Below are 57,671 nucleotides of genomic sequence, written 5' to 3' on the forward strand. Positions count from 1 at the left end.
AGATTCAACAACTGTATTTAATGCGGTATCAAAGCCAATCGTATATTCTGTTCCAGGTACGTCATTGTCAATTGTTCCCGGTATGCCGACACAAGGGAACCCTTTTTCAGTTAATTGCATTGCACCACGATAAGAGCCATCTCCACCAATCACTACTAAGCCTTCTATACCTTCTTCTTTCATAAGCTCGATTGCTTTATATTGGAACTCGTCCTGTTTAAATTCAGGGAAACGTGCAGAGTATAATTTCGTACCGCCTCGTTGTATAATATCGCCAACAGAACCTATATCTAAAAGCTCAAATTTCCCATTATAAAGGCCTTCGTAGCCATGGTAAACTCCGACAACGTCTACTCCGTGAAAACGTGCTTTACGAACAACTGCCCTAATAGCAGCATTCATACCCGGTGCATCTCCACCACTCGTTAAAACCGCAATTTTCTTCATACGACCTTTCCTCCTATTACGACTGTTACTATCCACATTAACAGAAAAACCATTTATATGTAACTATTCTAGAAAACAAAAATGTAAAGCATTTGAAAATAACGAAAGAATGCGCTTTCACGCATTCTTCGCTCTTCAATCATTAGTTAAACAATATTATTGTTCAATATACTGACCAATATTCTTAAATTTTGTATAACGATTCTCAACTAATTGCTCTGCACTTTCTTTATTTAAATCGTTTAACGTATTTGTAATGTATTCTTTCATTATTATGGCTTGCTGTTCCTTATCTTTATGCGCTCCACCGGCAACTTCCGGAATAATCCCATCGATTATTTCCAACTGCTTTAAATCAAGGGCTGTAATTTTCATAGCTTCTGCTGCCTGTTTAGCATAGCTTGCATCTTTCCATAAAATCGATGCCGCTCCTTCTGGTGAAATAACTGAGTAGGTCGCATTTTCAAGCATTAGTATTTTGTTTGCTACACCTAATGCAAGTGCGCCACCACTACCGCCTTCTCCTATAACAACGCTAATAATCGGTACCCGGATACCCGCCATTTCAAACAAGTTACGGGCAATCGCTTCACTTTGGCCGCGCTCCTCAGCTGCTTTACCTGGGTAAGCACCTTTCGTATCAATAAAGCAAATAATGGGACGATTAAATTTCTCCGCTTGCTTCATCAGTCGTAATGCTTTACGGTATCCTTCCGGGTGTGGCATCCCGAAATTACGTCGAATATTCTCTTTCGTCGTTTTCCCGCGTTGGTGACCTATAATCGTTATTGCCTGCCCATTAAATGAGGCAATCCCCCCTACAATTGCTGCATCATCCTTAAACGCACGATCCCCATGCAGCTCAATGAAATCATCAAATATTCGTTCAATATATTCAAGCGTAGTCGGTCGTTCCGCATGTCTGGCTACTTGCACCCGGTCCCACGGCTCCATATTTGCATAAACGTTTTTTTCCAACTCCTGCAATCTCGTTTCTAACTTCTCAATTTCACCGCTCATATCGACTTCCGCTTCTGTAGCAATTGTTTTTAATTCTACAATCTTTTCCCGAAGCTTCACTACCGGTTCTTCAAATGCCATTAATTTAGACATGGGATACGCCTCCTTGTACATGTAACTTTACAATTGTTGCAATTTTATCTCGCATTTCCAATCGATTAAAAATGGCATCAAGTTGACCATGATCCAATAAAAACTCTGCCGTTTGGAAATCATCAGGCAGCTTTTCCCGTACCGTCTGCTCGATAACACGACGTCCAGCAAAGCCAATTAAGCTTTGAGGTTCGGCAATATTATAATCCCCAATCGATGCGAAACTTGCAGAAACGCCTCCTGTTGTAGGATGGGTCATAACAGAAATATAAAGTAAGCCCTCTTCGCTATGGCGTTTTAATGCAACGCTCGTTTTCGCCATTTGCATTAAAGATAGTACACCTTCTTGCATACGAGCTCCACCACTAGCAGTAAAAATAATAAATGGCACCCTTAGTTCTGTTGCCTTCTCCACAGCTCGAGTGATTTTTTCCCCTACAACAGACCCCATCGATCCCATACGGAAATGTGAATCCATTACTGCAACAACGACCTGCATTTCTTTTAATGCGCCTACCCCTGTTAAAACTGCTTCATTCAAACCTGTTTTCTTTTTGTCGATCTCTATCTTTTCCACATAAGCCGGGAAATTTAAAGGATTTGTCGTTTGTAGATGATCATCCATCGACACAAATGAACCTTTATCTAAAAAGCAGGCAATTCTTTCATCTGCTGTTAAGCTGAAATGATGCTGGCATTTCGTACAAACTTTCAGGTTTTTCTCTATTTCCTTTGTTACATGAATCATTTTGCATTTTGGACATTTTGTAACGATGCCTTCTGGAAAGGCCTTTTCATCTTCTCTTTTTGTTATATTATCTGTATTTTTTTTGCGGCTAATTGTAAATAAATCACGAATTGACATCGTAATCCCCCTTTGAATTGATCTGAAAATGTTTATTTTATAATGACCATCCAGTTTTCGTATGCATCAAGAGCTTCCTGTGAATACCCCATCTGCATAGAAGCTAGTAAAGTCTTTACTTCCCTTTTCTCTTCGGCAGTTATATCAGTCGCAAGCAGTTTATCGCTAAACGCAAGAAGCTGCAGCCAAATTTTTAATGAAAGACGGTTCCCGGAAATAACAATACATTCACGAAGTATATCTTCTCGCTTTAATGATTCTCCAAGCTCCAGCTTCACAAAAAAACTTTTCCAAATCGGTAATGCGCAGAAAACAGGAGACTGACAAATGATGCGAATGGCTTCTTTTTCATGCATTTGTCTTGTCGCATGGACATCAGCTATAGATTGCTCATCCTGTAAAATAAATGAACCAACAATCTCAACGAATTGATGTTGTTTCATGCTAGCCAAATAAGTACCTCCGCCATGTCTTGTTTCAATTAAGCCTAACAATTCCAAACTACGTAAAGCTTCCCTGACAGAAGATCTTCCCACTTGCAGCTGTTCACTTAATACTCTTTCTGAAGGTAGCTTTTGCCCTTCCTGAATGTTTTGTTCAGCTATTAAATCATGCAACTGCTTTACAATTTGTATGAATCTTTTTTTTGCGGGCTTTTCTTCCACGCTTTTCACCTCATCGAGTCCAACATTCCATAATTTATCAAAAGTGGTCAGACCAGTTTATAAAGTAAGAATACAAAATGTTTTTGAAGTTGTAAAGGGAAATTATAAAACTATAATCTTATATATAATAAAATTTGCGAATATATAACTATTTTTATGTTTTTTCGATAAAATTTGATGAAGTAATATAAAAAGAGCGTTTCTAATTTTATTAGAAACGCTCTATAATACTATTTATTTTATAATAATATCCTTAATTTTTATTTGGGACTTATTAAAACGATGTTCGAAAAACCCTTCAATATAAAGTAAAGTATCCTCCTGTAATTTACCAACAACTTTCTCGTATTCTTTTGGAAAAAGTGTTAAAGAGACCGCCCCATATTCATCTTCTAATTGGACAAATGCCATCAGTTCTCCTCGTTTCGTACGGAGCTGACGAATTTCCTGAACTTGACCAATCATTTTTACGTAAGTATTATCTTTCAATTGGGATAAAGTTTGGACTGTCGCTGTAACCTCCGGGAAATGTTTGCGTACTTTTACAATTGGATGGTCGGATAAATAAAAACCGAGTACTTCTTTTTCATATTGCAACTTTATTTTTTCCGGTATCGGTGATGTTTCACTGTATTTCGGCTTTCCAAATGCAAGTAGTGCGCCTTCAAATAAATCATCTCCACCAGGCCGCACAAAATCAGCTTGTTTTTGTGCCCCTTCAATTGTAGCAAGTAATGTTGCGCGATCTTTTCCAAATTCATCAAGTGCCCCTGCCTTAATCAACGGTTCGATAATTTTACGGGTGAAATTCGCTGTCGTCATGGTAACCGCTAAATCAAATATGGATTCGAACGGCTTTTGTCTTTCTTCACGGGCAGTTAGCAACTTTTGCAAAAAGGGCTGTGGTACCCCTTTAATCGCCGAAAAGCTAAAACGGATCTTCCCGGCTTCTACTTTAAAATGGCGCATACTTCGATTAATCGACGGCGGCAGAATTTCAATTCCCCTTGCTTTTGCCTCCATTAAAATTTGTGCTAGCTTTTCTGAATTGCCCGTTGCATTTGTAAGAAGGGCTGCATAGAAATTAACAGGGTAATTTGCTTTCAAATATGCCATGTGATACGAAATGATACTATATGCGACTGCATGGCTTTTTGGGAAACCATAATCGGCAAAGCGTACAATTAATGCATATACCTCTTCTGCCACTTGCTCTGTATAGCCTTTTTCTAACGCACCTTGCACGAAAGAGGCGCGTTGCTGTTCCAACACATCACGCTTCTTTTTACTTACAGCACGACGGAGCAAATCTGCCTGTCCAAATGAAAATCCTGCCATTACATTGGCTATACGCATAATTTGTTCTTGATAAATAATAACCCCATGCGTCTCTTCCAAAATTGGCGTTAAATCGGGGTGCGGCATCATTACCTGCTCTTTTTTATGCTTCCTTCTTGCATAAAGTGGGATAAACTCCATTGGACCTGGTCTATATAATGCATTTACCGCAACAATATCTAAAAAGTGTGTTGGTTTTATTTCCCGTAAAGCATTTCTCATTCCCTCTGATTCGAGCTGAAAGATACCAGCTGTATCCCCATGTTGCAGCAGTTCAAACGTTTTCTGGTCATTAAGAGGAATTTGATTGAAATCTAGTCGAATATCGTGTGTAAACTGAATGGATTTTCTTATTTGTTCAAGAATCGTTAAATTACGCAACCCTAAAAAATCAATTTTTAACAATCCAGTTTGTTCAACTTCAAGCATTGGCCATTGTGTTAAATAAATTCCATCATGCCCATCTTCAATTGGCACGATATCGACTAATGGAATCGGACTTAATACGACACCCGCTGCATGTGTCGAAGCATTTCGAGGTAGGCCCTCCAATCGAAGAGACGTTTGAAACCACTTTTGGCGGATTGGCTCTGCTGCTATCCATGTTCGTAAATTTTCCGACTTCGAGTAAGCTTCCTGTAACGTAATACCTGGTTTATTTGGAATGAGCTTAGAAATCATCTCCAATGTTTCACTTTCAAAATTGAACATTCGAGCGACATCCCGTGCAACCGCTTTTGCTGAAAGCGTACCAAACGTAATAATTTGAGCGACATACTGCTTCCCATATTTTCTAGCAACATATTGAATTACTTCATGACGTCTCGTATCTAAAAAATCTATATCGATATCCGGTAATGTAATACGTTCAGGGTTTAAAAAGCGTTCGAATAATAAATCATATTGCAAAGGGTCCACTTGTGTAATTTCAAGTGCATAGGCAACGAGTGATGATGCCGATGATCCTCGTCCCGGACCTGTTAATATTTGTTCTTCCCTTGCAAAGCGCATAAAATCGGCCACGATCAAAAAGTAGTCAGAATACCCCATTGATTGAATAACATTCAGCTCATAATTTATACGTTCCAAATAGCGAGTCGGCAATGAATCCATTTTTAATCTGCGCTGAAGCCCTGCAACTACTTGCTGTTGCAATATACTTTCTGCGGTATCCCCTTCTTGAAGAGGAAACTTCGGCATATATACATCATTTGTTGTCAACTGAACTTGACAGCTCATTAATAGATTCTCCATTTGTATCAACCATTGGGGCTCATCATGAAATTTCCCTTGCCATTGCTCCGCAGTTAATACATAGCTTTGTTCTTTGTTGCTTTTAGCAGCTTCATTGAGCTTCACACCTGTTTCAATCGCCTTGGCCACTTCATATGAAAAGAAATCTTCTTCTTTCATAAACAACGATTCATGTGTCGCAACAATGGGCAGGCCATTTTTAACAGCAAATTCTATAGCTTGTCTTTCAGAAGGGGCTTCATTTGATCCACGGGAAATTCCAACATACAGCTCATTTGAATATGCATTTTTAATCTCCAGCATTGTTTTCTCGGCCGTTTGCTGCAGCCATCTTCCTTGTAAGTCAAGTGCAGGTATCATGAAGGCTATTCCTTTTCCATAAGCCAGCAGCCATCGTAAAGGAATTGTCTGTTCTGTTCGTATCGCAATACTACTGGAAATCTTCAATAAGTTTTGATAGCCTTCATTTGTTTTCGCGTATAATACAAGCGGTAATGACTGTTCTTCTGTCCATTCTAGCTGTATTGTCAGTCCAATTACCGGGTGTATGCCAGCCCTTTTCATTTCAAACCAAAAAGGCAAAAGTCCGTACAATTTCGTATTGACGATTGCACAGCTTTTTGCCTTTTGTTGATGTAAAAAAGGGATGAGCTCTTCAAGACGAATTGTACTTTTTAATAAATCGGCACTTGTCCGTATTTGTGGATATACAGTCACGCTTCATCCCTCCAACATATTATTTATATTCTTTACAAATAGCTTTTAAATCATCAATTACTTGATCTGCCTCTTCCCAAGTATAGGCTGTTGCACCGGATGCCAATGGGTGCCCTCCACCATTATATTTTTTTGCCAGTCCATTGATAACCGGACCTTTTGAACGTATCCGCACACGAATTGTATCATTGTCTTCGATAAACATAACCCATGCTCGGATATTTTTCACATTTCCCAATGAGCCAACTAAAAGAGATGTTTCGGAAGGTGTTGCATCATATTGCTGTAAAACAGATGTAGGCAATTTAATCGAAGCCGCTCCGTTTTCATCCATTTCGAAATGCTGATATATATAACCTTGAAGATTTAATAATTTGCGGTCCATTTCGTACATACCATCAAACACTTGATTGCGGTCGAAATTATATTGGATTAGTTGACCTGCAGTTTCAAATGTTTTTGGACTAGCACTTGGGAATAAAAAGCGCCCCGTATCTCCAACTATTCCTGCAAATAAAAGACGAGCTGCTGCATCGGACATTTGCCAATTAGCATATTCTCTGCCTTCCTCATAAAGTTCATAAACCATCTCACTGCATGAGCTTGCATTCGTATCAACCCAAAGTAGGTCACCATATGCATCGTCATTTGGATGGTGATCAATTTTAATAATAAAGTCACCTTTTTGATAACGATCATCATCAATACGCTCTGTATTTGCTGTATCAGTTACAATAATGAGTGCATTATTAAACTGCGTATCTTCTATATGCTGTGGGATAGCTAAAAACGATAAAGACGGATCATGTTCGCCGACTGTATATACTTCTTTTTCCGGATAATTCGCACGGATTAATTCTGCCAAGCCAATTTGAGAACCATATGCATCTGGATCTGGCCGTACATGACGATGCAGTATAATCGTGTCATATTGTTTAATTTTGTCAATTATTTGACGTTTCACAACATTTCCCCCTCGCACATAGTGAATACCTATATCATTTTCCAAGAAAAATCGTTACAATATTTAGTAGTTTGGCTACTAGGAGGTTCACTATGGTCTATTTAAATTTTCTATTCGTTGCTGGTATTGTAGCATCACTTGTATTTTACTTTTATTTTAAAACGAAGCAATTCCGCTCCACTTTGCCTATTCGCCGAAAATGGTACACTGCAAAAGCAGGTGTTTCACTTGCAGCATTTTTGATTTTCTTCGGTCTTAATGCAATTATCTTATATCCTGATATAATTGGTTTTGCCATTGCAGCTGTATTTATTGTTTTAGGTGCCGGCTTAGGTATAAACAATTATAAACGTATGCGCCATGAAGGTCGTTACGTACATGAAGAATATGAATTGAATAAGTAAATGAGAAGGGTGTTTCTAAAGGTATTTTACCTTGAGGACACCCTTTTTATTATTAAAATTCAATATTACTGCTATCATTATCTTTCTAAAAGCTGGAAAGTCATCATTGCTTTTCCAACAAGATTTGCTCCACTGAATACTTCAAAATCCATCTTCACAAATTTACGTGACATGTCCAAAATTCTTGGACGAACCGTTAATACACTCTCCATCTGTACTGGCTTGATGAAGTAAATATTCATATTTTCTACAACGGCTTCCCCACGCTTACGACGTTTCAAAGCAAAAGCCCCAACTTCTGAAAGTAAAATCGTAAAGGCACCATAAGAAATCGCGCCAAATTGATTCGTCATTTGCGGTGTGACTGTAAATTCCACAGCAATATCTTCTTCACCCATGACGCGCATCTCATTTTTAACTAAATCATCAATTGTCTCTCCGTGCTGTGGCTGACGCTGCGCTAATTGAATCGCCTTTAATACGTCCTGACGGCTAATGACCCCTTTTAACAAGCCATCTTCATCTATGACTGGAAGCAAATCTATCCCTTCCCAAATCATTCGGTGACCAGCAGAGGCTACACTTGTTTTCATAGAAGCTGCAATTGGACTCTTTGTCATAACCTTATCAATCGGCTCTGACTCTTCTTTACCAATAACATCCTTACTTGTAATCATTCCAACTAGCTTGTTTTGATGTGTTAATACAGGGAATGCCCCGTGTGTAGTTCGGCGATTCTGTTTATGGAAGTCTGCAATCGTATCACTATTTCTTAAAACAGCAGTATCCTCCATTGGAACATATACATCTTCAATAAGCAAAATATCTTTTTTAATTAATTGGTCATAAATAGCACGGTTAATCATTGTTGCTACAGTAAACGTATCGTAACTAGTCGAAATAATCGGTAAATCCAATTCATCAGCCAATGCTTTGTTTGAATCCGTCGTATCAAAACCACCTGTAATTAATACGGCCGCACCGGTTTTTAATGCATATTCATGAGCTTGTGTACGGTTTCCGACAATCAGAAGGCTTCCTGCATCTGTATATCGCATCATATCGTCAAGCTTCATCGCACCGATTACAAACTTAGTTAACGTCTTATGTAGCCCTGACTTTCCACCCAACACTTGACCATCAATAATATTTACAATTTCTGCAAATGTTAATCGTTCAATATTTTCTTTCTTTTTCTTTTCAATACGGATCGTTCCTACACGTTCAATTGAGCTGACTAACCTACGATTTTCAGCTTCTTTAATCGCACGATAGGCTGTCCCTTCACTCACTTGCATTTCCTTTGCAATTTGACGAACTGAAATTTTATCGCCAACTGGTAGTGATTCAATGTATTGTAAAATCTTTTCGTGTTTCGTTGACAATTACATCACCTATTTCTCATCATTCATTTATGTCCCTAGTGTACCATATTTAAACGTTGCAATTATATATTTTCCATATCTATACCCTCATTATTACTTATAAAAAACAGTAGAAAATAAGACAAACTGCCCAACCTGGTCTGCTAAGTTGGGCAGTTTGCTTTTTTCATATTAAAATTCAACAAATTCCCCTGACTGTAGAATTTGGACTTCCGCCCCTTCTACAAGCTTCGCAAATTCATCAGGATTTTGAGTAATTGGCGGGAATGTATTGTAGTGAATTGGTACAACAATTTTTGGTTTTAGTAATGTTACTGCATATGCAGCATCTTCTGGTCCCATTGTAAAGTTGTCTCCTATTGGCAGGAAAGCAACGTCAATTGGATGACGTTTTCCGATCAGTTCCATATCTCCAAACAATGCCGTATCTCCAGCATGGTAGATTGTTTTTCCTTCTGCTGTAAATAAAATCCCTGAAGGCATACCCGTATAAATGATTTCCTTATTCTCCGTTACATATGAAGAACCATGGAAAGCCTGGGTAAATTTCACTTTTCCAAACTCGAATTCATGAGCTCCTCCAATATGCATATTATGCACATTGCACCCTTGCCAGCCTAAATAATCGGCTAGCTCATTAGGTGCTACAACGAGCGCATTATTCTTTTTGGCCAACTCTACCGTATCTCCTACGTGATCATTATGACCATGTGTCAGTAAAATAACATCCGGATTTTCGTTTTCAACTTTTAAATCTGTAAGACCATTCCCATTTATAAAAGGGTCTATTAATATAGTTGTACCATTCGTTACTATTTTTATAATTGAATGCCCATGATATGAAACTTTCATAAAATTACCCTCCTAAAAGATATATTGTCACCACTAATATATTCGATATTTATGCATAAATCTCCTTTTTTTGATATGCTTAATTATGAATTCATTCTTAGGAAATAAAAGGGGATTTTTAATATGTCAAAGCAAAATCAATTACAGCAATATTTAGTAGAAAATGAGTGGGATGCTGCTTTTATCACTACTCCCGATAATGTGTTTTACTTTTCTAATTTTAAAAGTGATCCGCATGAACGTTTACTCGGTGTCATGGTATTTAAAGACGCAGAGCCTTTTTTAATTTGTCCGAAAATGGAAATACCAGACGTTGTAGCAGCGGGATGGACTTATGAAGTAATCGGACATGAAGACACTCAAAATGCATGGGATGTTGTGGCAAACGCTGTTAAAGCACGTAACGTAGCATTCAATACATTGGCAATCGAAAAATCCCATTTGACTGTTGAACGTTTAGAAGCAATACAAGAACGTTTTGAAACATTAAAGTTTACAAATATCGATGAAAAGGTAAATGCACTCCGAATTTGCAAAGACGAAGAAGAGCTTGTGAAGTTACGTAAAGCAGCGCAATTAGCAGACTTTGCAATTGAAGTAGGTTGTGATGCAATCGCTGAAGGCAAAACAGAAATGGAAATTTTAAATACGATTGAATCTGCTATTAAAGCGAAAGGCCATGCGATGAGCTTTAATACAATGGTGCTAGCCGGTGAAAAAACAGCTTCTCCACATGGTACACCAGGAGATCGTAAAATCCAAAAAGGTGACTTCATCTTATTTGATTTAGGCGTAATTTATGAAGGATATTGTTCAGATATTACACGAACAGTAGCATTCGGTCAGCCAAATGAAGAGCAAATGAAAATATACAATACAGTACGCCGTGCAAATGAAGCTGCAATCGAAGCAGTAAAACCTGGAGTTCGTGCAATGGATTTAGATAAAATCTCTCGCGATATTATTACAGATGCAGGCTTCGGAGAATATTTCACGCACCGATTAGGTCACGGGCTTGGAATTTCTGTTCATGAGTTCCCATCGATTACAGGAACAAACGAAATGACGTTACAGCCTGGTACAGTATTTACTATCGAGCCAGGAATTTATAAATCAGATGCAGCCGGAGTTCGAATTGAAGATGATGTAGTCGTAACAAATGACGGCGTAGAAGTATTAACGAAGTTTACTAAGGAATTAGTTATCCTTTAAAATCTGGCTGTCTTGTTTAACAGTCCTAAAAATATAATTTATCTTTTTAAAAAGTTGTATTGAAAGTTGCGTTTTAACTTTCATACAGCTTTTTTTGTGGATTATAAGGGTAATTTCATAAAGTTGTTTCATCTGAATTCAACAATTTACTCGTTTAGTACATTTTATAAATTTGTTTAATAAAGTAGGAATAAAGAAAAGTCTGAGTAATATACTTGTCCTTGAGAATATTTTTTCCAGGAGATATGATATAAATTTTTGTTGTGAGAATAAGATGTTAAGTGAAGGCATATCAACGTTTTCAAGTAGTATTCAACTACTAGGATTAATGTACTTTTAAGGCTATTCCCAAATCTTTACTTGTTTTCTATAGGTAAAATTGAGGAATAGGTAATTTACAAGAGGAAATAAATACGAAGAAAGGGAGTGCATCATGAAAAAATTATCGTTATTTATGCTAATCATCTTGCTCATGCTTCTAATGCCATTTAGCTTATTACAAACGCAGCCAGCACATGCCGAGTCGACTCAGTTTATTAATGCGGAAGAAAATACTTTTTTACGTGATGCTCCATCACCTAGTGCAAAAAAATTAACACTTCTTGAAAAATTTTCTAAAGTTACTGTTCTTTCAAAAGAAGGTCAATGGTCTTATATAAAACATAACGGCAATAAAGGTTATATTCTTTCAAAAACTTTAACAAAACAAGAACCGAAAAAATATGAACCGAAAAAAGCGCCTGTTATTACAAACGGTCTACTCCCTAAAGCTAATCGAAGCTATACGTATGAACCATCATTGGAAGGTGGAGCAAAAACTACGTATAAAGCTGCCGTGAATCCGGATATAAGGAATTCCGTTAGCTTAATGGAAGAAGAGTTTATTGGCTACACATATATTGAAAATGAAAATAGTTTCGAACTTGGTGTTGCCTATTCCGATGTATTCTTCTTTTCTTTAAGTTATCCGATGAAGGAAAAATCGACAATTTATGATACGGATTATGGAATTGAATCGGATACGAAAACAGAGGTAACTGTCGAAAGTACTTCGACTACTTTAAAGACTAAAGCAGGGACATTTAAAAATGTTGTAGTCATTAAATACCCAAACGGATCTAAACTTTATTTAGCAAAGGATTACGGTATAATTCGAGTTACTAACTTTGAAGGTGAAATTACGACAGAGCTTGTTTCAGTGAAATAAACATTCATAAAAGAACACTCGGACGTTATTAGTAACATCCGAGTGTTTTATTATTCATACTTTTAGCTGTTTAATCCTGTTAATACGCCTAAAACGTCATCCACAGCTACATAAGGTAATCCCTGTGCATCTGCTACCGCCTCATAGACAACATGCCCATCAACCGTGTTTAAACCAAGCTTTAACGCTGGGTTGTCTAAACATGCTTTAATGAATCCTTTATTGGCAATTTGCAATGCATATGGCACAGTATTATTTGTTAATGCAAGTGTAGATGTGCGTGGCACTGCACCTGGCATATTTGCAACTGTATAGTGAACTACATCATGTTTAACGAATGTTGGGTTGTCATGTGTTGTAACTTTTTCAGAAGTTTCGAAACAGCCACCTTGGTCGATCGCAATATCAACTACTACTGAACCTGGTGACATCGATTTAATCATTTCTTCTGTTACTAATTTTGGTGCCTTAGCTCCAGGAATTAAAACAGAACCTATAACTAAATCTGCTGAGCGAACAGCATCAGCAATATTGTATGGATTTGAAATTAAAGTTTGTACATCACGACCGAAAATATCTTCAAGCTGACGTAAACGTTCCGGGCTTAAATCAATTATTGTTACATCCGCACCCATACCAACTGCAATTTTCGCTGCATTCGTACCAGCAATACCCCCACCAATTACAGTTACTTTTCCGCGTGGAACACCTGAGACACCCCCAAGTAAAATTCCTTTTCCACCTTGGTATTTCTCTAAATAATGCGCACCAACTTGAGTCGCCATTTTCCCTGCCACTTCACTCATCGGTGTCAATAGTGGTAATGAACGGTTTGGTAATTGAACGGTTTCATAGGCAATTCCCGTAACACGTTTTTCAATTAATGCTTTTGTAAGCTCTGGTTCTGGTGCCAAATGTAGATACGTAAATAATATTAAACCTTCACGGAAATAATTATATTCGCTTTTAACTGGTTCTTTTACTTTCAGAACCATTTCCGCATTCCATGCATCTGCAGCTGTATCAACAATTTTTGCACCTGCTGCAATATAGTCATCATCTGTAAATGCCGAACCTAAGCCAGCACCTTGTTCAATATACACTTCATGACCATTAGCAATTAATGACAATACTCCTGCTGGTGTCATTGCCACTCGATTTTCATTATTTTTTATCTCTTTCGGTACCCCGATTTTCAACGTAATTCCTCCCTATAAACATCGCTTAGAAAAATGCATAACATAATTCAAATCCATTCTACCAACTTTAACACAAAAATAGTAGATTTATTTTAAATATAAAGTTTATTCAGAATAATGAACTTGCAAAAAATATTTAAAATCAAAATTAAATTTAAAATTGTAATAAAAATATATTATCATAGTATTTGAACAAATTATGTACGTTTTCCATATAATACACGACATAACAATAGTAATTTTTTTAATTTTCCGTGTTAGCTATTTCCATTCGAAAATCATTTGTTATAATAAAGTCATAGAAAAATTAGGAGGTAATGGAAATGGCAAATCATTATAAAAGCATTGTAGTAGCAGTAGACGGTTCTAAAGAGGCTGAATATGCGTTCCGAAAATCAATTGATGTAGCAAAACGTAATGAAGGTGCAACAATTAATCTAGTAAACGTTATCGATACACGTTCTTTTGCCGCTATCGAAGCTTATGACCGTTCAATCGCTGAGCGTGCTCAACAACACTCTGAAGAATTACTGAATGGCTATAAAAAGCAGGCAGAAGAAGCAGGTGTTGAGAATGTAAACCTTATCATCGAGTATGGTTCTCCTAAAAATATCATTACAAAAGATCTTTCAAATATTGTTGAAGCAGACTTAATCATTTGTGGAGCTACTGGTTTAAACGCCGTTGAACGTTTCTTAATCGGTTCAGTTTCTGAATCAATCGTTCGTACTGCTAAATGTGACGTATTAGTAATTCGTACTCCAGAATGAATTCATTTTAAAAGCAAAAAGCCATCTCCTCAATTTGAGAAGATGGCTTTTTTAGTTCAAAAATATCTAGTTTCATTAGCTGTACAGTCATTAACAAAACTAACGTCTTAATGTGAATTAACGTTTTTGATTATTGCTTTCCTTCCACATACGTACCTTTTCAAAAAACATTGCCAATGCTTCTCTATTGGACATATTAGGCACTTTTGCTAATAATACTTCACGTGGTGCTTTTAGTTGTGTACTTTGCTTTTGCAAAATTAAAATACTTTTCTCATGTGCCTTTGAAGAAAATAGATTTTCAGGTAGTTGAATGACAGCCTGAATCCATGCATGACCTTTAATATACTGATGTAATTGCTTAGCTTGCTCTGTTTCAAATAAATTAGATGGAACAAGGAATAATGCAAAACCGCCTTCTTTTGTGTAATTTAACGATTGCTCGATAAATAAGTGGTGTGAATAGCTCATTCCTTCTGCTGCACATAATTCATAATCAAGTGCTACTTCTTCGTTCGGATAATAGCCAACAGGTAAATCGCATACCACTGCATCCACCGGATCGACTAATAACTTCTCGAGCGCATCTTGGCGAAACAGCGTTACGGGCTGTTCTACTAAGTCTCCAGTTGCTGCAGCTAATCGAATTAACACATCATCAACTTCAACTCCAGTTGCCTTAACTTTGCCGTCAAACGCATTCATTAATGTAAACAGTAAATTCCCTGTCCCTAAGGCTGGGTCTACTATTGATATTGGTCGCTCAGTGAGTTCCTGTTCAAAGCAGCGCTCCACAAAATGGCTCACAATCAGTCCTAACGTGTCAGGGGTCATTTGGTGATTTGGCTGAGCACTTTTACGCATACCTTTAAGAATCGCAATTTGGATAGCTTTACGCATATCTTCCTTAGTTGCACCTTCTACTTGCCACTCAAATTTCCCATCAAGTGTTTCTTCCAATGTTTGTAACAACGCTTCTAAATAATCCTGCTCTTCCTGGGCAACAATAGTTTCAGCATGGTCATTAATGTATTTAAAGATTTGTTCAAACTTCTCCATAAAAATAACTCCCTCATTCCTATTCATCAAAGAAACGATTCCCACTAAAAAGTGAGACAACACCTCTTTTCTTCTGTGGATTCCTTGTTGAAATCTATTTCTCAATCCACAAATGAACAACCCACTCAATAATTATTGAGTGGGTATCCATCATCATGTATTTACTTTACAACAAAATCGTAAAAAACGAAATTATTTTGAAAGAGCTTTTACAGCTTCAATCGCTGCGTCATAATTTGGGTGGTCTGTACCTTCTGGAACATATTCTACATAAGTTACTTTACCGGCTTCATCCACTACAAAAATTGAACGTGCTAATAGGCGTAATTCTTTCATATGTACGCCATACGCTTCGCCAAAAGATGCATCGCGGTGGTCAGATACTGTAACGACATTGTCAATACCTGCTGCTCCACACCAGCGTTTTTGAGCAAATGGCAAGTCCATTGAAACTGTATAAATAACTACATTTTCACCTAAACTAGCTGCCGCTTCATTAAATGTACGTGTCTGCTTGTCACAAACACCTGTTTCTAATGATGGTACTACTGAAAATAAGCGAATTTTACCTTCAGAGTCTTTTAGTGTTACCTCAGATAGATCATTTGCTAATACTTTAAAATCCGGGGCTTGATCCCCTACTTTTACTTCATTGCCGATTAATGTTACCGGACCGTTTTTAAATGTTACTTGTGCCATAACTATACGCCTCCTTTATATTCCCTAATATTACTAAACATGATTTGAAAAATGCAACTAACTGAACTCACATTCACTCCCAAATAAAGAAAAGGATTGCTCAGCATCAAAATTGATTACGAAGCAACCCTTTGCTTTTATATAGAAGGTGTCGATAATGTACATTTCCCCTTCTAATTTTTCTTAAACATCTTTAGTATAAATTTTCTCATGAATGACAACAGTATCCGCAAAATAATCTGCAATACTTTTATTATTCGGCGAAAATGCGACGATTAAATATGGTAAGTACAATAATGTACTATTAATGAATCTGCCTACTACTTCACGAAAGAGAATAGTCATCCAGTCCAAAGGTTCGCCATTTTCTTTTTCTACCTTTATGCCAAAAACCATTTTCCCAAATGTTTGCTTGAAGAATTTCGTCAGCAGAACAAAATAAGCATAAAAAATGATTCCGGATATAATGGTCATTGGTGCATACCAGACATTGCTAGCTGTGTTCCAATCCATTAAGGCAAATATTGGTTTTATAGATATCCCCACTATTGCACTAACAACTAGAGAATCCAGTATAAAAGCCCAAAAACGCATCCAAAAACCCGCTGTTTTTTGTTTAATAGAAGGCAGCTCTTCGGCAGATGTTGTATCAACTACTTCGATTGCTTCAGTCATTGCTTTCCCCCCTATTAATAGTCCCCGTATAAATACATCATACGCGGTGAATTCGTTGATGAAATAATTTTAGATAAAACTTGTGATTCTGCTGATGGGCTAAACATTGAACCCAATTTCATACCTAATAATGAACCCCAGCTCGATGTATCCATCGTATATTCAAACAACTGTGCATCTTCCAGGTCATGGTCTGCCCGTAATGCATTGATAGCTGCCTCTTTATTACCAATTTCATCGACTAAGCCAGCTCTTAATGCCTGTGTACCACCTAATACACGACCATCCGCAACTTTTTTCACTTCTGCTTCCGACATATTACGTCCAGCTTCAATAATATCGACAAAGTGTTCATACGACTCATCAATCATCTCCTGAAGCATTGCCAGCTCTTCTTTAGTAGAAGGACGTGGCCCACCGAACATATCTTTATGTTCGCCGGATTTAATCGTTTCAAATTCTACGCCAATTTTTTCAGCTAATTTTTCATAATTGATCGACTGCATAATTACACCAATAGATCCTGTAATCGTTTCACGTTGAGCAAAAATCTTATCTGCTGGTGCTGAGATATAATAGCCACCAGAAGCAGCCATCGCCCCCATCGTTACATAAATCGGTATTTGTCTTTCTTCTTTAATCTGTAATAACTTTTGATATATTTCTTCTGATTCAATTACACCACCACCTGGCGTATTAACCGTTAAAAGAACCCCCTTAACTGTTTCATCGTTTAAAACAGCGTCCAGCTGTTCAAGAAATACTTGATGATTATAATCCACAGTTTCCCAAATACTTGGTTCACCAACATCCTGAATTACACCATCAACTTTTAGATTAGCAATACGCTTCGTAAAATCACCTGTTTCGACTACATTTTCATATGTAAGTGCATCTGACCCTAGCATATCAAAGCTACTAAAGAAATCCGTTTTAAAAATTGTAATAATAGTATTAATCCCTATTGAGAAAAATAATAATACGGCAGCTATTATTAAAGCTACTACTCGTTTTGTATTCATGTCTTCGCCTCCTTATTATATGTACGATGGTATATTAAAAAAGTTTCAATGAAAAGGCAAATCATCTCCCCATTTTATTTCACCTCCATTTCCCGCAAAAAAAGGCGGCAAAATTCGCCACCTTTTCCCCTTATTCCCCAGGAAATAATGTCGGAAACTGTTATTTCAACTCTTTTGAACGCAGTTCGACACGACGTATTTTCCCTGAAATTGTTTTAGGTAATTCATCTAAAAACTCAATCACACGTGGATATTTGTATGGTGCTGTCAGTTGTTTAACGTGATTTTGTAAATCTTCAACAATTGTTGGGCTATCTTTCAACGATTGGTCTTTTAGTACAATAAAAGCTTTTACGATATTTCCCCGTACTTCATCTGGACTTGCAACGACTGCACACTCTTGGACTGCCGGATGCTTCGTTAAAGCATCTTCCACTTCAAACGGACCAATTGTGTAGCCGGAAGAAATAATAATATCATCATTGCGTCCTTCAAACCAGAAGTAACCTTCATCATCTTTTGTAGCACGGTCTCCAGTTATATACCAATCTCCACGATATTGAATCGCTGTACGCTCTGGGTCTTTATAGTAGCCTTTAAATAGTGCTGGCGTTGATTTGTGTACAGCAATATCCCCAACTTCACCTACCGGAACCGGCTCACCATCCTCATTTACCAGTTCAATAATGTTACCAGGAGTCGGTTTTCCCATAGAACCGGAACGTAATTCTGTATTTAGCAATGTTCCTATTAGCAATGTGTTTTCCGTTTGCCCATATCCATCCCGCACTACTAAATTATGCTCTCGCTTAAATGTTTCGATTACTTCCCGATTTAACGGTTCACCTGCAGATACTGCACTTCGCAATGAATTTAAATCAAATGACCCTAATTGGTCCAATTTAGCCATCATGCGGTATTCAGTTGGTGTACAGCAAAGCACATTTATTTTATGTTGCTCTATTAATTGCAAATATTGCTTTGCATCAAACTTTCCTTTATATACGAATGCTGTTGCGCCACTTCCCAACACCGCTAAAAAAGGACTCCAAATCCATTTTTGCCAACCAGGTGCTGCTGTTGCCCATACCGTATCTCCATCCTGTACGCCAAGCCATTCTGCCGCTGTTGTACGTAAATGTGCATATCCCCAGCCGTGCGAATGCATTACACCTTTCGGATTTCCTGTTGTACCGGATGTATAGGCTAAAAATGCTAAATCATTTGATGTTGTATTTACAGAATTAAATTCGTTTAATTGTTGCTGAGCAAGATCCATTAACGATGTCCAACCTTCTTTGTTGTTCCCAACGATAAATCGTTCAACTTTGGATAAACTTTCAACACTTTCAAATTCTTTTACAAATTGCTCCATTACGATAATTGCTTTTGCTTCAGAATGAATTAAACGGTATTCAATATCTTTTGCTCTTAGTAATTCTGAACTTGGAATTATTACTAACCCTGCTTTTAATGCACCGATATATGACACATATGCTTCCAAACAGCGTGGTAGCATAATTAAAATTACATCACCCTTTTTTAACCCTTTTGCATAAAAAGCATTCGCAGCCTGATTTGCCTGCAGCAAAAGTTCTTCATATGTATAGCGACTTTCCTTCCCATTTTCGTCCTGAAAAATCAATGCAGTTTTATTCGCTTTATTTTCGTGCTTTTCAAATTCATCCACAATATTATAATGTGCCGGTGCTACTAAATAGTCTTGAATCATTTTTAAATCTCCCCTTTGTTTAAAAAGATCTTACCATTTAAGTATAATGATGCAATTCATTAATATCAAAATATTCCGCCATTTTTTTAATGAATAAATTATTTTATTACCTGCAAAATAAAAAAGAACCGCTACTTAAAGTAACGGTCCCTTTTTTAAATTTTAATTATTGGTTTCCACCACGTAATTGTTGCTCAGCCATCTGAACTAGGCGTTTCGTAATCTCTCCGCCTACAGATCCGTTTGCACGAGATGATGCTTCTGCTCCTAATTGTACACCAAACTCTTGTGCAATTTCGTATTTCATTTGGTCAAGCGCTTGTTGTGCACCAGGTACACGTAATTTGTTTGAAGAACTATTGTTGTTTGCCATGTGTTGCTCACCTCCTTGTGACATTAGAATGCACCAGGAGAAAAGTTTAATACACAAAAAAGGCAGGTAATTTATAGTTCGATTAGGAAATCATTTCTAGAGTTTAAACTTATAGTAAATCAGCAAATTTATCTTCTTTTACTTGCTTTTGTGGAAACACATGAACTTCGCGGTTTTTCACTGCTCGTTCAATTAAATCATCGAATTCCGTAAAGCTTTCAAAATGTAGTACTTTTTCTAATTTTGGCTTAGTTTTCGGACTAGATGGTGTAAAAATCGTACAGCAATCTTCAAAAGGCTGTATTGATGTTTCGTAGGTGCCTATATCTTTGGCAATTTTAATGATGTCATTTTTATCTGCTGAAATTAGCGGACGTAATATTGGCGTGTTTGTCACATCATTAATAGCAGTTAGACTTTCTAATGTTTGTGATGCAACTTGCCCGAGGCTTTCACCTGTTACGATTCCTAGTGCACCAATTTCTTCGCGAACTTTATCAGCAACTTTCATCATCATACGACGAGTGGAAGTCATAGACATATTATCCGGTACTGCATCTTTTACGGCTACTTGCAATTCTGTGAATGGAATGACATGCAGGCGAACATTTGCACCGAATTTAGTTAACTCATTTGCTAGTTCTTTTACTTTTTGCAATGCATTATCACTTGTATATGGTGGACTGAAGAAGTGAATGGCATCCAGTCTAACGCCACGCTTCATCATTAAATACCCAGCAACTGGGCTATCAATACCACCGGAAAGCATTAACAGTGTTCGGCCATTTGAACCGATTGGCATTCCTCCAGCACCTTGGATTACTTGTGCCATCATATAGATCGCATCTTCACGTACTTCAATACGAAGTGCGACATCCGGATTTTTCACCTTTACTTTAAAGTTAGGAAAGTTTGGTAATAGGGTTGCACCCATTTCACGCTGCAATTCATGTGTATCTAGTGGGAACGTTTTATCTGTACGATGCACTTCCACTTTAAAAGTTAAATCGCCTCGATCACGGTAGTCTTCTAAAATATCCATAGCTAACGCCTTCATTACATCTAAGTCTTTTTCACATGATGCAACGGGGCTGATAGATTGAATACCGAATACATTAGGTAAACGCTCCATTAACACAGCAAATTTCTCTTTGTTTTCGATTTCGATAAACATACGATCACGTTCTGCACGAATTTTCAGCGGTGCAATATCATTGAATGAATAACGAACATTATCACGTAAACGGCTGATAAAATCTTTTTTGTTACGACCTTTTGTTGATAATTCACCGTAGCGAACTAAAATTTCTTTAAAAATCATTGTGTAATTTCTCCTTTTAACTCTTTCATAACTACTGAAAATTGCTTTTTAAACGCAGCAATATCTTCGTCTGTATTATTAGCGCCGAAGCTTAGACGCAATACGCCGTTTTTATAGCGACTATCGATATTCATTGCCTCCACAACATGGCTTGTTTTCGTTTGTTTAGATGAACAGGCACTTGATGTTGAAACGATAATATCGCGTTTTTGTAATGCATTAATTAAAATTTCACCTTTTAATCCTTTTACACTAAACGATAAAATATGTGTTGCACCGTCTTTTGGGGAAAGTATATAAACCTCTTGATCAAATTGCTCAAAGAAATGATGCAGCTCAGCTGACCACTTTTTAAAGTTCTCGACATGTACAGGCATTTTCTCCACAGCTAAACGTGCAGCTTTTGCCAACGCAGCAGCTTGTGGTACTGCAACAGTTCCACTGCGTAAACCAAATTCCTGTCCCCCACCAACGATAAATGCTTTCAGTTGTGGTTTTTTACGAAATGCTAACAGACCGCTCCCTTTCAGACCATGAATTTTATGTCCTGAAATGGAAATAACATCTGGACCATTATCACCATCAAACAATACTGGTAGCTTACCGAAACTTTGTATCGCATCTACGTGGAACATTGCTTGGCATTGTTTATGAATTATTTGGGCTGCTTCTTTAATTGGCTGTATTGCACCCATTTCGTTGTTTACGTGCATAATACTAACGATAATAGTATCTTTACGAAGCTTTTGCTGTAATTCCTCTAAAGAAATAAGCCCAGACTTATTTACTTTTAAATAGTCGATGTCATAGCCTTCTTCCTCTAAACGCTTAACAGCTTCCAAAATCGAGGGATGCTCTATTTCTGTCGTAATAATATGCTTTCCTCTAAAATTACTTGATTTTGCAAGACCAAAAAGCGCGGCATTATTCGACTCAGTTCCACCGGAAGTAAACAATATGTTTTTTTCATCAGTATGGAGAATACTTGCTAATTGCTCACGAGCTTTTGTTAATAACTTATTTGACTCAACACCGGCACAATGGATGGAAGCCGGATTTGCAAAATATTGTTCATTTACTACCAAGAATGTTTTTAGAACATCCTCGTGTGGTTTTGTTGTCGCACTATTATCTAAATAAATCATCTATACTCTACCTTCTTTTTTAACTATTTAGCTTTGCGACAAGGTGGCGTGAATACACTTAACCAACGCAAAGCAATACTTTATAGGTAATTTCATCTCAAGCAGAGAGGTTGTGATAATAGTCTATTAAACCATTACCACAACCTCTTTAATTTGCTTATTTATTATAACGCTAAATCGTTCAACATGTAACCGTTATGCTTATCATTTTGAAATCAGTTGTTCTTGTACAAGCTCTTCAATACGATTAATAGCATTTGGATCAACAATTTCAACTGCCCTTGCTGCGTCTTCCAATGCCTTTATGTAGCGGAACTTTTTAAATGCGTCCTCTGCTTCAAGTAAGCTTTCATGCACTTGACGATTATTGGCGCGATATCTATTACCAAACTGAATGAGACGTTCGATTATTAAAACATTCTCAATCATTTCCTGTGCTTTTTCATGTGTTTCTTCAATGGATTGCTTTGCACTTAGTAAATGTTGGTTTACTTGTACAATATTTAGTGGTACTTCCTGTAAACTTTGAACCACCACAAAAATACGTTCTGCCGCTTCTTCCAATCGCGCGTCCATTTCCTCTGGTATCCCAGGAATATTGGCACGTCCTAGTAAGCGTTCTGTGTTTTGTAGCAGACGCTTTAAAGTTTCTAATTCTGCCCTTGCCTTATTCTCGTCAATCCGTAAATTCTTTAATTTATTTGAAAAGCTCTCTTGTTCTTCTGCAATACGCTCAATTTCATCCGTAATTTCCTTCAATTCTTCCTGAAGGCTTGAATATGCGGACTTTTCTTCCTGTACACGTGTAGACAATAATTCATAGCGTCTTTGTAAAACTTCCAAATGCTTTAAACCGACTTTTGGAATTTCCGCCTCTTTATCCTGCAATCGATAGCTATGCTGAATATAGGCCACTTCATCACTAATATCTTTTGTTAATCGCATCACTTCATTAATCGTACTATACATACCTGAACAATTGCGTTCGACATATTTTCTTGCCATTACTTCTTTTTCCAGTAAATTATAGAAATGATCAATCTCATCATTAATCGTTTGAATGCGAGGCAATACAGTCTGTAAGTTTAACTCGGCAATTGCATCCTTCAATACGTCTAATTCGTTTTCAAGCCCATCCAAGTATTCTGTCAGCTCTAAATGACGCAAATAATAGTTTTGCTCTTCCATTTCACGCTGACCATTTCGCAACTCATGAATCGCTGTCGGAATTTTTGTCTGTATTTCTGTAAGTAGTGTTGGTACTTCGTTTAGAAGGTTAAAGATCGTTTGAGCTTCATCATTTAGCTGGAGTACAATTTCACGGGCCTGTAGGTAGTTACCATCTTTTGTTAACTCATCAAACTCTTCAAACTTTGGTACAAACTGCTCTAGCTTCTTTTCCAATTCCTCTAAAGCGGGACCAAATGAATGTTGATGTGCCAAAATCGTTTTACGTGCTGAGCGGTAATACTCTTTCAATTGTTCAATTTCGATACGGTTTTTTTCTTCACTGCCGATTAATTCGTCAAGCTCTGTAATAATTTGCACACGAACTTGCTCACACTTTGTAAGCTCCTGGTCAATTTCTCGTTCTGCATGCGTAGCTTTTTTGAATTTAAAACGATCAATAAATTCTTCCGCATCAAATAACAATTCGTCAATTTTCGGAATTTGTTTATCCACAACATCTAACCATCGATTTCGCCAGTTTTCAAATAGCTCTTCTGTTTGACCATTCATGTTTAGCGCTTTTACTTTAGCTAGCTCTTCAAAAATTGGATAGTGTTGGATTTGTAACTTTTCTTTATCTAATCGTCCTATTTCTGCATTATGCTTGCGTCGTACTACCAACCCTACAATCAATAATGCTAATAGTATGACGACAACAATGATGATATAATTTATCATTGTAAGCCCCCTAATCCCAATTAAAATCAATAAATTACTTATATATGTCTTTATAATAATAACATGTTTTATACTATTTGTTGAACTATTTACAGGTTTTTTTACTGCAAATCCCATATTTTTGAAGGAGGTCGCATAAATTGATGCGCGATGGTCATATACATACCCCTTTTTGCCCACATGGCTCCACAGATTCATTCGAGAAATATATCGATAAAGCGATTGAAAATGGATTCAAAGAAATATCTTTTACAGAACATGCACCTTTACCTGATGGCTTTATCGATCCAACACCCGACAAGGATAGTGGCATGGATAAAGCATATTTGAAAGACTATATTCATCAACTGAAAAGACTAAAAGAACATTATCAGTCAAAAATTATAATTAATATCGGTTTAGAAGTTGATTATATTATTGGATTCGAGAGTCAAACTCGTCACTTACTAAATGAGTTTGGTCCTTTCCTCGATGATGCCATTTTATCAGTTCACTTTTTACAGGCAGCAGATGAGTATGTATGCATTGACTTTTCCGACAAAGTCTATTTACAATTTGCTAATAAGGTAGGCGGAATCGCCCCTATGTACGAACTCTATTACGAAACGGTTAAAAAATCGATTTTGGCAGACCTTGGCCCTTACAAGCCAACGCGAATAGGTCATCCAACATTAATTCATAAATTTCAGCTTGCGCATTCAGAACAAATCGACGACTCCTTGCGAATTAAGGAAATCCTCACTTTAATGAAGCAGCATCATTATGAACTTGATTTTAATAGTGCCGGTTTAAGTAAACCTTTCTGCAAGGAGCCCTACCCGCCATTACCATTTGTGCAATTCGCAAAAGAATTAAACATACCTATTATTTTTGGATCTGATGCACATACTGCACAGGATTTACATCAGCATCACGAGGCTTTACAACAAAAAATTAAATTTTAATTGGAGGTTTATATGTTTTCTAATATTACTTACAGCGGCACGCTAACAGAGCAGTACGAGCAACTTGCAAAACATCTTGACGCATTATTGGAAGGGGAAAACGACCTCATTGCTAATTTAAGCAATGCTTCAGCTTTACTAAATTACTTTTTAGAAGATATAAATTGGGTTGGCTTTTATTTAATGAAGGATGGCGAATTAGTTCTTGGTCCATTCCAAGGATTACCTGCTTGTGTGCGTATTCCTGTTGGACGTGGTGTTTGTGGAACTGCCGTGAAAAACAATGAAACAATTATGGTGGATGATGTACATACTTTCCCTGGACATATCGCCTGTGATGCAGCATCAAAATCGGAAATCGTCATTCCTTTAACTGCAAATGGAACGGTATTTGGCGTTTTAGATATTGATAGCCCGAATGAAGCACGTTTTTCATTGGAAGATAAAGAAGGATTAGAGCGATTTGTCGGTGTGCTCTTAAAACATATTTAAATAGAAAATAGGGAGAACCTGAATTACTTTTCAGGTTCTCCCTTTAACATTTTAGTTCCATTGAACTTTCAAACACACAAACGCGATTTTTCCCGTTACTTTTAGCATTGTATAAAGCTGTATCCGCCTGTAAAAAGATATGTTGAAAATCCGGTCGCTTCCCTTTATACCATGTAACCATTCCGGCCGAAATTGTGACTGAAGGTTTCGTTACTTTTGGTATCAGATCAACTAGCTCTTTCGAAACTTTCAATGCCTCATCTTCTAAAATGTTTGGAATATAAATTGCGAGCTCTTCACCGCCCCATCGCGAACAGATCCCTCTTAAACCAATTTTCTTTTTTAATTGAACAGCAATTTGAACGAGCACTTTATCCCCAACCTGATGTCCAAACGTATCATTAACCTTTTTAAAGTTATCAATATCAATTAGAAGAAACATACCTGAGTCATCTTTTTGAATTGATTTTTCTACATAAGTATCAGAGTAACTACGAGCATAAAGCTTTGTTAAATGGTCACGATCCACCATTTCCTGTAATTGCTCCCGTAAAACAGAGTTAGAAATAGCTAAAGAAGAATGATGAATAAGCGATTGCATCAACTTAAAACTATCAAAGGAGAAGAAATACGGTTCCTGATGCAATACAATGCTAAACCCAATAATCTTTTCTTCTACAATCATTGGAATAGCCATCACTGATTTATATTCAATTTCCTCCGCAATAAGTCGACTAAAATCAGCGATAAATAACGGATCCTGTTTTACTTTAAAGTGCTTTTCCACATAATGAATATATGCTAGAGATTCATCTTGATTAAAATACGGAGTACAGACTTCCGTCATTTCATAATAATCTTTCCCTTTAAATAAAAACCCGACTTCCATCGGTTGGAATGACTTTAATAATTGTTTTTGTAAAAATAAAAGCATTTCGTTAATCGTCAGCTTCATATTCAAACGATGAGAAGTTTCGTTAATTAACTGCAAATCGCTGATTAGTCGATGTGATTGGTGATAGAGTTTGGCATTTTCCAATGCATTCCCTGATGCTTGGGCAAGCATTTTTATGAAATCTTTCTCTGAATTAGTAAAGGAATAGTTAATAGGTGCTTTCACCTGTAATATGCCGTAAATTGCTTGCCTACCTTTAATAGGTACGTTTAATAAACGACAGTCCAATTCCATGGCAATATCCTCTTTTAACTCTCCAGATACAAACGCCTCGATTGTTGAAGGTCGCTCTGACAAGTAATCAAAAGGCTTTATTTGGATTTTCGTTTGACGATCCTGATCATTTGATAATATCAGTTCCACTTCTAAATCCGAAAAATTATCTTCAATCGTAATGAGTACATTTTGCAAAATTACATCAATATCCATCGTGGAGTGAAAAAGGTCAGTCATTCCATAAAGTTTACGGTATTTTTGCTCATTTGAATGTACTTCATAATTTTGCACTAAATATTTATGAACAGAGGAGATATTAATTATAATATCTTCTGTTAATTGTATTTCGAAAGGGGGAGTTGTTTTTTGATATTTAAAAACAATGATTCCGTCCATTTTATTGTTTCTCATAAGTGGCATTATATTTGTATGGTTTTTGAAATACGAAAGTTCCTTTAAAAACTTAGGTAATTCTACAACTTTATTTCCATTTAAATAAGGGATTAATAAATTAAAATCGATATTATAAAAATTCAGGTTGGTTACCGGTTTTAGGTTGTTATCAATCAAATGGAATAAAAAGCAATCTTCCATATCGAAAAAATCTGCCAGGCTCTTTTCCAATAGTAGAAAATAGTCATGGAGTTTATGTTGTTGTATATTTGAATTCATACAAAGGTTCAGGATATTCGATTTAAATTGATCAATCTTTAGTTGATTTTCCACCATTAAATCACCTTTTCTTTCGCTATTGCCATTGTCAGTTTCTTATTACTTATCCTCAAGTATACACTTTTCGTGTCTATTTGACTATTTATTTATGTAATATTTTTCTAATAAACACCCCTAATAGTATCGTTTTTATTAGAAAAACGATTATTTTCTGTCTCATTACCATTTTCCCTTATACGCATAATTACCTAATATTAATTTTTTCAGCAAATCTCTCTACTAATTCATATTTTTTCACGTATTTATACTTCTTTTATTCTTCTAGTACTTCTCACTTAACATTTACTGCTTCACGGGAATATTACTATTTGTTGACGTACTGTTAAAAAAAAGATACAATAGCCTTTGTGTAAAATGAATGCAGTAGTTGTATAACTTAATCGTGTATTTTGTTCCTTCTATCTTATTAGAATGGTGTATTGTGTAACCCTCTCGGCTGCATGGGCGAAGATACATGAAAATAGAATACCGTTTAATGTCGGGTACAACTGGTTTTTTCTTTTACAACAAAAACCAAATTTAAAGGAGGAGACACAATTATGTCTCGTTATACAGGTCCATCTTGGAAACTATCTCGTCGTCTTGGTATTTCATTAAGCGGCACAGGTAAAGAAATCGCAAAACGCCCTTACGCACCAGGTCAACACGGCCCGAACTCTCGCGGTAAAAAATCAGAGTACGGTCTACAATTAACTGAAAAACAAAAATTACGTCATATGTATGGTATGACTGAACGTCAATTCAAAAACACTTACCTTAAAGCTGGTAAATTACAAGGTGTACAAGGTGAAAACTTCATGATCTTACTTGAAACTCGCCTTGACAACTTAGTATACCGTTTAGGTTTAGCTCGCACTCGTCGTGCAGCTCGTCAATTAGTTAACCACGGCCACATCTTAGTTGATGGTAAACGCGTTGATATCCCATCATTCTCAGTAAAACCAGGTCAAACGATCTCATTACGTGAGAAATCAGCTAACCTTTCAGTAGTAGCTGAATCTGTAGAAGTTAACAGCTTCGTACCAGAATATTTATCATTCGATGCAGACTCTAAAGTAGGTACTTTCGTACGTATGCCAGAGCGCTCTGAATTATCTGCTGAAATCAACGAACAATTAATCGTCGAGTTCTACTCTCGTTAATTAGTAGTTGAGTCTGCAAAGAGTAACTTAAAAAGCCCTAGAAACGTTGTTAAATCAATGTTTCTAGGGCTTTTTATATTGTACTTTGTAATAGGAAGTATTAGATATTACTCAATTGATCATGCATAAGTAGCTGAACGAAATATATTTTATTCTTCAGAAATATAAATTGTTGCATCATTTTCTAAACCTATATGAACACTTACTACTGAATGTCCTTTGTCATCAAACCATACTCCATTAGATTTGACTATTAAATCTAATGTTTGATAATCAAGTTTTATATTGTCTTTAACTTTTTGATCTGATTCATTGATTAAAATAGAAACATTATAAGATTCCATTGTTACACCTCCCAACTTCTACCTACAATTCCACGCAAATAAGAAACCCAAGGACCAAGCTATTAATCTGATAAGTTTACTTTTTTATACAACTATACAGAAAATTATCAAATTTTTGAACTGATGTGGGGATAATTTTCTTTACATAACTTATCTTGCGTTACTATTTATATACCCCAATTTCCCATCTCTGCAAACGGATAAATATTAAAATATCTCTCATACTTAATTTATAATTTATTAAAGGATGTGATTTTTTTGGAAGATGCAAAATTTGCCGAACTTAATAATGAAAAACTTAGTGCAATCAAACAACTGGAAGAAAAGTTGGACGTAACCTTAATTGCTTATGACATTACCGGATCGAATAGTCATATTCAAAATGGCAATAGTCCCGATGTTATTAACCCGTCTTAATGTTTTACTTTATAAAATAAAAAGACATTCACAAAATATACAATGTGAATGTCTTGAATTTAAAACAGTAAATAACGAGCACTTACCACTAATATAATTATCACAATAAAGGAAGCGAAAAATGCTTTCCATGTTGAGATTCGGTGCACTTCTGAAATACCAACTACTGTAATAACATATGTCCATAAACTGGCAATAATTATAAACGTACCACATACAAACTGTAGGATTAAATCACTTAATGATGTTTCAATATAAGTAATATTAAAAAAAGATTGTGGCGCAAATTGCATCCAAAACAATATTATCGGTAATATCCAAATATAAGGAATCATCGTTACACTAATCATGCGGAACATTTCTTTAAACTTACCGATCCCGCCGAATGCTTTTGCTGATAGTGTCAAAACACCCGCTGATAATGCTGTAGAAAGAAAGTAGAGCAATAAACTTGATAATAATGTCGAATAAACGATATCACCTAAAGTATATGCTCCTGTAAAATCCATGCCGATAAAGCTAATTAAATTGCTTGCAAACATACCGATAATACCTACGATAATAAAATAAGATAACTTTTTATGTGTTAGAACATAACGAATGGTATCACGAGGTTTGGTAGCAATACTTAATACCGCATGTCGATCATCGACTGCATGTGTCAATTGCTCATTCAAAACAAAATCCCCCTAAAAAATATGTCTATACTCTATTATACTGACATACTGTGGGCGATTCAAAATTATTGTACCTTAAATATCATTCTACTGAAGATAGTGAAACATAACCCGCTTTTTCTATTAAAGATTGACCTTCATCTGATAATACCCAATCGATTAATCGTTTTACATTACCCGTAGGCTCACCTGCCGTCACAATATAAAACTCCGAGGCAATTGGATAAGCATTTGAACGAATTGTTTCTTTTGTAGGAGATACCCCATTAACTTCCAATAGTTTTATTTCTTCATTCCGCACCATTTCATTTGAGTAATAGCGGAATGTATAACCAATTGCATTTTTATAATTTTTATATTGGGATACCTCATTAATTATTCCGCCCATACCTGTCGCGATATCTTCAGTTGGCGCCTCCATTAAAGGTGTATCCCCCATTAGACGTTGCAAAGCAGTTTGAGATCCACTATCTTGTGGTCTTTGGAATGCACGAATTTCATCATTATCCCCACCAACTTCAGACCAATTCGTAATCTCACCGGAATAGATTCCTTTAATTTGTTCCAACGATAAACCATCAATATTATTTTTACTATTCACGAAAAAGACGAATGCCTCTTTTCCAATTGGCGTTAATACCAATTCAAAACCCTTATCTTCTGCTCGCCTTATTTGATTTTCAGAAGGTCCTGCTGCGAAGATTAGGTCTGCCCTCCCTAAAATTAAATTAGTATAAGCTTCATGTGTTTGGTTAACCATGACCTCACTAGAATAAGGATTATATTGCTTTTTTGGATATACTTCTTGAGCGATTGCCGCATAGAGTGGATACAATGCCGTTGCACCATCGATGACCGGTAAAGGTTCCTCTAATTTCAGGGATGAGGTTTGTTCCAATTCCACCAATTGATTACCTTCTACAAACGGTTCATATTGATAAATATTAACCTCTGCATCAACTGTAGGCACTCTACTATCCAACCACTTATAAATCGGTTGAATACATGTAATAGCTATAATAATCCCCGCTAGTCCCCAAAACACTTTCACACGTTTTTTCTTTTGATAAAACACATCAAAAATTTGAAGGACAAAACCTATATATAAAATTGAAGCTACTGCAATTATTAGCGGTATGTAATGAATGTTGCCCGCCAGTAGAAACGTGAAAACAATAACAAACGTGAAAAAGCTTGCTCCCAGCAATACAAAAATGGCCATTCCAATTTGTCCCCAATAAGATTTTTTCTCCATGTCATCTCTCCCTTCTCCTTATTACGTTCTTTCTACTTCCTAATATCCCTTTAAAAAACGCCTTGGAAAACTTTATTTCCAAGACGTTTCAAAATCATTTAGTTATACAAATTTCACCATGTGATATTTTTTCTTTCCTCGACGGATAATCGCGAATGCATCTTCTAATCGGTCTTTGCCATCAATCACATATTCTAGCTCTGTAACTTTTTCACCGTTCACACTAATTGCACCGTTCGTTACATCTTCACGTGCTTGACGTTTTGAAGATGAAATGCCGGCTTCTACGATTAATTCAACAATGTTTTTGTCTTCTTTCGCTACCTCTACAGATGGAACGCCAGCAAATGCCACTTTCATTTCATCTACTGATAAAGCTTTTAAATCCCCTGAGAATAATGCCTTTGTAATACGCTCCGCTGCCTCTAGACCAGCTTCACCGTGGATAAGGCGTGTCATCTCTTCAGCTAAAGCTTTTTGTGCTTTACGTAAATGCGGCTCTTCTTCCACACTTATTGCCAGCGCTTCAATATCTTCACGTGTTAAGAAGGTAAATATTTTAAGGTATTTTACAACGTCTGCATCTGCAGTGTTGATCCAGAACTGGTAGAACTCATATGGTGATGTTTTCTCAGCATCCAGCCATACTGCGCCACCTGCTGTTTTACCGAATTTTGTACCATCTGCTTTTGTTACAAGAGGAATCGTAATACCGAATGCTTTTGCATTTTCGTCGTGTGTCTTACGAATCATTTCCAATCCCGTTGTAATATTGCCCCACTGATCCGAGCCACCTACTTGAATACGAACATTATGATGATCGTATAAATGGTTGAAGTCGATTCCTTGAATTAATGTGTAAGCAAATTCAGTGAATGAAATACCTGAATCTAAGCGTGAAGCTACTGTGTCTTTATTTAAAATGTAGTTTACATTAATTAATTTCCCGTAATCACGTAAAAAATCGATCAATGACATTGGGCCAACCCAATCATTATTATTTACTAATACAGCACCGTTTGCTGCATCTGATGAGAAGTCGAATAAACGTTCCATTTGTTTTTTTAGACCTTGAACGTTTTTGTCGATTTGCTCCATCGTCTGTAGTTGGCGCTCTTCAGAACGTCCTGACGGATCTCCTACAGTACCTGTAGCTCCCCCAACTAATAAAATCGGTGTATGGCCCGCTTTTTGGAAACGGCGTAATGTAAGTAATGGTACGATATGACCGATATGCATGGAATCTGCTGTTGGATCGACACCTACATATAATGAAACCTTTTCCTCGTTTAAAAGCTTTTCCATACCTTCAGCATCTGTTTGTTGGTATAACAAACCACGCCATTCTAAATCTTGCAGTAATTCGTTCATCATTTTTCTCTCCTTTTACATGTGTTGTATTCGCTATGTAAGGAAACAAAAAACGTCCCTACACGCCAATGCATGCAGGGACGTCAAATTTCTCATTTAACGCGGTACCACCCAGCTTGAAGAAACAAAAAACTTTTCTTCCACTTTAAGCGTCTATAACGTGACGATCCGTTCAAGCTCCAAGTACGTAATTCATAAATGCGCTTTCTCTGGCTTTCACCAACCGCCAGCTCTCTAATCAGGGAGCACATTTATTACTGCAAACTCTTCTTTGCCTGAAATTTATATTTTCTATTCTACCTAGAAAATAGATGTTGTCAATAAATATATTCGTTTATATATCAAATATGCTATAATAAACAAGATTTTAGGAGGGCGATGTTGTGAAAGAATGGCTTGATAAATTTAATAAAAAAATCGAATCCCTTGTTTCTTCAAAACAGATGCGCTATGTACGAATTACTGGTGGTGTCTTTTGGAATTTAACTTTATTAGCAGTAATTTTTGTTGCTACTACACTGTTATTTGTTGGGGGTGTAGGTGCAGGTTACTTCGCATCATTAACAAAGGATGAACCTTTGCGATCAAAAGAAGAGATGCGCGAGCAAATATTCAGTTATGAAGAAACAAGTGAACTTTACTTTGCAAACGATATTTACATAGGAAAAATTCGAACAGATTTAGACCGACGTGAGACATCGCTTGCTAATATATCTCCAATAGTTATAAATGCGGTACTTGCTACGGAAGATGAATATTTCCGCGAGCATGAAGGAATTGTACCAAAAGCAGTTTTACGTGGGTTACTGCAAGATGTATCGAACTCCTCTACACAAACTGGTGGCTCTACTTTAACACAGCAGTTAATAAAAAACCAAATACTTACAAATGAAGTTTCGTATGAGCGTAAAGCTAAAGAAATCTTACTCGCTTTCCGTCTCGAGAAATTTATGAGTAAAGAAGAGATTTTAGAAGCATACCTTAACATTATCCCATATGGCCGTAATTCTTCCGGTCGTAATATTGCCGGAATTGAAACAGCAGCCCAAGGTATATTTGGTATTCCAGCTTCTAAGCTAAATTTACCACAGGCAGCCTATATTGCCGGAATACCTCAAGCGCCTTTTAAATACACACCATTCACAAATAAGGGTGAACAAAAGAGTGCTGAAGGAATGAAACCTGGTATCGACCGTATGAAAACGGTATTATATCGTATGCAGGAAGTAGGCTATATTTCGGAAAAAGAGTACAACGAAGCAATAGGCTATGATATTACAAAAGATTTGAAGGGTTATGAAGAACGACCAGAGGACAAATATCCTTGGCTAACAGCTGAGCTTGAAATGCGATCAAAAGAAATTTTCGCAAAAATCCTTGCTGAAGAAGACGGAATTGACCCAGACCGTTTAAAAGAAGAAAAGAACTTAAACGAAAAATACTCTATTTTAGCAGACCGTACAATTCGTTCTGGAGGATATCGTATTTATTCGACAATCAATAAAGATATGTACGATGCTATGCGAAATGTAACAGAAGAATTTACACTGTATGGTCAAACATATAAGAAAAAAGAAAAAGATCCAGAAACAGGTGAAGAAATCGAAGTGGATGTGCCTGTTCAAACAGGAAGTATCATTATCGATAATAAAACAGGTCGTATTTTAAGCTTCGTCGGTGGACGTGACCACCAGTTAGAACAGTTAAATCATGCTACACAAGCTTATCGATCAAATGGATCAACGATGAAACCATTACTTGCTTATGCACCGGCACTGGAATATGGTGTAATCGGGGCGGGTAGCCCGGTAGTAGATGTTAAATTTAAACGTGATTATGATAATTACGAACCTGTAAACTATATTCCTACACAGGAATTAGGCATTATTCCTGCACGTCAGGCAGTAGCTTCTTCTCAAAACTTGGCCTTGTTACGTTTGTATGACTCAATTTTAGATCGTCGTCCTGCTACGTATTTAGATAAAATGGGCTTTTCTAAGTTAACTGAAGGAGATTATGTGCATTTATCTACAGCCATTGGCGGTATCACGCATGGGGCAACAGTCGAGGAAAATACAAATGCTTATACTACATTTGCAAATGAAGGAAAATTCATAGATGCCTATATGATTGAGCGTATCGAGGATTTAGATGGTAATGTTGTTTATGAACATAAAGTTGAGCCGGTGGAGGTATTCAGTCCGGAAACTGCCTATATGATGACAGATATGTTACGTGATGTACTTCAACAAGGCGGTACCGCAACTTTAGCGAAAAGTCAGTTAAAGTTCTCTTCAGACTTTGCTGCTAAAACAGGTACAACACAGGATCATAAAGACGTTTGGCTAGTAGGCTATAACCCGAATATCTCAGTCGGTGTCTGGTTAGGTTATGACCAGCCTCGTACTCTTTATGCATTTAATAATCGTTATCAGCACCCTAGTAATCGTGTCAACCGATTATGGGCAAGTTATTTAAATACGCTTTATGATATCGATCCAGAATTAATCGGTACGAAGGAAACATTCAAAAAGCCAGAAGGTGTTGTTACGCAGTCGTTCTGTGGAATATCCGGATTAGCTGCTTCCACATCTTGTTCAAATGCTGGTTTAGTCGTTTCCGATTTATTTAACAAAAATGTATTTTTACCTACACAGCCAGATGATAGTTTCGTTTCATCTACTTCTGTAGTAATTAACGGCAGTACTTATGCGGCACTACCAAGTACACCTACTGAGTTTGTCCAAATGAGTGGATTCGGATTGAATCAGGCCTTTATTGACCGTATGCTAGGTAGGCTCGGCGGGGATGCATCAAAGCTATTGCCATTTAGTACTGGTAATGGTGTTGTATCAGGTGCCCAGTTCGAAGCGGATGGTGCTCCACCTGAAGCTGTATTTGCAACATTGGCAAATGGCTCATTATCATGGACGGCTTCAGCATCCAATGATGTGGTTGGCTACCGTGTATACAGTATTACAAATGAAGGCACATCACTTGTAAGATCATTAAAGTCTTACGAAGGGTTCCAAATGTCTGTGTCAGAAGGCGTTAGGTATGTCGTTGTTGCTGTTGATATTACTGGCCTGGAGTCGGGTTATTCGAATGAAGTTGGGGAAGTTTATATTGCGCCACCTGAACCCGAAGATGAAGAGAATACTGTACCAGGAGAGATCATAGAAGAAGATTTAGACGATATAGAAATCGATCCCGAAACAACTATTGACTAATTTATAAAAAACAGTGGCTGAGACATAAGTAGAATTTCTTTGTATAAGAGAAAATTCCTTATTAAGAAACCGATACTTTATGAATTGATTGGAGTGAAGGGGCGACTCATGGGGGATGAGCGTGACGCCTGAGACTACAGGCTCAGGCCACGCCCCGGGAAAGCGTCCCCGCAACGGAAATCAATTCTGGTAGAAACAGAAAAATATCCATTTTCCCTTAAGGAAAATGGATATTTTTCGTTTTGTCCCAAACTCTTTTAAATTATTTATAGAGTTGTAATTTTATCTGTTTGTAATACACCTTTTAGAATGTCTACAGCTTCATCAATTTCCTGCTCACTTACTGTTAATGGTGGCAATAAGCGTATTACTTTCGGACCTGCCGCTACAGTTAACAATCCAGCTTTATCTAAAGCAGCTACATATGGTGCTACGTCTTCTCCACCTAATCCTAATCCAAGCATTAAACCTTTCCCTTGAACAGTATAGTTCGGAAATGCTTCTTTAAGTTTATTTACAAAATAGCTTGATTTTTGTTTTACAGATTGTAAAAATTCATCATTAAATATATGATCAATAACCGTTTGTGCTACGGACACCGCTAGTGGATTTCCACCGAATGTCGTGCCATGTGTACCTGCGTTAAACGTATTAAATAGTTCCTCTGTACCGAGAATGCCTCCAATTGGAAAACCTCCTCCTAGACCTTTCGCCATTGATACAATATTAGGCTTAATAACAGTTTGCTCAAATGCAAAACGGGTACCTGTACGCCCAATTCCCGTTTGTACTTCATCGGCGATTACTAAAATATCTGTTGATTGCTGAATGTCGTGAATAGCTTGCGCAAATTCATCAGATACAGAATTCACCCCGCCTTCACCTTGAATCATCTCCAGCATTATTGCTGCTGTTTCAGAGTCTGCTGCAGCTTTTAATGCCTCTACATCATTGAACGGTAATGTAATAAATTCACTCACTAAAGGTCCGAAGCCGTTACGTACTTTATCTTGACCAGTCGCACTCATTGCACCGAATGTACGTCCATGAAAGCTTTGTTCGAAAACGATTATTTTATGCTTCCCTGTATGCTTTCGAGCCAATTTAATTGCAGCCTCATTTGCCTCTGCTCCACTATTACAGAAAAAAGCATAGGATAGATGTAAATCTTTCACTAAGGATGCCGCCAGCTTCTCTTGACCTGGGCTTTCAAATAAGTTACTAATATGCCATAGTTTTTCACTTTGCTGCTGAATTGCCTCTACAATTGCAGGATTGGCATGACCTAAGCTACAGACAGCTATTCCACTTGTAAAATCTAAATAGCGTTTTCCTGTAGTATCGAATACTTCAGTTCCTTTCCCTTCAACAATAGCGAAAGGTCTTCTTGCGTAATTTTGAAATAATGCACTCATTTTACTAGCTCCTCACTTAAAATAGTTGTACCGGTTAATGTTTCATTGACAATTTGGACAGATGGTATTCCCGACTCTAAACAATTTAAAGCCCCTTGTACTTTCGGTATCATACCGCCGTATATATCTCCTTCATCAATCCATTGCTTAATTAAATTTGGTGTGGCTTCTGTTTGAAATTCATCTTTAATCCGAATACCTGCAACATCTGTAACGAGGAGTAAACGGTCTGCACCTACTGCCAATGCAATTTCACTTGCCACTGTATCTCCATTAATATTAAGTGCATGCCCATCCTTTGTTGCGCCAATGCATGCAATTACAGGGACAATACCACTTTCAGTTAATGTATTTAATAAGTTTACATTAACACTTTTTACCTTACCTACATATTTATAAGTTTCATAATCTAAATATTCACTTTCCAACAAAGTTTGATCAAAACCATTTAATCCTACAGAGTCAATTCCTGCAGCATTGAGTTCATGAACTAATGCAGGATTAACTTTACCGATTAAAGTTGATTGAACAATTTCAATCATTTCTTCATTCGTTACCCGTAAGCCGTTTACAGTTTGAGATTGAATGTTAGCAGCGGCTAATTCACGATTAATGGCAGGTCCTCCCCCATGAGTAATGATGAGTTGAATCCCCTGATCTTGAAGGGCTTTGAAATTACGAAAGAAGGCCTCGTTAAGACCTTCTAATGTACTGCCACCTAGCTTGATGACCATTTTACGAACGGTATGATGCGTTGATTTGAACGTAGTCATAAGTTAAATCACACCCCCAAGCAAAGCCGTGTCCGTCTCCCACTTCTAAAGACACAAAGATTTTAACTTCATGTTGTTTTAAAATTTCTATTAGCGCTTCTTCTGAAAAATTAATAGGTTCTCCATTTTCGACCATTGTTGCCCCGCCAATTTTAATTGTAATTTTATCTGGATCAACAACGGCTCCAGAATAACCAACTGCTGCGATAATACGACCCCAGTTTGCATCACATCCGAAAACTGCTGTTTTTACAAGAGGGGAACCGACAACTGTTTTTGCAATTTTTCTTGCCTCTTCATCAGAAATTGCACCATCGACCTCAACTTCAATGAGTTTTGTTGCGCCTTCTCCATCACGTGCAATCGATTTTGCTAAGTCTTCGGACACTAATCGTAATGCTGTATAAAAATTCTCCCAATCCGGATGTGCAGGCGATAATGGTTCATTACCAGCTAAACCATTTGCCATTACTACTACCGTATCATTTGTTGATGTATCTCCATCTACTGTAATTGAGTTGAATGTACAATCCGTTACATTAGATAACGCTTTTTGCAATTCATCCGATTCAATATTTGCATCTGTCGTAATAAAGCCTAACATAGTCGCCATATTCGGTTCGATCATACCTGAACCTTTTGCTGTTCCCGATACGATTACTTCTTTACCGTCTATAATTGTAGCGTATGTTGTATTTTTCATTACTGTATCTGTTGTCAGGATTGCTTGTGAAAAATCAATTCCATTTTCAAGTTTGGAATCCGGTAATAACATTTCCATCCCTTTTTTAATAGGTTCCATTTTCATAATTTCCCCAATAACACCTGTAGATGCTACCCCAACTAAACCTTCAGAAATGCCGAGCTTTAGTGCAGCAAGTCTTTGCATTTCGTATGCATCTGCTATCCCTTGTTTACCTGTGCATGCATTAGCATTCCCTGAATTTACAATCATTGCCTGCATTTTTTTCGTTCCATATACAACTTCCTTTGTTACTTTAAGGGGTGCCGCTTGAACAGCATTTGTTGTAAATACGCCCGCTACACTTGCTGGTACATCACTGACTAAAATCGCTAAATCTTTTTTCTTATGTTTAATACCGCAATGAACACCTGCTGCAGTAAAGCCTTTTGGTGATACGATATTTTTGCTAGATAGTTTTTTCATTTCAATTGTTGAAGCCATTTGATGTTCCTCCTAATGTTTAAATAAAGTACGGTACAAGTTGTAGGCCTGTTTGCTGTGGCAACCCAAACTGAACATTCATATTTTGGATTGCCTGCCCTGCAGCCCCTTTTACTAAGTTATCGATAACCCCAATAATTGTTGCGCGTTTCGTCCGTTCATCGAGCTTCACATAAATATCGCAATAATTCGAACCTTTTACGCGGTTAGTTCCCATAGATGACGCTTCCTGAATGACACGTACGAAAGGGTGATTCTCATACGTTGAAGTTAAACAATCAACTAATTGTTTTTGGGTCACACCTTCTGTTACCTGTGCATAGGAAGTAGCTAAAATCCCCCGTGTCATAGGCACTAAATGTGTGTTAAACGTAATAGTTGTTTCGGTATCGGTAAACATCGAAATTGCTTGTTCTATTTCAGGAATATGTTGATGCTCATTAATTTTATATATTGAAAAGCTTTCATTTGCTTCACTGTAATGTGTAGTATTTGATGGTTTATTGCCAGCGCCGGATATTCCGCTCTTTGCATCAATGACTAAAAAACTTGGATCAATCAGCTGATGCTTTATAAGGGGCAGGATGGATAAGAGAACTGCTGTTGGATAGCATCCTGGATTTGCAATTAAATCCGATGTCTTAATGGCCGCTTCATTCCACTCTGTTAATCCATATACACTTTTTTCAACTGCTTCTTTCGGTGCCGGCTTTTTTTTATACCAAGATTCATAGCTTTCAAGGTTTTTCAATCGAAAATCCCCTGATAAATCGATTAATTTTGGACCTCGGTTTACTAAAGGTGGAAATAGAGTACTAGATACCCCAGACGGTGTACTTGCAAAGACAACATCGGATTTTGCTAATACATCGTAATCTATTTTCAATAAAGGTTGATTATAAATGTTTGTTAAGTGAGGGAATTTATCTGAAAATACTGTTCCTTCCTCAGATGATGTAAATAATCCTATTTCTTCTACTTCTTTATGGTTATGCAAGAAACGCAATAATTCCAGACCGCCATACCCTGTGGCACCAATAATACTTACTTTCATCTTTGTCACCTCTAATTTTTTTATTGCCAAAAAATACATCAATGAAATCTAAAAGATAAAAATAAGTATAGTTATGTATATTTATTTAGTCAACTGTATTTTTATATAATCATAGATAATTCCAAATTATCGTTCAATTATTTGAGTATTTAAGGTGAAAAGCACTAATTGCCTTTCTTATAGCCTCATTATATTAATAGTAAAAAAAGCGCCTACATATGTAAGCGCCCCATAGCATATGCAAATGTAGAAAGGATTAGTCTTCCATAGTGGATAAATCACCCGTTGGTAAGTTTAATTCCCATGCTTTCAATACCCGGCGCATGATTTTTCCACTTCGTGTTTTTGGCAACTTATCTTTAAATTCTATTTCACGTGGTGCTGCATGGGCAGATAATCCTGTTTTTACAAATTCCCTAATATTTGCTTCAAGTTCATCACTTGGCTCTACCCCTTCACGCAATGAAATGAATGCTTTAATGATTTCCCCGCGCACAGGATCCGGTTTTCCGATGACACCTGCTTCTATTACATCCGGATGTTCAAGTAATTTACTTTCTACCTCGAACGGACCGACACGCTCACCTGCCGTCATAATTACATCATCTACACGCCCTTGGAACCAAAAATATCCGTCCTCATCCTTATATGCTGAGTCACCTGATACGTACCATTCACCTTTTAAAAAATAAGAATTATATCGTTCAGGATTCCCCCAAATTTGGCGCATCATAGCTGGCCAGCCTTTTCTGATTGCTAAATTCCCCATTGTGTATGGTGGTACTTCATTTCCCTGATCATCCACAATCGTAGCATATACTCCCGGAACTGGTTTTCCCATAGATCCTGGTTTGATCTCCATTGCCGGGAAATTGCATATCATATGTCCGCCAGTTTCTGTCATCCACCATGTATCATGAATACGGTGATTTAGGATCTCCATTCCCCATTTCACAACTTCAGGGTTTAAAGGTTCCCCAACGGATAAAACATGTCGTAATGAAGATAGATTGTATTTGCTGATCATACTTGGACCAGCACCCATTAACATTCTGAATGCAGTTGGTGCACTATACCAAACAGTAACACCGTATTCTTCAATCGCACCATACCATGCTTGCGGGCTGAAGCGACCACCAATAATTACATTAGTAACCCCATTCAACCAAGGTCCAAAAATGCCATAAGCTGTTCCTGTTACCCAACCTGGATCAGCTGTACACCAATAAATGTCATTCTCTTTTAAATCAAGTACCCATTGGGCGGTTTGATATTGCTGTACCATTGCATAATGCACATGCAATACACCTTTTGGAGTACCGGTAGAACCAGATGTATAATGTAAAATGGAGCCATCCTCTTTATCGACCCATTCAATGTCAAAATCTTGAGGTGCCTCTTTGAAATATTTATTAAAATCTAATATTTTATCCGTTTCTTCAACATCTTCTCCAACTACAAAAATAGTCTTTAAATGTGGAAGCTTCTCAATAGGTACCCGATTTAATAATGATGGTGTTGTAATAATTGCAACTGCCTCACTATCCATTAAACGGTCATAAACGGCCCCTTCCATAAATGCCTCAAATAACGGTCCAACAATTGCCCCTATTTTTAATGCCCCTAATAAGCTGAAATAAAGCTCCGGTGTACGTGGCATGAATACAAATATACGATCCCCTTTTCGCAAATTTGCTTTCTCCTTCAGTACATTTGCCGCTTTATTCGAGTTGCGTTTCATATCAAAGAAAGAATATGACTCTTTTCGATGCCCATCATTATAATAAAGTGCTACTTTATTTTTCCGATGTGTTTCGACATGTCGATCTATTGCTTCATAAGCAATATTAATCTTCCCCGTTTCATACCAAGAAAATGCCTTCTCAGTATTGACCCAATCATGATTTGCAGCTGCATCCTCATAATTTTTCAAATTATGTTCCCCTGGAATTACTGCTAGTTTTTCAACTGTTTTTGTCCCCATGAAATTTCCCCTTTCTTTAAAACATACAACCATTTTACAATAAAAATACTATAATGGGCAAAACATTTATAATTTTCTAACAATTTAGTTATTTATCGTAAAATAAAGCGTATTTTCGCATTAAATAGAGTATAATGGAGGTATTACAAGCAGGTGGTGTGATTATGAATCATGTAAAAAAATACTATTGTCTTGAATTCGAATCGAAGAATGGTAATGTTTTAGTGGAAGGGCCCGTTTCCTCAGAAAAACTTGCATCCTACTCATTACACGAAGACCTGAAAGCATTTCGACCTTCTCATCAACAGCATAAAGCACTAGTCGAAATTGCCGGGCTAGAAGAAGGACGTATAATTATTATACGAAAAGATGATATCATCGTGGGCTATGTGACATTTCTTTATCCTGATCCTTTAGAGCGTTGGGCAGAAGATCGTATTCCTAATATGATTGAACTTGGTGCTATTGAGGTAATACCCTCTTATAGAGGTACGGGTGCAGGAAAGAAACTGCTCGAAGTTTCCTTTATGGATGATGCTATGGAAGATTATTTAGTTATCACGACTGAATATTATTGGCATTGGGACCTCAAAGGAACAGGTTTATCAGTTTGGGATTATCGGAATATGATGGAGAGAATGATGACTACCGCCAATTTTGAATATTACGCTACAGACGACCCTGAAATAACGTCCCATCCTGCAAACTGTTTAATGGCTCGTGTCGGGTCACGTGTAGGAACCGAGACACTTGAAAGATTTGACAAACTTCGCTTTAGAAGTCGTTTCATGTATTAATTCTTATTGCAAAGGGGATTGAAAAATGATTGTCGAAGAAATTATGAAAAGGGATATACATACACTCCTTCCCGAGAATACGGTACGCGATGCCGTCCGTCTTATGCGGGAAGAAAAAATCCGCCACGTACCGATTGTAAGTTCTGACGATATAGTTGTCGGAATCATTACAGATCATGACTTAAAAAACGCATTACCATCATGTTTACGAGAAGAACCGAACTCTACTATCTATGATTCACCCATCGAAGAAATAATGGTGAAGAATCCAATAGTCGGTCATCCTTTAGATTTTGTTGAAGAAGTTGCTTCAATATTTTATGATGCTAAAATCAGCTGTTTGCCAATTGTATCTGCCGGTAAATTAGTCGGTATTGTTACTACAACAGATTTACTTTACACATATATTGAATTAACAGGGGCACATCAGCCAGGTTCAAAAATAGATATCCGAGTTAGCAATCAACCTGGCATGCTTTTTGAGATTTCAAGAGTATTTCAGGAAAATAAAGCAAATGTAGTAAGTGTTCTTGTATATCCTGATGGCGATAATACAAAATCACGTATCGTAAGTGTCCGATTACAAGTAATGAATCCGCTTCATATCATCGAGGATTTGCGTAAGCAAGGATACGATGTACTATGGCCGAATTTACCTGGCGTTTCACTATGAAAAAAGCTGTATTTATTTATTCTCCAGATCAACTTACTTACAAATTTTCGGACACACACCCGTTTAATCATAAACGACTACATTTAACAATTGATTTACTTAAGAATATTGGGGCTTTAAACGATGAGGATATCGTTCCGGCCCGTGTTGCAACAGATGAAGAAATTGCTTTGGCTCATGACCCTCAGTATATTGAAATTGTAAAAAAAGCCGGTCATGGTGAATTAACCGCACAACAGGGTGAACCATTTGGAATTGGTACTGAGGATACGCCTATGTTCCGAAATATGCACGAAGCAAGTGCATTGCTTGTAGGGGGTACATTGCAGGCGGTCGACTCTGTTTTGCAGGGGAAATCACAGCATGCACTAAATTTAGGAGGCGGACTGCACCATGGCTTCCGTGGAAGAGCTTCCGGTTTTTGTATATACAATGATAGCAGCGTTGCTATTAAATACATCCAGGAGAAGTATGGACTTCGCGTTTTATATGTAGACACAGATGCCCATCATGGTGATGGTGTTCAATGGTCATTTTATGATGATCCCAATGTATGTACACTGTCCATCCACGAAACAGGTCGCTACTTATTTCCGGGTACAGGGAATATTACGGAACGTGGTAATGGCGAGGGCTATGGTACATCCTTTAATTTCCCAATCGATGCCTTTACAGAAGATGAGAGCTTCCTAGAAATATATGAGCAATCAATGCGTGAAGTATTTGAATTTTTTAAACCGGATGTAGTACTAACTCAAAACGGAGCAGATGCACACTATTTTGATCCTTTAACTCATTTGTATGGAACGATGAATATTTATAGGGAAATTCCAAAGCTTGCCCACAAATTGGCCCATGAATATTGTGGTGGCCGATGGATAGCTGTCGGTGGTGGAGGCTATGATATTTGGCGTGTAGTACCACGTGCCTGGTCACATATATGGACAGAAATGACCGACCAACCTACACCAACTGGTCCACTCCCACAAAAATGGCTTGATAAATGGCAACAGGAATCACCTGTTCCTTTAATTCCGACTTGGGATGATCCAACACCTTTATATGATGCTATTCCTCGAAAAGCAGAAATTGAAGAAAAAAATGCACGAATGCTTGAAAAAGCGCTACATATTATTCGTACAGAAAAGAATCGTTCTTAAAAGATGCTATACAATCTTTAGTCAAAGATTGTATAGTTTTTATTTTCCTAAAATAGGGATATTCCTATATACTAAAATAGAATAAAGAAAATTGGGGGCTATTACATGTATAAACATATTTTATTGGCTATCGATGGTTCTGAAAATTCATTTCGTGCTGCAAAAGATGCTGTCGGCATTGCTACAGAGGAATCGTTGATTGAGATTATTTCTTCAATACCTACAGAAGCTATTTCAAATGAACCGTTACATATGGGAACCCTCACTCAAACAGATGAACAATATATTCAAAAATTATCGCGTGAAATTGATTATGTAAAAAGTAATCATCCCCATTTAAAATTAACAATCGTACATGGTCCTGCAGGTCGAATGATTTCAAACTATGCTAACCATCACAATGTAGATTTAGTTGTAATTGGCTGTCGTGGATTAAATACAATGCAGGAAATGGTATTTGGCAGTGTTAGTACATACGTATCCAAAAATGCTAATTGTTCAACTTTATTAGTAAAATAATTATTAATGATTTACAAAATCCAAGTAGCATAGAACAAAAAAGCCTGCCACATTGTTGTGACAGGCTTTTTTGTTATTTACTTGAATCACGCTGTTCTATTCGATGTGGTAAGATGACATGCTGATCATCGACTTCTTCTTTATTCATATACTTCGTCAATAAACGCATTGCAACTGCCCCAATATCGTATAAAGGCAATACAACACTTGTTAATTGTGGGCGTACCATACGAGCCAGTTTGGAATTTTCGAAGCTAATAATCTCTACATCTTCTGGTACCATTTTCCCGCTATCCTGAATTCCATGAACTAAACCAATTGCAAGTTCATCATTACCTACAAAAATAGCGGTAGGTGGGTTCTCTAGTTCACTTAAATTTACCCAACTTTCCAAACCATCGTCATATGACCCATCCCCAGCAACAATTAATACTTCATCAATGGCAATATTTGCCTTTTGTAAAGCATCCTTATAAGCTGCTAATTTGCGTTCACCATTAACTGTATATTGTAAAGGACCCGAAACAAAAGCAATACGCGTATGACCATTATCAATCAGCAATTGAACTGCTTCCAAAGCTGCCTTGTAGTAATCGATATTCACAGATGCAACTTTTTCAGTTGAACTTATCGATCCAGCTAAAACTATTGGGACTGGACAAGCCTCTACTGCCCGTTGGAGCGTTTCTGTTACTTCCTCACTCATCATGACAATTCCATCTACTTGCTTTCCTAGCATCGTATCGAGTAATGTTAACTCTTTTTCTTCATTTTGATCTGAGTTTGCCAAAATAATATTATAGCGGTACATTGTCGCAATATCTTCTATACCACGAGCAAGCTCTGCATTTAAGTTATTCGAAATGTCAGGGATAATGACACCTACTGATGTTGTTTTTTTACTAGCTAAGCCACGTGCTACAGCATTTGGACGATATTCAAGACGCTCAATCACTTCCAGCACTTTTTTTCTTGTAGCTGGCTTAACATTTTGGTTTCCATTCACTACACGTGATACTGTTGCCATTGAAACATTTGCTTCACGCGCAACATCATAAATTGTGACAGTCAAAAAATCTCCCCCTTTAGCATGTTATACGATTTTTATTTTTAAAGTAGATTAACTAATAATATGTATAGTTTTATCATATAATATTTTCATTTCTTTTTTCAATCCAAAACCTAGTGAATAACTAGTTTTACCTATAATTTCTGCAAAAAAATTATTTTACTGCACTGTATAACCACCATCCAAGACAATTGCTTGCCCTGTCATGCCTTTTGCTGCCTCACTACATAAATATACAACCAATCCTGCTATTTCCGAAACATCTATCAATCGCTTTTGTGGTACTAAAGGATACAGGACTTGCTCTAATACATCCTCAACTGCAATATTTCTTGTTTTCGCTAAATCTTCGAATTGATTTCTTACGAGTTCAGTATCGACATAGCCCGGACAAATAGCATTGACCGTTATTCCATCGGTAGCCGTTTCGAGTGCTGCTACTTTAGTTAATCCGATAACCCCATGTTTTGCAGTATTATAGCCGGCTTTTCCTGCAAATCCGACTAAACCATTAATAGAAGCAATATTAATTATTCTGCCATATTTTTGTTGTTTCATAATCGGCAATGCATGTTTCATAAAAATAAATGGTGCGACAACCATCACCTTCTGCATCAAATCAAAAATTTCCGTATCAAACTGCTCAATCATTGACACGTGTTGAAAGCCTGCATTGTTTATAACGATATGGAGTGCACCAAATTGGGAGATTACAGCGTCAATCGATTGTTGTATTTGTCGTTCATCGCTAACATCACATAATAAATAACCTAAACTAGGCTCCTCTTCAACTGCCTGTTTTAATCTCTCTTCATTTTTATCGGAAATTATAACCTTAATCCCGTTATTTGACAGCTCTTTCGCAATTTCAAACCCAATACCTTGTGCTGCCCCAGTAATTAATGCAATCTTTTGCTCCATACAACTTCCCCTTTATAATGCTATTTAGAAAAAATTGTAATTTAATATGCACCATGAGTCAAATAAATATAGCTAAAAAAAAGGCTATGTCGAATAAATTCAACATAGCCTTTATCAAATATTATTTTGATACTTCGTATTGTTTCATGAATTTTAATATTTCATCATAATACGCATTGAAAGTAGGAATATCCATTTGCTGTTGTTGATCAGATAATGCAATTGATGGGTCTGGGTGTACTTCCGCCATGACACCGTCTGCTCCAATAGCAATTGCTGCTTTAGAACATGGTAGCAGTAAATCACGACGACCTGTTGAATGTGTAACGTCTACCATGACTGGTAAATGTGTTTCTTGCTTTAAAATAGGAACTGCCGAAATATCTAATGTGTTCCGTGTTGCTTTTTCGTATGTACGAATACCACGTTCACATAAAATAATATTTTCATTTCCTTTTGACATAATATATTCTGCAGCATGGATGAACTCATCGATTGTCGCTGCTAAACCACGTTTCAATAGGACAGGTTTATTCGTTGAACCTGCTGCTTTTAATAACTCAAAGTTTTGCATATTGCGGGCACCGATTTGAATTACATCGATATAGTCAAGTGCATGCTCCAAGTCTGAAGGTGTTACGATTTCTGTAATAACCCCTAAACCATATTCTTTTGAAACTTCTTTTAATATTTTTAATCCATCTAACCCTAAACCTTGGAAATCATATGGTGATGTACGCGGCTTGTATGCACCGCCACGAATTAATTTTAATCCTTTTTCTTGGATAGAGGCAGCTACTGCCGCAACTTGCTCATATGACTCAACTGCACATGGTCCAAATACAAATGAAGGTGTTCCAGATCCAACTAGTTCACCGTTAATGTTAATGACAGTATCTTCTGACTTTTCTTTACGTGATACTAGCAATTCTTTTTTCTTCTCTGCTTCTAATTGTTTTAATGCTGTTTTGAAGATTTGTTTAAAAATATAATCAACCGTCATCTGATTTAATGGACCATTGTTATTCTTTTTAATTAAATCAAGCATATGGCGCTCACGTAGTGGATCATAGCGATTCACGCCTTGTTTCTCTTTTATTTTACCTATTTCCTCTACAACGGTTGCACGTTCATTAATTAATCGTAAAATTTCCAAGTTTAAGCTGTCAATCTGACTACGTAAGCTTTCTAAATCCTGTTGACTCATATTCCTCTTACCCCTCTTCTTTGCGTATCCTTCTCTTTCAGATAACTTAAAAGTATGATACATTTTTAAGTAATAAACTTATTATAATCAATCTATTGTAGAATGTCACGTCTTTTTAATTTAGCGATTCAACTCGCTAAAGTATATTGTAATAATAAATTGAAAGGAAGCGTTATCATATGACAAATAAATTGTTTGCACTTGATATCGGAACGCGCTCCGTTGTTGGCATTATTCTAGAACAACACGAAGATAAATATCATGTCGCAGATATTTTAGTGAAGGAACATAAAGAACGTGCAATGGTTGATGGTCAAATACATAACGTCCTGTATGTAGCAGAGCTCATCCAGGAGATTAAAACAAAATTGGAAGAAACACATGGTCCATTGAAAAAAGTCAGTGTCGCAGCAGCAGGTCGAGCATTAAAAACTGAGCAAGCACTTGTCACACTTTCAATAAAAAACAGACCAATTTTTACTGAAGAAGATATTAATAGGTTAGAGCTTCAAGCTGTCCAACAAGCCCAACAGCAATTATTGCAGCATAAAGAAGATGTAAAAAATAATCATTACTATTGTGTCGGTTATTCCGTTTTGTATTTCCGGTTAGATGGCGAAGAAATTGGTAGCCTACTCGATCAGCAAGGTGATGAAGCTTCTGTAGAAGTTATCGCAACATTCCTGCCACGGGTAGTTGTTGAATCACTTCTTGCTGCATTAAAACGTGCAGATTTAGAAATGGAAGCTTTAACTTTAGAGCCTATTGCGGCGATTAATGTACTTATCCCCCCAACAATGCGTCGGTTGAATGTTGCGCTAGTTGATATTGGTGCGGGAACTTCGGACATTGCAATTACGGATAAAAGTACAGTTGTTGCATACGGAATGGTACCAACTGCCGGTGATGAAATTACTGAAAGCTTAAGTGACCATTATTTATTGGATTTTCCGATAGCTGAAATAACGAAACGCCAAATGCATACAAATGAAGAAATTTTAATTCAGGATATTTTAGGATTTGACGAATATATTCCTCGAGCAGAAGTGGTAAAAGCCATTTTTCCCGCAATTGAAAACCTAGCAAAATCTATTGGTGAGGAAATTTTACGTTTAAATAATAATGTTCCTCCTAAGGCCGTTATGCTTGTAGGTGGCGGGAGCTTAACTCCTCATCTTCCGGAAGAGCTTGGAAAAGTATTGAACCTACCTGCGAATCGTGTAGCTGTTCGTGATGTAAATGCTATTCAGAATTTAACACGTGCAGAACATATCCCTGCAACACCTGAACTTGTCACACCGATTGGCATTGCAATTGCAGCTCAAAAATCACCAATTCATTACATGTCCATCTCAGTTAATGATCAAGTTGTTCGTTTATTCGAATTAAAAGAAATGACAGTAGGCGATGCCTTTCTTGCAGCGAATATCCGTGCGAAACAGTTGTATGGCAGATTAGGTCACGGTTTATCTATTACAGTGAATGGTCAAAATGTATTTGTACCGGGAGAACATGGACAGCCTGCACAAATAGTATTAAACGGGGAAATAGCTTCCACTAAAACACTAATAAAAAATGGCGATAAAATTCAGCTTATTCCAGGAAAAGATGGTGCTGATGCATATGCCACAGTTCGTGACATTATTGATGAGGCAGCTGTTAAAAAGATAACTATAGGTAAGGAAAAATACATAATAGAGCCGAAAGTAATAGTTAATGAAAAGCCAGTGAAACTGGATACTCCTATACAGGATCGTGATGTCATTGTTGTCCAAACAGTTACAACGGTAGAAGATGCTTTCAACAGTACGAATAATACGAAACATCTCCAGCAGTTTAGTTCTTACTGTGTTCATCTAGATGGTAAACCCGTTTATTTACCGGAGTTTTCTTCGCAACTTTTTATAAATGGAAAGCCTGCTAAAACTCATTATCCTATCCAAACAGGGGATGTAATTACCTTTGAGCAAATTATGTTGCCTTCTGCAGAACAAATAGCAGCATCTTTAAATTTGCTTTTGGAGGAAAAAGTGATTGTCACATTCCAGCAGGAACAAGTAGAACTTGCCAAAACGGCACGGGAGTTCTACGTCAATGGTCAAATTGTTCAAAGTACTTCAACCGTACCAAATGGAGCTACGATTAAGATTATTGAAAAGGATACGGGAAAGTGGATTTATCAGGATGTTTTCCGTTTTTCAACTTGGCAGCTTCCTACCACATTTAAAGGTTCTTTCACGATTTTACGAAATGGACAGCCTTCAACATTTGATGCGGAAATATTCGGTGGTGACCTGTTAGAAATTCAGCTCGCAGAAATTAAATAATCATAGAATTTCAACAATAAAAAAGGCTTCCAAAATTTATTGGAAGCCTCAGATTGTCGACAAAAGGTCTCTCGAGACCTTTTGTCTTTTTATTATAAATTTTTATTCGATGCTTAACAGGAATAAGTTGTTTATGTTCATTGATTTGAATTGAATACTAGTCATCGTAGATATCCTATCTCTCACTTTATTTAAAGCGATGAATAAGTTGATTGGAGTGGAGGGACCGTGACTCCACCGGGAACAGCGAAATTTATTTTGCGACGAGTAACCGCAGGAGCACGCGCGGAAGATCCACTAAATTGTGCCTGCCGTTGTAGGCACAATTTAGTTAGCTGGAGCCGTGCCCGGGGAAAGCATCGGTCCCGGAATGGAAATTAACGGTTTTCATTAGTTAACTTTATTTTAATAAAAAAAGACTGTAGGCAATCCCGAATTCCTTCAAGTTTGTCTACAGTCTGAGGCTTCCAATATTTATTGGAAGCCTTTTTGCTTTTATTACATATCAGTATGACGTGTAGAATTTGCAAGATCCGGATCTGTATTTAAAGTATCAGGATCTGCATTTTCAGCAGCTATTGCCTGAGATTTCGGATCATCTACTTTATCTACTTCGTCTAAAGGTAATGGTTCTTCCCCTTCTGAAGATGCTGTTCCATCATCAAATACTGGTGGTTGTTTTGTTGTTTTCCCTTTTACTTTTTCAACAATTGATGAAGATTGTTCTTTTAATTGAGTAGATAGTTGAGCAGTCTTTTCCTTTGCTGTTCCTGAAAGCTCGATACTTTTATCTTTCAAAGTTACAGCTTGTACAGCAACATCGTTACGCATTTCACTGCCTGTTTTTGGAGCTAATAATAACGCAGTAGCTACCCCTACTATTCCGCCAACTAATGCACCAATCACAAAATCTTTTACATGAATTTTTTCATCATCATAAATTGAATCATTAATCTGTTGATAGTTAACTCGTTTTTCTTCCATCACAATACTCCCCCTTGACATTTTAAAATAATTTTACCCATTATTCTTCTTCAAAAACCCAAATTTTGATTTTGAACTCATATTTGGTGGTGTTTCATTTGTTTTAGTACTCGTATAAATTACATCTTCATCGTTAATTGGCTTGCGCTGACGCCATTGATCTGCGATACCCATTGCGACATTACTCCACTGAACGACTTGTGCAATTTTATCTTCATTTTTATGAACTTCTGTGGAAATTGATGTAGTAATACGTTGTACTGAAGAATTTAAACTATTTACAGAATCGCCTACTCCTTTAACTGCATGAACTACAGAATTTAACTTCTCCGACTTCTCTGAAATATCATCAGCCAATGCATTTGTTTTTGTAAGTAAGCTCGTCGTCTCACGGGTAATGCCTTCCATTTGCCCTTCAATTCCAGCAACTGTCCCGGCAATAGAATTCAATGTATTCTTTACAGAAAACAGTGTCATACCGATGCTTACACATAATACTAAAAATCCGATTGCAGCTACTAATGCAGCAATATAAAGTAGTACTTCCATAATGTTACCTCCTATATCTAGTCCATTTAAACATTCGACAAAAAACCTGACAATCCTTTTCTTTGAAAAACATATTTCGCCAAAACTTCATTCAAAAATGAATGTGCCTTTTGTCCATATTGTCATATTTCCCAATCTATCAGTTAATAAAACCCTTTATAATTATTAGTTCTATCAATTATGTATGAAAAACAGCTTATCCTCTAATCCAGGTTAAGCTGCTTTTCTCTTTTTATTTCAAAATAGCTTCAAAAGCATCTTGATATTTATGAACATCTCCCGCTCCCATGAAAAGGAATACGGCATTTCCATGCTTTTTAAGATCGCTAATCTCATCAAGAGTCAATACAGTGCACCCTTCGATTAGACATGCTAAATCATCAATTGAAAGTTCGCCTTGTTTTTCGCGAGCAGAACCAAAGATATCACATAAGTATGTGTTATCTGCCCCACTTAAACTATCCGCAAAGTCTTGCAAAAAAGCTTTTGTTCGAGTAAATGTATGTGGTTGGAATATCGCAACAATTTTATGTTCCGGATATTTTTGTCGTGCTGATTGCAAAGTAGCGGCAATTTCAGTAGGATGGTGTGCATAATCGTCCACTAAAACAACGTCGCCAATTTTTGTTTCTGTAAAGCGGCGTTTTACCCCACCATAAGTATTAAGTCGTTCCTGAATTAAATTTGCTGGGATACCCTCATAATGACAAAGCGAAATAACCGCTAATGAGTTTAAAATTGTATGATCCCCAAATAGTGGAATAAAGAACTTACTGTAAAATTCATTGCGAACATATACATCAAACTTAGTACCTTCTGTTGTTTTCTCAATATTACGAGCTGAAAAATCATTGGCAGAATCAAAACCATAATACACAACAGGTACATTTGCCTGAATTTTTTGAAGCTGTTCATCATCTCCGCATGCAATGATTGCTTTATTTACTTGTAAAGCTAGTTGCTGAAATGCGTCATAAACATCATCTATACTCGTAAAATAGTCAGGGTGATCAAAATCAATATTTGTCATCACTGCATAATCCGGATGATAGGCTAAAAAGTGTCGGCGGTATTCGCATGCTTCCATTACAAAGTACGATGCATCCTGTGCACCAGAACCCGTACCATCACCTATTAAATAAGAAGTTGGCATATAGCCACCTACAACATGACTCATTAATCCAGTTGTTGATGTTTTACCGTGCGCACCAGTAATAGCAATAGATGTATAGCGATTACTATACTCTCCTAAAAACTTATGGTAACGGATTACCTCTAAACCTAATTCACGTGCACGTACTAATTCTGGGTGGTCATCATTAAATGCATTACCTGCAATTATTGTTAAGCCTTCTTTAATATTATTTTCATCAAAAGTAAGAATTTCTATTCCTCGCTCACGTAAAGGTTGCTCTGTAAAATAATACGTATCAACATCAGAACCCTGTACTTGCTCTCCAGCATCAAATAAAATTTGCGCAAGTGAACTCATTCCTGAACCTTTAATACCTGTAAAATGATAGCGTGTCATTATTGTTAAAACCCTCCTAGGATACATTGATCCCATTGAAATTATCAATTTGTTGTTTCAAAGTTATGCATACATTATAGCACTAAATATACGTAACAATAATTGAACGACAATTCAAAAATTATTGTCATTCAATTATCATGTACCTTAGCCGCCAAATTGCTCAACTATATCTTCCTCAGTTATAAATACATCTCTCGGCTTACTCCCTTTTGGTTCAGAAACAAAGCCCTGACGCTCTAACATGTCAATTAGTCTTGCCGCTCGATTGTAGCCTATATGATAACGACGTTGTAAAAGAGATGTCGACGCTGAACCTTGTTCATATACAAATCGGCAAACTTCTTCAAACAATTCATCTTGGTCCTCTACTGTTTCAGAGCGTTTTAATAGTTCTTCTTGCTTAAATATATATTGTGGCTCTCCCTGTTCACGTACATACTCAATAATTTCTTCTATTTCATCATCAGTAACAAATGTACCTTGAATACGGGTAGGAGCCGACATTCCATTCCCTAAATATAACATATCTCCGCGTCCAAGCAAGCGTTCTGCGCCTTGTGTATCTAAAATTGTACGAGAGTCAATTTGAGATGATACTGAAAAGGCAATACGTGTAGGGATATTGGATTTAATTAGCCCTGTAATGACATCCACAGAAGGTCGTTGTGTTGCGACAATTAAATGAATCCCTGCAGCACGAGCCTTTTGAGTAATCCGAACAATACTATCTTCTACATCTTGTGGAGACATCATCATTAAATCCGCCAACTCGTCTATTACAATCAACAAGTATGGAAGCTTCTGTGCATACATTCCATTTGCGTCACACATTTTATTATATGCTTCTATTTTACGTGCACCGCTATGCATAAATAACTGATATCGTCTTTCCATTTCCTCAACTGCCCATTTAAGTGCGGCCGTAGCTGCCTTAACGTCCGTTATAACAGGACTTACTAAATGTGGAATATGATTAAATGGTGCCAATTCAACCATTTTAGGATCAATTAACATTAGTTTTAATTCATTAGGGTTTGCTTTATACAGTAAACTAACTAAAATCGAGTTAATACATACTGACTTACCTGAGCCTGTTGCACCTGCAATAAGACCATGAGGCATCTTTCGTAAATCAATTGTTACAGGTTTGCCTGTTAAATCCAAACCTAAAGCAGCCTCTAATGGTGAATCAGAATCTGTAAACGATGCTGAATCCGTTACTTCAGATAATCGTACTGAACGGGAAATCCGGTTTGGAATTTCAATGCCAATCGAGCGCTTCCCTGGAATTGGTGCATCAATACGAATATCTTTTGCAGCCAGCGCCAACTTTATATCATCTGTTAGATTTCGGACTTTACTTACTTTCGTTCCTTGCCCAACCGTAATTTCAAACTGTGTTACAGCAGGTCCCTGCACAATTGACTCAATATGCGCCTGAATTTGGAAGTGGGATAATGCTTCGACTAAATTCTCTCCCTGTTCGTCCATCCAATCACGGTCTTCAACCATTTCCTCGGGCGGCACTAAATACTCAAGTGGTGGTTTTACATAAGGAATTCGTTTCGGTAATGGAGGAGTTTCTATAACTTCCTCGCTAGTATTTTCAATTGAAGGTAATTCCTGAATTTCTTCTGTAGTAGCCGCTACTTCAAGTATTTCCTCCATTGGTTGCTGCACATTTTCATCTCGTTCCAGTAATCCTACGGAAGTCAAAGGCAGGTCATTTATTGGTTCTGTCTGTCCCCCACTGTCTTCAACTTTTTGTACCGGCTCATGTTGTAAGATAATCATTTCAGATTGTTCTTCTTGTTCCTGTCCTTCAGATAGTGTTAAGGGGTTTGTATCAATAATATTCTGCACATCATCCAATTGTTGAATGGTAGTGACTTCTTTGGTAAACGTAGTAGTCATAGTCATCTCAGAATCCATTAATTCATTTTGATCGTTAACCACTTCATTACCTTCATCTATTTCTTCCGACTCTATAACAATATGCTTCTGTTGACTTAAATGCTGCTCAACAAATTTCTTTGTAAGCAACTTTTGTTTATCTGATTTTAACATCACAACATTGAATGGAAGACGACTTCCCGTACTTACAGGTTTTACTGTTTCTTCACTCTTCTGCTCGATTACAGTATTATCGTCTGTCGAAGGAACCTGCTCAACATTTAATTGACCTATATGAATTGTTGAGTTTTCAATTGTTACATGTTTTACCTGCACATCATTCATAGTATCTGCAGCAGGTGTCTCTTCAATTGTTTTCTTTTCTTCAACTTCTTCCACCTCTATAACAGGAGGGGATAAATCTTTATTATCTGGTGCTTCCGTGAACTCTTGTGGTTCTAAAACATCTTCTTCTACTTCAAATAAAATAAGCTCTTTCTCACTACTATTTTCATTTTCCACAACAACTTCACTTTGTCGTAATGGTTCTTCGCTTGTACTTTGTTCAACTAGTTCGTGTTGTTGCGATTCAAGGGGATTTTCAACAGCTGTCTCCGCCTCCGGGAATTGATTTAGCGCTTCACTATTTTCCGGTTCGACCTTTATTAATGAAGACGGTTCATCATTTTTGTGTTGCTCATCCGCATCTTGATGTTTTTCGATTAGCTTTTCAATGGGAGTTGGCTTTTTAAATCCATGTACAGGCGAAGGTACATCCGTAGGAATAAAGCGTTTTCTCAATTCGATTGGTTTCGTAGCTTGGTTGCTGACTTGTTTTTCTTCAAGCGACGGTTTTTTGCGTAAATTTTCCCGCTCTTCTTTTAAAATCGGCAATCGGCGTACTGGCTCATTCTTCTGTATGACATTTGAATGCCCTTTTCCTTTACGGCGTCGCTCCAGCAGCTCTCCAATGCCTGAGACTTCCACATCATAGATTTCACGACCCGCAGTAGATTTTTGCAAGTAATTTGGCAATGAAAGCTTTTCATTATCTTCATCATAAAAGCTAGTCGTTTGGCGTTGTTGCTCTTCTTTTTGTGCAGCTTCTTTAAATTCATCTTCTATTAAAGGGAATCGAAATGCATTTTTCGGTCGATCTGTCTGCTCATTGTAATTGGGTCGTACCTTATGTTGTTCATTTAAATCGGTGTTTGTATAGCCCTCATGTTCATCATATTCTTCATTTAAATCCATCTTAAAAAGTTTATTAAATTTATTTTTAATCCAACTCATAAAATACCACTACTTTCCTTAAAAACATTGCCATTCAAATTTCATTATTTAAACGGTCTTTATATGTATATAAGATTTACACACATCAAAAGCATATCATATTTGCTGTATAAATGCGCTTTGTCGCTAATAATTTTAAACATAAAAAAAGTTAGTATGCGAGACTAGGCTCAACATACTAACTTTAGATTAATTTAACGAGAAGGCATTTCGAACGGACTACCTACTTCAG

At 37.0% G+C, this 57,671-nt stretch carries 50 protein-coding genes and 1 other annotated feature (2 of these 51 cut by a window edge); of the genes, 14 read left to right on the forward strand and 36 right to left on the reverse strand.

Features of this window, described 5'->3' with window-relative positions; all coding sequences use genetic code 11:
* The 6 genes from pfkA to H9635_RS12170 form a co-directional block, all read right to left on the reverse strand.
* Positions 1–447, reverse strand: the 5' end (the start) of a protein-coding gene (gene pfkA, locus H9635_RS12145) for a 6-phosphofructokinase (protein ID WP_191700568.1). The gene continues 513 nt to the left of window position 1, outside the view; the window shows 447 of its 960 coding nt (coding positions 1–447); it begins with the start codon at positions 445–447; its stop codon lies off the left edge, out of view.
* Positions 448–603: 156 nt separating this feature from the next.
* Complete coding sequence (locus tag H9635_RS12150) at positions 604–1,560, reverse strand: acetyl-CoA carboxylase carboxyltransferase subunit alpha (RefSeq protein WP_191700569.1); 957 nt, start codon at positions 1,558–1,560, stop codon at positions 604–606.
* A complete protein-coding gene (gene accD, locus H9635_RS12155) occupies positions 1,553–2,425 on the reverse strand; it encodes an acetyl-CoA carboxylase, carboxyltransferase subunit beta (protein ID WP_191700570.1) in 873 nt (290 codons plus the stop codon). The genes H9635_RS12150 and accD overlap by 8 nt, the downstream gene beginning before the upstream one ends.
* Before the next feature lie 32 nt (positions 2,426–2,457).
* Positions 2,458–3,090, reverse strand: coding sequence for a FadR/GntR family transcriptional regulator (locus H9635_RS12160; protein ID WP_191700571.1), 633 nt, complete (start codon positions 3,088–3,090; stop codon positions 2,458–2,460).
* Between the two features lie 234 nt (positions 3,091–3,324).
* Positions 3,325–6,399, reverse strand: coding sequence for a DNA polymerase III subunit alpha (dnaE, locus tag H9635_RS12165; protein ID WP_191700572.1), 3,075 nt, complete (start codon positions 6,397–6,399; stop codon positions 3,325–3,327).
* A gap of 19 nt (positions 6,400–6,418) precedes the next feature.
* Positions 6,419–7,363: a DHH family phosphoesterase gene (locus tag H9635_RS12170; protein ID WP_191700573.1), complete on the reverse strand. Its 945-nt coding sequence runs from the start codon at positions 7,361–7,363 to the stop codon at positions 6,419–6,421.
* A 92-nt stretch (positions 7,364–7,455) separates the two neighbouring features.
* Here H9635_RS12170 and H9635_RS12175 point away from each other — a divergent pair, with 92 nt between their 5' ends.
* Complete coding sequence (locus H9635_RS12175) at positions 7,456–7,767, forward strand: YtpI family protein (RefSeq protein ID WP_191700574.1); 312 nt, start codon at positions 7,456–7,458, stop codon at positions 7,765–7,767.
* 77 nt (positions 7,768–7,844) lie between these two features.
* Here H9635_RS12175 and H9635_RS12180 read toward each other — a convergent pair whose 3' ends face one another.
* A complete protein-coding gene (locus H9635_RS12180) occupies positions 7,845–9,152 on the reverse strand; it encodes a DRTGG domain-containing protein (protein WP_191700575.1) in 1,308 nt (435 codons plus the stop codon).
* 171 nt (positions 9,153–9,323) lie between these two features.
* On the reverse strand, positions 9,324–10,004 hold the full coding sequence (locus H9635_RS12185) for a metal-dependent hydrolase (RefSeq protein ID WP_191700576.1): 681 nt from the start codon (positions 10,002–10,004) through the stop codon (positions 9,324–9,326).
* A 123-nt stretch (positions 10,005–10,127) separates the two neighbouring features.
* Here H9635_RS12185 and H9635_RS12190 point away from each other — a divergent pair, with 123 nt between their 5' ends.
* Positions 10,128–11,216, forward strand: coding sequence for a M24 family metallopeptidase (locus tag H9635_RS12190; protein WP_191700577.1), 1,089 nt, complete (start codon positions 10,128–10,130; stop codon positions 11,214–11,216).
* 433 nt (positions 11,217–11,649) lie between these two features.
* Positions 11,650–12,423 (forward strand): SH3 domain-containing protein, encoded by a 774-nt coding sequence (locus H9635_RS12195; protein WP_191700578.1) that lies wholly within the window; start codon positions 11,650–11,652, stop codon positions 12,421–12,423.
* Positions 12,424–12,485: 62 nt separating this feature from the next.
* Here H9635_RS12195 and ald read toward each other — a convergent pair whose 3' ends face one another.
* Positions 12,486–13,622: an alanine dehydrogenase gene (ald, locus tag H9635_RS12200; RefSeq protein WP_191700579.1), complete on the reverse strand. Its 1,137-nt coding sequence runs from the start codon at positions 13,620–13,622 to the stop codon at positions 12,486–12,488.
* Positions 13,623–13,945: 323 nt separating this feature from the next.
* Here ald and H9635_RS12205 point away from each other — a divergent pair, with 323 nt between their 5' ends.
* On the forward strand, positions 13,946–14,392 hold the full coding sequence (locus tag H9635_RS12205; protein WP_191700580.1) for a universal stress protein: 447 nt from the start codon (positions 13,946–13,948) through the stop codon (positions 14,390–14,392).
* A 117-nt stretch (positions 14,393–14,509) separates the two neighbouring features.
* On the opposite strand, the gene H9635_RS12210 is transcribed toward H9635_RS12205, so the two are convergent.
* The 9 genes from H9635_RS12210 to ezrA form a co-directional block, all read right to left on the reverse strand.
* Positions 14,510–15,451, reverse strand: coding sequence for a class I SAM-dependent methyltransferase (locus tag H9635_RS12210; protein ID WP_191700581.1), 942 nt, complete (start codon positions 15,449–15,451; stop codon positions 14,510–14,512).
* A 192-nt stretch (positions 15,452–15,643) separates the two neighbouring features.
* Entirely contained in the window at positions 15,644–16,150 is a 507-nt protein-coding gene (gene tpx / locus H9635_RS12215; protein WP_191700582.1) for a thiol peroxidase, read from the reverse strand.
* 183 nt (positions 16,151–16,333) lie between these two features.
* Entirely contained in the window at positions 16,334–16,825 is a 492-nt protein-coding gene (locus H9635_RS12220) for an RDD family protein (RefSeq protein WP_191700583.1), read from the reverse strand.
* 14 nt (positions 16,826–16,839) lie between these two features.
* Positions 16,840–17,847 (reverse strand): signal peptide peptidase SppA, encoded by a 1,008-nt coding sequence (gene sppA, locus H9635_RS12225; RefSeq protein ID WP_191700584.1) that lies wholly within the window; start codon positions 17,845–17,847, stop codon positions 16,840–16,842.
* A 160-nt stretch (positions 17,848–18,007) separates the two neighbouring features.
* On the reverse strand, positions 18,008–19,579 hold the full coding sequence (gene mbcS / locus H9635_RS12230) for an acyl-CoA synthetase MbcS (protein WP_191700585.1): 1,572 nt from the start codon (positions 19,577–19,579) through the stop codon (positions 18,008–18,010).
* A 166-nt stretch (positions 19,580–19,745) separates the two neighbouring features.
* Positions 19,746–19,952, reverse strand: a complete 207-nt coding sequence (locus H9635_RS12235; protein ID WP_191700586.1) for an alpha/beta-type small acid-soluble spore protein — start codon at positions 19,950–19,952, stop codon at positions 19,746–19,748.
* 109 nt (positions 19,953–20,061) lie between these two features.
* Entirely contained in the window at positions 20,062–21,273 is a 1,212-nt protein-coding gene (gene thiI / locus H9635_RS12240; protein ID WP_191700587.1) for a tRNA uracil 4-sulfurtransferase ThiI, read from the reverse strand.
* Complete coding sequence (locus H9635_RS12245; RefSeq protein WP_191700588.1) at positions 21,270–22,418, reverse strand: cysteine desulfurase family protein; 1,149 nt, start codon at positions 22,416–22,418, stop codon at positions 21,270–21,272. The genes thiI and H9635_RS12245 overlap by 4 nt, the downstream gene beginning before the upstream one ends.
* 204 nt (positions 22,419–22,622) lie before the next feature.
* The gene (ezrA, locus tag H9635_RS12250) at positions 22,623–24,326 is read right to left on the reverse strand and encodes a septation ring formation regulator EzrA (protein WP_191700589.1); all 1,704 of its coding nucleotides are present in this window, start codon (positions 24,324–24,326) and stop codon (positions 22,623–22,625) included.
* Positions 24,327–24,466: 140 nt separating this feature from the next.
* On the opposite strand from ezrA, the gene hisJ reads away from it, so the two are divergent.
* A complete protein-coding gene (hisJ, locus tag H9635_RS12255; protein ID WP_191700590.1) occupies positions 24,467–25,270 on the forward strand; it encodes a histidinol-phosphatase HisJ in 804 nt (267 codons plus the stop codon).
* Positions 25,271–25,282: 12 nt separating this feature from the next.
* Positions 25,283–25,762 (forward strand): GAF domain-containing protein, encoded by a 480-nt coding sequence (locus H9635_RS12260; RefSeq protein WP_191700591.1) that lies wholly within the window; start codon positions 25,283–25,285, stop codon positions 25,760–25,762.
* 43 nt (positions 25,763–25,805) lie between these two features.
* On the opposite strand, the gene H9635_RS12265 is transcribed toward H9635_RS12260, so the two are convergent.
* Positions 25,806–27,662, reverse strand: a complete 1,857-nt coding sequence (locus tag H9635_RS12265; RefSeq protein ID WP_191700592.1) for a sensor domain-containing diguanylate cyclase — start codon at positions 27,660–27,662, stop codon at positions 25,806–25,808.
* A 542-nt stretch (positions 27,663–28,204) separates the two neighbouring features.
* Here H9635_RS12265 and rpsD point away from each other — a divergent pair.
* Positions 28,205–28,807, forward strand: coding sequence for a 30S ribosomal protein S4 (gene rpsD, locus H9635_RS12270; RefSeq protein ID WP_191700593.1), 603 nt, complete (start codon positions 28,205–28,207; stop codon positions 28,805–28,807).
* 149 nt (positions 28,808–28,956) lie between these two features.
* Here rpsD and H9635_RS12275 read toward each other — a convergent pair whose 3' ends face one another.
* The gene (locus tag H9635_RS12275) at positions 28,957–29,151 is read right to left on the reverse strand and encodes a hypothetical protein (RefSeq protein ID WP_191700594.1); all 195 of its coding nucleotides are present in this window, start codon (positions 29,149–29,151) and stop codon (positions 28,957–28,959) included.
* 249 nt (positions 29,152–29,400) lie between these two features.
* Here H9635_RS12275 and H9635_RS12280 point away from each other — a divergent pair, with 249 nt between their 5' ends.
* Positions 29,401–29,568 carry a uroporphyrinogen-III decarboxylase gene (locus tag H9635_RS12280; RefSeq protein ID WP_318245214.1) on the forward strand — a complete coding sequence of 56 codons (168 nt, stop codon included), beginning with the start codon at positions 29,401–29,403 and terminating at the stop codon, positions 29,566–29,568.
* A gap of 59 nt (positions 29,569–29,627) precedes the next feature.
* Here H9635_RS12280 and H9635_RS12285 read toward each other — a convergent pair whose 3' ends face one another.
* The 3 genes from H9635_RS12285 to tyrS all read right to left on the reverse strand — a co-directional run bounded on the left by H9635_RS12285 (position 29,628) and on the right by tyrS (position 32,874).
* The gene (locus H9635_RS12285) at positions 29,628–30,245 is read right to left on the reverse strand and encodes a YIP1 family protein (protein ID WP_191700595.1); all 618 of its coding nucleotides are present in this window, start codon (positions 30,243–30,245) and stop codon (positions 29,628–29,630) included.
* 82 nt (positions 30,246–30,327) lie between these two features.
* Positions 30,328–31,500, reverse strand: coding sequence for a PstS family phosphate ABC transporter substrate-binding protein (locus H9635_RS12290; protein WP_191700596.1), 1,173 nt, complete (start codon positions 31,498–31,500; stop codon positions 30,328–30,330).
* A gap of 102 nt (positions 31,501–31,602) precedes the next feature.
* Positions 31,603–32,874 (reverse strand): tyrosine--tRNA ligase, encoded by a 1,272-nt coding sequence (gene tyrS / locus H9635_RS12295; protein WP_318245215.1) that lies wholly within the window; start codon positions 32,872–32,874, stop codon positions 31,603–31,605.
* A 70-nt stretch (positions 32,875–32,944) separates the two neighbouring features.
* Positions 32,945–33,152: a binding site (T-box leader), on the reverse strand.
* 102 nt (positions 33,153–33,254) lie between these two features.
* Here tyrS and H9635_RS12300 point away from each other — a divergent pair.
* Entirely contained in the window at positions 33,255–36,101 is a 2,847-nt protein-coding gene (locus H9635_RS12300) for a transglycosylase domain-containing protein (protein ID WP_191700598.1), read from the forward strand.
* A gap of 266 nt (positions 36,102–36,367) precedes the next feature.
* Here the strand turns inward: H9635_RS12300 and H9635_RS12305 are convergent, their stop codons facing one another.
* From H9635_RS12305 to acsA, 5 genes are all read right to left on the reverse strand, one after another.
* Positions 36,368–37,516 (reverse strand): acetylornithine transaminase, encoded by a 1,149-nt coding sequence (locus tag H9635_RS12305; protein ID WP_191700599.1) that lies wholly within the window; start codon positions 37,514–37,516, stop codon positions 36,368–36,370.
* Positions 37,513–38,289 (reverse strand): acetylglutamate kinase, encoded by a 777-nt coding sequence (argB, locus tag H9635_RS12310; RefSeq protein WP_191700600.1) that lies wholly within the window; start codon positions 38,287–38,289, stop codon positions 37,513–37,515. Before argB ends, H9635_RS12305 begins: the two co-directional genes overlap by 4 nt.
* On the reverse strand, positions 38,252–39,475 hold the full coding sequence (argJ, locus tag H9635_RS12315) for a bifunctional ornithine acetyltransferase/N-acetylglutamate synthase (RefSeq protein WP_191700601.1): 1,224 nt from the start codon (positions 39,473–39,475) through the stop codon (positions 38,252–38,254). The genes argB and argJ overlap by 38 nt, the downstream gene beginning before the upstream one ends.
* Before the next feature lie 19 nt (positions 39,476–39,494).
* Positions 39,495–40,529, reverse strand: coding sequence for an N-acetyl-gamma-glutamyl-phosphate reductase (gene argC / locus H9635_RS12320; RefSeq protein ID WP_191700602.1), 1,035 nt, complete (start codon positions 40,527–40,529; stop codon positions 39,495–39,497).
* A gap of 256 nt (positions 40,530–40,785) precedes the next feature.
* Positions 40,786–42,513 carry an acetate--CoA ligase gene (acsA, locus tag H9635_RS12325; protein ID WP_191700603.1) on the reverse strand — a complete coding sequence of 576 codons (1,728 nt, stop codon included), beginning with the start codon at positions 42,511–42,513 and terminating at the stop codon, positions 40,786–40,788.
* Positions 42,514–42,677: 164 nt separating this feature from the next.
* Between acsA and H9635_RS12330 the strand changes: the two genes are divergently transcribed.
* From H9635_RS12330 to H9635_RS12345, 4 genes are all read left to right on the forward strand, one after another.
* Positions 42,678–43,310, forward strand: a complete 633-nt coding sequence (locus H9635_RS12330) for a GNAT family N-acetyltransferase (RefSeq protein ID WP_191700604.1) — start codon at positions 42,678–42,680, stop codon at positions 43,308–43,310.
* Positions 43,311–43,335: 25 nt separating this feature from the next.
* Positions 43,336–43,983, forward strand: a complete 648-nt coding sequence (locus H9635_RS12335) for an acetoin utilization AcuB family protein (protein WP_191700605.1) — start codon at positions 43,336–43,338, stop codon at positions 43,981–43,983.
* A complete protein-coding gene (locus tag H9635_RS12340) occupies positions 43,980–45,143 on the forward strand; it encodes an acetoin utilization protein AcuC (RefSeq protein ID WP_191700606.1) in 1,164 nt (387 codons plus the stop codon). The genes H9635_RS12335 and H9635_RS12340 overlap by 4 nt, the downstream gene beginning before the upstream one ends.
* Positions 45,144–45,248: 105 nt before the next feature.
* Positions 45,249–45,662 carry a universal stress protein gene (locus tag H9635_RS12345; RefSeq protein WP_191700607.1) on the forward strand — a complete coding sequence of 138 codons (414 nt, stop codon included), beginning with the start codon at positions 45,249–45,251 and terminating at the stop codon, positions 45,660–45,662.
* A 73-nt stretch (positions 45,663–45,735) separates the two neighbouring features.
* Here the strand turns inward: H9635_RS12345 and ccpA are convergent, their stop codons facing one another.
* The 3 genes from ccpA to H9635_RS12360 form a co-directional block, all read right to left on the reverse strand.
* Positions 45,736–46,734, reverse strand: a complete 999-nt coding sequence (gene ccpA / locus H9635_RS12350) for a catabolite control protein A (RefSeq protein WP_191700608.1) — start codon at positions 46,732–46,734, stop codon at positions 45,736–45,738.
* 156 nt (positions 46,735–46,890) lie between these two features.
* Positions 46,891–47,652, reverse strand: a complete 762-nt coding sequence (locus tag H9635_RS12355) for a 3-hydroxybutyrate dehydrogenase (RefSeq protein WP_191700609.1) — start codon at positions 47,650–47,652, stop codon at positions 46,891–46,893.
* Between the two features lie 121 nt (positions 47,653–47,773).
* Positions 47,774–48,859: a bifunctional 3-deoxy-7-phosphoheptulonate synthase/chorismate mutase gene (locus H9635_RS12360; RefSeq protein WP_191700610.1), complete on the reverse strand. Its 1,086-nt coding sequence runs from the start codon at positions 48,857–48,859 to the stop codon at positions 47,774–47,776.
* 179 nt (positions 48,860–49,038) lie between these two features.
* On the opposite strand from H9635_RS12360, the gene H9635_RS12365 reads away from it, so the two are divergent.
* On the forward strand, positions 49,039–51,186 hold the full coding sequence (locus H9635_RS12365) for a cell division FtsA domain-containing protein (protein WP_191700611.1): 2,148 nt from the start codon (positions 49,039–49,041) through the stop codon (positions 51,184–51,186).
* A gap of 498 nt (positions 51,187–51,684) precedes the next feature.
* On the opposite strand, the gene H9635_RS12370 is transcribed toward H9635_RS12365, so the two are convergent.
* From H9635_RS12370 to ytpR, 5 genes are all read right to left on the reverse strand, one after another.
* Positions 51,685–52,170 (reverse strand): YtxH domain-containing protein, encoded by a 486-nt coding sequence (locus tag H9635_RS12370; protein WP_191700612.1) that lies wholly within the window; start codon positions 52,168–52,170, stop codon positions 51,685–51,687.
* 33 nt (positions 52,171–52,203) lie between these two features.
* Entirely contained in the window at positions 52,204–52,719 is a 516-nt protein-coding gene (locus H9635_RS12375; protein ID WP_191700613.1) for a DUF948 domain-containing protein, read from the reverse strand.
* A 232-nt stretch (positions 52,720–52,951) separates the two neighbouring features.
* Complete coding sequence (gene murC / locus H9635_RS12380; RefSeq protein WP_191700614.1) at positions 52,952–54,250, reverse strand: UDP-N-acetylmuramate--L-alanine ligase; 1,299 nt, start codon at positions 54,248–54,250, stop codon at positions 52,952–52,954.
* Positions 54,251–54,397: 147 nt separating this feature from the next.
* The gene (locus H9635_RS12385; RefSeq protein WP_191700615.1) at positions 54,398–57,439 is read right to left on the reverse strand and encodes a DNA translocase FtsK; all 3,042 of its coding nucleotides are present in this window, start codon (positions 57,437–57,439) and stop codon (positions 54,398–54,400) included.
* 194 nt (positions 57,440–57,633) lie between these two features.
* On the reverse strand, positions 57,634–57,671 hold the final stretch of the coding sequence (gene ytpR / locus H9635_RS12390) for a YtpR family tRNA-binding protein (protein WP_191700616.1). The gene runs 577 nt beyond the window's last position; only the last 38 of its 615 coding nucleotides appear in the window; its start codon lies beyond the right edge, outside the window; the stop codon is at positions 57,634–57,636.

Source organism: Solibacillus faecavium, from assembly GCF_014836905.1.
In the GTDB taxonomy this organism is placed as follows: Bacteria; Bacillota; Bacilli; order Bacillales_A; family Planococcaceae; genus Solibacillus; species Solibacillus faecavium.

Bases quoted from the DNA above. Each gene is read 5' to 3' on its own strand.
- H9635_RS12265 (WP_191700592.1), bottom strand. From the start codon at position 27,662: ATGGTGGAAAATCAACTAAAGATTGATCAATTTAAATCGAATATCCTG.
- thiI (WP_191700587.1), bottom strand. From the start codon at position 21,273: ATGATTTTTAAAGAAATTTTAGTTCGCTACGGTGAATTATCAACAAAA.
- mbcS (WP_191700585.1), bottom strand. From the start codon at position 19,579: ATGATTCAAGACTATTTAGTAGCACCGGCACATTATAATATTGTGGAT.
- H9635_RS12195 (WP_191700578.1), top strand. From the start codon at position 11,650: ATGAAAAAATTATCGTTATTTATGCTAATCATCTTGCTCATGCTTCTA.
- murC (WP_191700614.1), bottom strand. From the start codon at position 54,250: ATGACACGCTATCATTTTACAGGTATTAAAGGTTCAGGAATGAGTTCA.
- H9635_RS12175 (WP_191700574.1), top strand. From the start codon at position 7,456: ATGGTCTATTTAAATTTTCTATTCGTTGCTGGTATTGTAGCATCACTT.
- rpsD (WP_191700593.1), top strand. From the start codon at position 28,205: ATGTCTCGTTATACAGGTCCATCTTGGAAACTATCTCGTCGTCTTGGT.
- argC (WP_191700602.1), bottom strand. From the start codon at position 40,529: ATGAAAGTAAGTATTATTGGTGCCACAGGGTATGGCGGTCTGGAATTA.
- H9635_RS12330 (WP_191700604.1), top strand. From the start codon at position 42,678: ATGAATCATGTAAAAAAATACTATTGTCTTGAATTCGAATCGAAGAAT.
- H9635_RS12355 (WP_191700609.1), bottom strand. From the start codon at position 47,652: ATGGAGCAAAAGATTGCATTAATTACTGGGGCAGCACAAGGTATTGGG.
- H9635_RS12305 (WP_191700599.1), bottom strand. From the start codon at position 37,516: ATGAGTGCATTATTTCAAAATTACGCAAGAAGACCTTTCGCTATTGTT.
- H9635_RS12340 (WP_191700606.1), top strand. From the start codon at position 43,980: ATGAAAAAAGCTGTATTTATTTATTCTCCAGATCAACTTACTTACAAA.
- H9635_RS12190 (WP_191700577.1), top strand. From the start codon at position 10,128: ATGTCAAAGCAAAATCAATTACAGCAATATTTAGTAGAAAATGAGTGG.
- H9635_RS12370 (WP_191700612.1), bottom strand. From the start codon at position 52,170: ATGGAAGAAAAACGAGTTAACTATCAACAGATTAATGATTCAATTTAT.
- tpx (WP_191700582.1), bottom strand. From the start codon at position 16,150: ATGGCACAAGTAACATTTAAAAACGGTCCGGTAACATTAATCGGCAAT.
- H9635_RS12275 (WP_191700594.1), bottom strand. From the start codon at position 29,151: ATGGAATCTTATAATGTTTCTATTTTAATCAATGAATCAGATCAAAAA.
- ezrA (WP_191700589.1), bottom strand. From the start codon at position 24,326: ATGATAAATTATATCATCATTGTTGTCGTCATACTATTAGCATTATTG.
- H9635_RS12335 (WP_191700605.1), top strand. From the start codon at position 43,336: ATGATTGTCGAAGAAATTATGAAAAGGGATATACATACACTCCTTCCC.
- H9635_RS12385 (WP_191700615.1), bottom strand. From the start codon at position 57,439: ATGAGTTGGATTAAAAATAAATTTAATAAACTTTTTAAGATGGATTTA.
- H9635_RS12220 (WP_191700583.1), bottom strand. From the start codon at position 16,825: ATGACTGAAGCAATCGAAGTAGTTGATACAACATCTGCCGAAGAGCTG.
- H9635_RS12210 (WP_191700581.1), bottom strand. From the start codon at position 15,451: ATGGAGAAGTTTGAACAAATCTTTAAATACATTAATGACCATGCTGAA.
- H9635_RS12185 (WP_191700576.1), bottom strand. From the start codon at position 10,004: ATGAAAGTTTCATATCATGGGCATTCAATTATAAAAATAGTAACGAAT.
- H9635_RS12235 (WP_191700586.1), bottom strand. From the start codon at position 19,952: ATGGCAAACAACAATAGTTCTTCAAACAAATTACGTGTACCTGGTGCA.
- H9635_RS12375 (WP_191700613.1), bottom strand. From the start codon at position 52,719: ATGGAAGTACTACTTTATATTGCTGCATTAGTAGCTGCAATCGGATTT.
- H9635_RS12150 (WP_191700569.1), bottom strand. From the start codon at position 1,560: ATGTCTAAATTAATGGCATTTGAAGAACCGGTAGTGAAGCTTCGGGAA.
- sppA (WP_191700584.1), bottom strand. From the start codon at position 17,847: ATGAATACAAAACGAGTAGTAGCTTTAATAATAGCTGCCGTATTATTA.
- accD (WP_191700570.1), bottom strand. From the start codon at position 2,425: ATGTCAATTCGTGATTTATTTACAATTAGCCGCAAAAAAAATACAGAT.
- H9635_RS12205 (WP_191700580.1), top strand. From the start codon at position 13,946: ATGGCAAATCATTATAAAAGCATTGTAGTAGCAGTAGACGGTTCTAAA.
- H9635_RS12245 (WP_191700588.1), bottom strand. From the start codon at position 22,418: ATGATTTATTTAGATAATAGTGCGACAACAAAACCACACGAGGATGTT.
- H9635_RS12365 (WP_191700611.1), top strand. From the start codon at position 49,039: ATGACAAATAAATTGTTTGCACTTGATATCGGAACGCGCTCCGTTGTT.
- argJ (WP_191700601.1), bottom strand. From the start codon at position 39,475: ATGGCTTCAACAATTGAAATGAAAAAACTATCTAGCAAAAATATCGTA.
- H9635_RS12260 (WP_191700591.1), top strand. From the start codon at position 25,283: ATGTTTTCTAATATTACTTACAGCGGCACGCTAACAGAGCAGTACGAG.
- tyrS (WP_318245215.1), bottom strand. From the start codon at position 32,874: ATGATGAACGAATTACTGCAAGATTTAGAATGGCGTGGTTTGTTATAC.
- H9635_RS12345 (WP_191700607.1), top strand. From the start codon at position 45,249: ATGTATAAACATATTTTATTGGCTATCGATGGTTCTGAAAATTCATTT.
- argB (WP_191700600.1), bottom strand. From the start codon at position 38,289: ATGACTACGTTCAAATCAACGCATCATACCGTTCGTAAAATGGTCATC.
- H9635_RS12290 (WP_191700596.1), bottom strand. From the start codon at position 31,500: ATGGAGAAAAAATCTTATTGGGGACAAATTGGAATGGCCATTTTTGTA.
- acsA (WP_191700603.1), bottom strand. From the start codon at position 42,513: ATGGGGACAAAAACAGTTGAAAAACTAGCAGTAATTCCAGGGGAACAT.
- H9635_RS12360 (WP_191700610.1), bottom strand. From the start codon at position 48,859: ATGAGTCAACAGGATTTAGAAAGCTTACGTAGTCAGATTGACAGCTTA.